Origin of the sequence: Sulfobacillus harzensis (genome assembly GCF_012933365.1) — a bacterium.
Lineage (GTDB): Bacteria > Bacillota > Sulfobacillia > Sulfobacillales > Sulfobacillaceae > Sulfobacillus_B > Sulfobacillus_B harzensis.
Genome location: NZ_JABBVZ010000020.1, coordinates 1 through 49835, shown reverse-complemented (window position 1 = coordinate 49835; position 49835 = coordinate 1). Strand labels below are relative to the sequence as shown.

Here is a 49835-nt window from a genome sequence, read left to right as displayed (position 1 = left end):
AAGGCCCCCCATCCCCATTGCCCAAATGGTGTTCCCGTCTGGGTCATCGACACGGACCGACTTTTTCAGCAGAATCTCACTAGGAACCAGTCATAATTGGATGCCAGGCCACTGGCAAAAGCCGCCAAGCCAAATGCGATGAAGTCGGCCAATAATAGCGTGCGCCGTCCCCACCGATCCGCATAGAGGCCTGCCAATAAACTGCCGGCGATCATTCCTAACAACGGCGCCGATCCCAACGCAGCCACGGCCTCAGAGGAGAGATGCCAGAGGGCGGCAAGGCGCGGAAGAGCGGCCGAGATGGCAGCGGTGTCATAGGTGCCAATGAAGATGCCGGCTCCGCCGCTCACGACGGTCCAACGGGAGCCTTGCCGTGTGTCGATAATCCCACCTCGCCGTTGAAAATGATAATCGGTCTCGATGAAAAATGATACGGAAGCACGGGTGTGCTGTAAACCACAGCTTTTCCTGGCACCGGGAGGCTGGTATAATCCTCCCCGAGAAAACACGAAGGAGACAGCATGCCTACAGCACCTGAGGACGCCATCACCAATGGCCGTACATTTGCGATTATCTCCCATCCCGACGCGGGCAAGACGACACTGACCGAAAAACTTTTGCTTTACGGCGGGGCGATCCGCGAAGCGGGGGCCGTCAAAGCCCGCCGGGCACAACAACATGCCCGTTCCGACTGGATGGAAATTGAACGTCAGCGGGGCATATCCGTGACGTCGACGGTGCTTCAATTTCGCTATCAAGGATATCGGATCAACTTGCTGGATACTCCGGGGCACCAGGATTTCAGCGAGGACACCTACCGGACGCTGTTGGCGGCTGATTCGGTCGTGATGGTGTTGGATGCGGCCAAGGGTGTTGAGGAACAGACAATCAAGTTGTACCAGGTGGCGCGTCGGCGACAGGTTCCCGTTTTTACGTTTGTCAATAAGTTAGATCGAGAATCGCGCGACCCATGGGATATTTTAGAAGAAATTGAACGGATTTTGGGTATTTCTACTTTCGCCATGAATTGGCCGGTGGGCATGGGGATGGGATTTCAAGGACTATTCGATCGCGCATCGCGAGAATTTGAAGCCTTCAACCGGCAAAACCGGACTTTCGACCGGATGTCCTTGAACGACGCTCCATTGGATTCTCATGATCGCATGCAATTGCAAGAGGATTTGGAGCTGTTGGAGGGAGCCGGCGAAGCCTTTTCTCAGGCCGCCGTTACCGAGGGCGTGCTGACCCCGGTCTATTTTGGCAGCGCTATCGCGAACTTTGGTGTGGAAACGTTCTTGAACGGCTTCCTCACCATGGCTCCGCCTCCTAGGCCCCGGGAGAGCAGTGCGGGTTGGGTAGCACCGGAAGCGCCCTATTTTTCGGGATTTGTTTTCAAGATTCAAGCCAATATGAATCCGGCTCACCGGGATCGGGTGGCGTTCGTTCGGGTCTGCTCCGGGAAATTCGAGCGCAATATGCCCGTTGCCCACGTGCAGAGCGGCCGCACTATCCGTCTGGCACAACCACAGCAGTTCATGGCACAGGATCGAGCGATTATTGATGAAGCCTTTCCCGGTGACGTTATTGGGATTCACGATACCGGGCTTTTACACATCGGCGATACGCTGAGCGAAAAGCCCGACCTGCGGTTTGTCGGTTTCCCGCGGTTTTCACCTGAACATTTTGCCGAGGTCGAATTAAAATACACACTCAAGCACAAACAATACCAACGCGGCTTGGATGAATTGGTGCAGGAAGGCTTGGTGCAGCGTTACCGTCCTGAAGATCTCGGTCCTCAAGTCTTTTTGGGCGTGGTGGGCCCGTTGCAGTTTGAGGTGCTGGAATATCGACTCAAGCAAGAATATGGGGTCGAGGTTACCTTGCGCCCGCTTGGCTACCGTATGGCTCGCTGGGTCGTGGAGGGGCCAGCCGAATTTGAACTCGGCCGCTTTGACCGGGTACGGACGGTTATCGACGACGAGGGGCAGCGCGTGTTGCTGTTAGAAGACGAGCGAAGCTTGGAGCGCCTGTTGGAACGCCATCCATCCTTACGGGTGGCGGAAAGCTCACCGCTTCGGGAGCACGAACAATTTTAGGTGTGATAGTCTAGGAGGAGCAGGCCGCTACTGGCCGTGAGGAATAGGAGTTGAGCAAAAATGGAGTACCGTCGCTTAGGTCGCTCGGGTATTCAGGTCTCGGCGATCGCTTTGGGAAGCTGGCTTACATATGGCACCGTAACGGAGCAAGAAACGGCCAAGGCGTGTATCCGGGAGGCCTTTGAACAAGGCATCAATCATTTTGACTGCGCCAACGTGTATGGGAGCGAGCCGCACGCGGCGGAGCAATTTTTATCGGACGCTTTAGCACCGTATAATCGCAGCGAATATGTATTGACCACCAAAGCCTTTTGGCCGGTGGGACCCAAGCCCAATCAAGGCGGGCTTTCCCGTAAACACTTAATGGACCAAGTGGACAAAAGCCTTAAGGCGCTCAAGACCGATTACGTGGATATTTTCTATTGCCATCGGGCCGACCCCAACACCGAGATTGAGGAAACACTGTCCGCCATCGACGATCTGGTGCGGCAGGGCAAGGTGCTTTATGGCGGCATCAGCGAGTGGCAGCCGGCCCAAATCACCGAGGCCCTGCTAGTGCAACAGCGGCTACAGTTGAATCCGCTCAGGGCAAGCCAGCCAGTCTACAATCTCCTTAACCGCTACATTGAGGCAGGCGTACTGCCCATCTGCGAGCAAGCGGGAATTGGCTTGGTCGTGTTCTCACCCTTAGCGCAGGGCCTTCTGACCGGCAAATACAAGAAAGGCCAACCAGCACCGGAGGGCTCGCGGGCTGCCAATGCCAAGGTTAGCGGTTCCATTGCCCGCATGTTGAATGACAGGAACCTGGAGCGGGTCGATAAGTTGGCGGCCGTGGCTGGTGACCTCGGGATTACCTTGAGCCAGTTGGCCTTGGCTTGGGTCCTTCGCCATAAGGCCATCTCCAGTGCCCTGATTGGTGCTTCGCGCCCGGAACAAATTCGGGAGAACGTCAAGGCGGTAGAGGTCAGCCTCTCACAAGAGATTCTCGACCGTATTGAAGCGATTTTGGCATAGTTAGGCCGAGCCCCGCTTATCCATTAAGGGGGGCGAGGGTATGAAATGGAACCGATGGATCCGGTGGCCAGGCATTTCATCGCCGGATCCACTTTTTTTACGCTATATCGGACGGGTGCCTACCTGGCGGATGGTTCTGGCGACAGCAGCGGGCGGACTCATGGTGCTGGTCATGGGTCAGGCGGCGCATTCCAGTGCCGTCGGATACGGCTATGGCGGGATCTTCTTCGTGGCGCTGAGTTGGCCGCTGCTTCGAGCCATTGTGCGCTCGCTGAATTGGACAGACGGAACCATATGGCAAACGGTGCTCCTAGTCATTGCAAGCTTGGCCATGGGCGCGGTAGGGGACAAGATACTGGGCTTTAATCCGCAGGCCGCCAAGATGCACCAGATTAGCTGGCCAGAAGGGCAGCATCTCCTATGGCAATTTCCTTTAGTGCTGCCGGTGGAGAATCTTGTGCTGTTAGGCGGGTTGGTGGCGGTGTGGCAGATTGTTCGGCCGCGCACCGCCTTTGAGCGGATGATGGTGGCGATACTAGCGGCTTTTGTGTTTGGCCTTTGGCATGTGCCAGCTTGGGGCGGTTGGACGATGCTTGTCATCGGGTTGACGGTCTTGCCGTGGACGCTGTATCTTTTGGCCACCGGAGACATGTTGGTGCCCATATTGGCCCATATCGTGATGGATACCTTGGCGGTTACGGGGACGGCCGCGCCGACCCACTCGCTGCTTCGCCACCTGGCCGATCCAGTGCTTTTGCTCGCTCTTCTCGTTTTAGGACTCGCCTGGTCAATTCTTCGGGAGAGGCGCGAACGACGCCACTCCTGACCCCAATCTCGGTTATGATGGGGAAAAGGAGGAAGATCATGGACGGTCGTTGGGCTATTTCGGCTAAGGGAGTTTTGGTGCGGGGAGGCCGTGTCCTGCTGGCCTCCAACGACCGCGGTGAGTGGGAGTTGCCGGGCGGTCATATTGAGCCGGGTGAGTCGCCGGAAACCGCTTTGGTTCGGGAATTTTCCGAGGAGACCGGGCTTGATGTGAAGCCTCGCCGGTTCCCGGTCATTCGGTTTTCCTTCTTTTCTATTCCGTAGAGGATTTGGCCCCAGAGCAGGAACCGAGGCTATCCGAAGAACATGTGACACTGGTTTGGGCTCCGCTCTCAGACCTGCCGCCGGATCTACCCGAGGCTTATCGATCGGTGTTGAACCGGATGGCGTCGACAGTCTCCGCCCAAGTTCTGGACAGTTTAGCGGTCCGCTTGGAACGGGACCAAGGGGACCGTATGCGGCGCCTTCGAGTAGCGGGCGGGATTCCTCCGGCCATTGGTGTGGGAGGTGTTGACCATGACCATTAAGGAGCTCCACCAATTATATCGGTCGGGAGCAAAAAGCCCGGTTGAGACGGTGAACGAAGCATTAGATCATATCGCCGCGTGGCAAGACAAGACCCATCTTTTTATCACGGTGAATCCTGAAGCGGCCCTGGCGGAGGCGCGCGCATCGGAGGCCCGCTACCAGTCCGGGGCTCCTCTGTCGATACTGGACGGAGTTTTGGTTGGACTCAAAGATCTCATCGATCTGAAGGGCGAGATCACCACTGCGGGGTCACAACTGAGACTGGATGTGCGTGCCAGGCAGGATGCGCCGGTCGCCGCCCGGCTCAGGGAAAGCGGTGCCAATTTGGCGCTCGGAAAGCTGAATTTGCACGAATTTGCCTATGGGCCGACCGGGGCCAGCTCCTACTTTGGCCCGGTGGGCAATCCCTATGATGCCTCCCGCATGGCGGGTGGGTCTAGTTCCGGGTCGGCGGTAGCCGTGGCGTCGGGTGTCATGGCGGGGGCTTTGGGGACGGACACCGGCGGATCGGTTCGGATTCCCGCTGCGTTCTCGGGCGTTACGGGACTTAAGCCCACCTATGGCGCCGTGTCCACCGAGGGAGTGGTCCCCTTGTCGTGGTCGTTAGACCACGTCGGACCGTTGGCGCGGACGGCGGCAGATGTGCGCCTCTTGTGGGAGGTCATCCACGATGCCAATGGGTCGGACGACCGGTTGCCGGACCGGCCCTTGAAGCTTTTTGTGGTGGACGATCCAAATCTCGCCTGTTATGACGCTGGGCTGCAACAGCACATCGAGGATGGCATCCGGGCCATCGGCGACGAATTCGGGGCCTCTATCGAACGCGGCGAGTTGATGGAGGTCAACCAATTATGGTTGTCTCAGAGCATCATTTTAGGGTCGGAAGCGCTGGCGTATCATTGGTCAACGCTGGCGACGAACCGGGACGCCTACCAACCTGATGTGGCCGAACGATTGGTCGCCGGAGGCAGTCATCTGGCTGCCGAGTATATCGCCGCCATGCGGTATCGACAAGTAATCCAGCGGCGATACCGCGAATGGCTGCGGGCATATGACGCCTTGATACTGCCAACGGTGCCCATACAAGCACCGGCGTTAGATACAACTCGGGTCCAAAGACCGGACGGCCGTTGGGAAGATGTGCGGGCCACTGTCACCCGATTCACCAATCCATTTAATTTATTAGGGTTTCCGGCCCTGGCCATTCCGTGGGGGCTTTATCGGGACCTGCCCACGTCGCTTCAACTGGTGGCCGGCCCCGGGCGTGAAGCCCTTCTCTTGGGCATAGGGGAGCTCATTCAGACGCATTTTCCGGAGTCGCTGCCGCCAATCCCTTCCGCATAAAGGTTGAGTCCAATTCCGATGCTAAGCCTATGGTGCGATGGTCTAAATTACCATGGGATAAGCTGGAGAATTGGGGGGTTAGTCTACAAGCCGCGAAAACAGCTCTGGCAGCTGGGCTGGCGTGGGGCTTGTCGGTGTGGATCTTTCATGCGCCACGGCCGTACTTTGCACCCTTGGCTGCCATCTTGTGTGTGCAAGCGACCGTGGCTGAGTCGGTCTCCCGTGGAGTGCAGCGCATCCTCGGGGTGATCGGCGGTATTTTTCTCGCCCTCTTTTTTACCCATTTGGTGGGATTGCATGCCTGGTCCATCGCCGTACTGGTGTTTGTCGCCATGGCAGCCGCACGTCGTCTTCGGCTGGGCTCTCTGGCGAGCTCGCAAGTCGCCATCAGCGCTCTTATGGTGTTGGCGATTGGGTCTCAGGTTAAAGGGTACGCCTGGAGCCGGGCATTAGACACGGCATTGGGAGCGGCCGTTGCTATTTTAGTTTCGGCATTGGTCTGGCCCCCCGATTTTACCCCTGATGCCACCGAAGCGCTTCGTATTTTAGCGATGGGCCTCAGCGGAGTGATGGAAGGGATCCAAAACGATTTGGTAAGGGGACTTGAACCCGAAGAAGCCAACCGGCGACTCAAAGAGGCCCGCGCCATCGAATCCGGACTTCATCAGGCGCGACAGGCCATTCATCGAGCGGAGACCAGTCTCCGGTGGAATCCCTGGCACCGCGGCGACCGGGGAAAGCTGAAGGAGTTGCGTCATGCTTTGACGGTGTTGGATCATACCATGGTCCAAGTGCGGGGCATTGCCCGGACCTTGTTTGTCACCCTGGATCGTGATGTGAGCAAACCGGCGGCCGCCTTGCCGACAGGTTTGGCGGAGCGCCTCGGCTCGGTACTCGCGCTGATGGGGGAAGCTTTAAAGAGTTACGCGTACTTAATCCGCCGGCAAGACCAGTCGGCGGCGCTAAGGCTCGAAGCGATGGTGGAGGCTGCTAAACGCGAGCGAGAGGTCCTTCTTCAAGAAGCGGGCACGCTCCCCGGAGGAGGAGACGGTGCCCGCTTTTTAGATATTGCCGCCGTGTTGGTGGATTTGGACAAAATGAGCCAGGATTTGATGGTCTCAGCCCGTCTTATAGTCCCTATCGTGCATGTCCAGCCCTAATGGCCGTTCTGAAATCGCTGGCGTGCTTCTTCGAGCACCCGCAAGGCATCGTCGAGGCCTTTCCACCCGCCAATGTGGGTTTCCTTGTTCTCGAGTTGCTTATATGTTGCGAAGAAGTGGGGGATCTCCTTCAGCACGTGCGGATTCACGTCGTCCAGGCTTTGAACGTGGTTAAAGCGCGGATCGTCGGCCAACACGCCCAACAACTTGGTGTCGATCCCTTTTTCGTCCGACATTTCCAGCATGCCGAGAATGCGGGCGCTTACCGTGCAACCGGGAAAGGTGGGATATGTGGCTAATACCAAGACGTCCAAGGGATCATCGTCTTCGCCCAAGGTGTCGGCAATAAAGCCATATTCGGCCGGATAGTGCATAGGCGAATAAAGAACCCGGTCGAGCCGTACTCGACCCGTCTCGTGGTCCACCTCATATTTGTTTTGGCTTCCTTGGGGAATCTCGATTACCACATCAACCTTCACAAAGAGGCCTCCTTGTCGTTAACTCAGGAACCCAGATGGTTCGAGTTCTCACGGCTATTCTGGATGATTGGACGAGGAAAATCAACGCAGAGTCTGGGCGAATAGTGCGTCAACAAAAGCTTCGGTAACAAGATTTGATATCATCGTCGGTATGAAGGGAAGAGATAGATGCAGCAAAGACGGATCCCCCTGAGCCCCGCGACCCGTTGGTTGGTGTTAACCTTTGCGGGTTCAACGACCGCCGGGGCCATTGCGTCGACCTTTGTAAACTTATTCGTGTTTGTGGTCTCAGGGCGTCTGGCCGATTTGGCTTTGTTCAACGGCGCGTATTTCTTCTCGCTTTCCTTTGTCTTTTATCTCACCGGGTATCTGTTTCGCCGCTCATCGCCGCTCGTTCCCTATCGCTGGGGACTGGTCATGACGGCCGCCTTTTATGGGGTGCTGCTGCTTTTATTACACCACGCATCGCATTACATCTTGTGGCTGGGCCTGTTGGAAGGCGTCTCGCAGGGCTTCTTCTGGTTTGGAGCCAATCTCATGACTTTTGATACCGTGGCACCGGAGCAGCGTATTCGATTCTATGGAATTAATTCAGCCGTCGGCAGTGTGGCGGGGATTGCCGGACCCTTGGCAGGGGGCGCGGTAGTCGGGTTGATGCACGGGCTAACTGGATATCTTTTGGTTTTTGCGTTGGCCTTGGCGGTCTATGCGATGACCTTCGCCATCTCCTTTTCCGTTCCCGCGGGTCCTCCCTTGGGCCGAGAGCCGCTGACCTTGAGCTTTTCGTTGCACCGAATCATGCCGCTATGGAAAGAGGCCATGGAAACCTTGGCTGTGCGGGGAACCCGCGAGGCCATGTCCGGGTTGGCTGGGGTGTTTCTGGTTTATATCGCGACCAAGAGTGCCTGGGTGGTAGGCGTGTACAGCAGTGTCAGTGCTGTCATGCGCATGTTGGGAGCCTTATCGGTGAGTCATGTGGTGACGCCCGAGCGGCGCCCCTGGTCGATGTGGTGGGGGGTTATCGGGATGACGGCCGGCGCTCTGTTCCTGTTTTTGATGCACGTGAGTTGGATTTTTGTGTTTGTCTATGCGGTGATTGCTTCGTTTAGCATGCCGTGGTTTACGGTACCCAACGAAGCCATCCCGTTGGATGTTATGGACCGCGACCCGGAGGTGAAGAACCGCCGGGTGGCCTTTATGCTGTCGCGCGAAATGAGTCTCAATGCCGGCCGGCTCTTTAGCATGGCGGTGTTGATGTTGCTATATGCCTTCGACAACTCGCCCACCATGCTGATTGTGATGGTGGCAGCCTCCTCGTTGGCGCAGGGGTTTGTAGCACGGATGGGGTCGCACATTTGGCGTAGGCTCCGAGAGGCCAGGGTGTGAGAAGCCCGAACAGTCGGGTATGCTGTGGATGAGTCTTAATCGGCCCAATGTTGGGGTAAGTTGCGGTATGATCGGACGAGGAGGCGTCGAATGCAACGTCGATGGGCCAATCTGTCATTGGTGGCGTTGGTAGCGCTGATGGTGGTGGCGTTGCTATTTCGCCAGACCGTATGGGGCCCCTACCTATTAGGGCTTTCTCTAGCGGGCTTGGCAGGCGGAATTGCGGACTGGTATGCCGTGACCGCCTTGTTTCGCCATCCTCTGGGCATCAAGTGGCTTCCTCATACCTCGATTATTGCCGCCAACCGGGATCGGATTATTAATGCCATCGCCCAACTGGTGGAAACCGAACTATTGTCCCAGGAATTTCTGAATCGCCACATTCAAAAGATTGAAGTCAGCCAGGCGCTGATGCGCTGGATGGAAAAGCCGCTTTCCAGCGACGTGAGCGTCTTTCTCTCTCATACCCTGCGCGACTGGGCAAGCCAGCTGCCGGAGGAGAAGTTGGCCGGGTACCTGAAACGCTTTGCCGAGGAAAAGGCGGAAGATATTGTGCTGGCCGATTGGCTTGAGCGCCTAGTGGAATGGCTCATCCGATCCGGAAACGACCGCCAGGTGTTTGATTTTCTCAGGCGGCAGGTCGAAACGGGTTTGGACCAGGTGGAGTTCACCGAGGACATGGAGCGTCGGCTCAAGGAAATGATTGAGCATTACACCAAGACAGGCACCCAGAAATTCTTCTTGGGGCTGCTTGAGTCCTTCGGAACCGTGGACTATCACGAACTCAGCGTCTCGGTGAAGGAGGCGCTGACGCGTTGGCTCAATTCCGACAAGGCGTTCGAACAATTTGAAATGATTTTGGTGCGGATTATGCGGGCGCTGCGAGACGATGCCGTGGTCCGTAGCCGGGTCGAAGAGGCCAAGCGCAGTCTCTTGGGACAAGTCCCGTGGGAACGGTTGGTGCGTTATGGCAAAGACAAGATTAGCGAAATCTTAGAGAGCGGTCAGGGAAGCCGGGCCCTCGAACAGGCGAAGCAATCAGTCCATGATTGGCTGGAGCGTGAGCCCGGTAATCAAGCTCAAATTGATGCGCTGGTTAAGGGGCTTCTTATGTCCACCGTCACACGGTATCATTCCATGATTGGCAAGTTGGTCAAGGATAATTTGGAGGCCATGGATGAGCGGGAATGGATTGACAAATTGGAGTTCTACGTTGGCCGGGATTTGCAGTGGATTCGGGTCAATGGTGCCATTGTGGGAGCTTTGGTCGGCCTCTTGATTACGGTTCTGACCCATCTTTAATGGGCCAAGTGGCATCCAGATCAATGGCGAGAAGAAGAATGAAGGCGAGAATGTAGAGGTACAACATCAGCAGAATCACGCCGCCAAGCGTCCCATAGGTGAGATTGTAGCGGTTGAAATGGGCGGCATAATACGAAAAACCCAATGAGATTAATACCCATCCTGTCATAGCCAGCCCCATTCCCGGCGTAAACCAGCGAAAATGGGCTCGGTGGTCGGGAAGCCAATTATAGATGATGATCAGGAGAATCCACATAGTGGCCAACAAGACGCCCCATCGTATGATGAGGACAAGCAGGGGATCCGGTAACTGCCGGAGCCAATGAGCCGAGACCAGGCGCACCAAATCCCCCCCGAAGGTGACTACGGCTTCCGAGAGTGTTAGCAATATCCCCACCAAAATTCCCAGCCCCAAGCTTAACAGCACCGTTTTCCATATCGGACGTTGCAGCTTTTTATAGCCCCAGGCATGGTTGAGAGCATCGATGAGTTGGCGGAGAGCGCCTGACATGACCCAAATGAATCCGACCGCTCCGATGGACAGCAGGGCGGGACTCCGGCGCCGGTGGGCTGCGGCAAGCGCGGCTAAAATGAGATGGCGGACATTGGGGGCGACTAGCACGTTGGCTGGCCCGGCGAAAAAGTTGTTCACGCTGGGTAGGTGTAGCCAGCCCAAGAGGGCCGTGAGAAACAGCAAGAGGGGGAAGAGAGCAAAAAGAAAGTTATACGCTAAGGCCGCTGCATAGGACGCGGTATCGGCACGAGTGACGCGAAAGACCAATCGCTTAATCGGCCGAAATTTCTCCAACACGTTCCTCACCTCCGGATTCAGGATGCCCCAAGGAGAAGGCTCCCTAGTGCACGGTGCATTTTTTGCGCATGGGGTGGCAGTCTAGCAGAGGAGGGAGGACACGTGCCGCATTTAACCCTTGCTCAAAATCTTTGGGCCATGCTGGCGGGATTTGTCAGCGGCGCCCTATTTACGGTCGTGGGAGGCGGTGGATCGGCGCTGGCTGTGCCGGTTTTGACCACCTTGGTGGGAATAACGCGGGTGCGATTGGCGATGGGGACTACGGCAGTAGCGGTGGCCCTGACGGCTCTTCAAAGCGCTGTCGTCCATGCTCGCCGCGGGAATGTTTCCTGGTCGGCGGCGAGCTGGTTTGTGGGCCCCGGATTCTTGGGCATTGGGCTCGGAACCTGGTTGCAGCACGACTTTTCGGCACCCTTTTTGATGACGGCGCTGGCCGTTGTGCTCCTCTTCAATGCGGCCATGATGGTGCAGGCTCCGGTGGGACCCCGCAGTCCCGTCCCTCGCCCGTGGAGGCGCTTGGCACCCGCTGGCATGCTGGTGGGACTCTTAGCCGGGATGCTCGGGGTGGGGGGTGGGTTTTTGGCATTGCCCAGCATGATGTTGGGCAGCATGTCACTCATGACCGCGATTGGCTCCTCGGTGGTCTCGGTCGGCACATTGGGAGCCGCGTCTGCGCTCAGTTACTCGTTTCGCGGATTGGTGGACTGGCGGGTGGTGGTGGAATATGCCGCGGGCGGCCTTTTTGGGTCCGTGCTGGTATCGCCTTTGGCTCACCGCCTGCGCGATCGTCAGCGAGGATTGGCGTTTTTCGTGACCGTGATGTTGATGGCTGCCGCACTCTACCTGATGGCCAGCAACCTACCCCTGCTTTACAGGTCCGGGCGGGTGCTCTAGCATATAAGCGTGAGGGGGGATATGGATGGTGAACCTGACAATTACGCCCGAAGCGGAAAAGGCGTTTTCTCAGTTGTCGGAAGACAAGCGGGCTGATTTTGTGCGCATCAGCGCCGGGCAAGCCTGCGGTTGCGGCCGCATCGGGTATCAGATGCATTGGGAAACAGAACGCTCCCCGGAGGACGAAGAGTTGAACGCCCAGGGATTGGTTCTTTTAGTGGACAACGAGAGCAAACCCTTGCTGGAAGGCAGTGTGATCGACTACAAGAAGGAAGCCTTGTCAGAAGGCTTCTACATTTCGAATCCCAATGCGCCGCAGGGATGTGGCTGTGGCGGCCATTAAGCGACCCAATGGGCGGTCGCGAAGAGGGCTGTCAACAACATGCCTGAGGGAATCGCAACGATGAAGTACAGGGCTCGGGTCCAATGGATCCGGGCCATTATGCTGCCAATGCCAATGAAAATGGGGAACGCCTCTAGAGTGAGACGGGGGATGGACATCAGCGGATCGCCGGCCGGATATGTAAAGGGAAGCAATAAGGCACCCAACATATAGAGCCAGAGATAGAAAGGGATCCGTTTGGCGCTGACAATGGCGATGACAATGGCGAAGATACCAAACAGCAAGTTGAAAAAGTTGCTGGCCGTGGTTGTGGGGACACCGGTGGCAAATAGCTGATGAGGGTTGAAGAATATCGGCAGTGCATGATACGCACTCTTGAAGGCATCAAAAATGGTCACCGGAAACAATTCAAAGTGCCGGCCCCAAAATTTCTGCACTTTCTCAAACACCAGCGGGTCGCCAAAACGAGGAATGAGAAAAATCATATAGCTGACCAAACCGGCCGGCATCCACAAGATGTGCACGAGACGCTTGATGCGAAAGCCGTGGCTGCGCCAGATGACCCACAAAAACGGCAGGCAGAGAACCATCCCATAGGTGCTGGTGAGTGTGGCCAGTGCGCCTAAAATCCCGGCAATCCAATAGCGTCCGGTGCGAAGACTGTAGAGGGACGAGACGGCCAAGAGCAAAAAGAGCGATTCGGAATAGACGGCATTAAAATAAAACGAGGTTGGGAAAACTGCCAGCGCCAAAATGCTGAACCAGGCCACTCGCGGCCCCATGTCTAGGGTTACCAAGCGCGCGAAGACATAGAGGGCGACCAAAAAGCAGGCCATGGACACCAGCATGCCCGACACAACCCCGCCGCCAAAAAGCTTCATGACCAAGGGGTACAAGGGGAAGAAGGCCGTAGCCTGGGGACGATTGGCATAGCCTACGTTGGCTATGGAGAGATACCAGAGACCGTCCCAATGGACCCACAAACCGGCTAAGATGTGGTAAAAGAAGTTGCCCGACGGGGGTAGGCGGCCCGGCGGCGTCTCCACCCAAGCATGCGGAAGATAGATATACGCCAATCCTGCCGTTTCAAAGAAAAAGAGCCGCGACAACAAAAACAGCCACACCACATTTTTAAGCCATGGCCAGGTGGCTGGGCTCGGTTTGCCCGGTTCCAGGACCGGTGTTTCGTACCTCTCGCTAATAATCCAATCTTTAGCCATGCGCCCTCCGCGTATGGTGCGTGTAGTGCGTAATCGGAACCTCTTTCAGGGTGTCGCCCCGGATATAATCGGCTAACAAGTACAGCTCATAGAAAGAAAAGTCGGTGTGGGACGTGCGCGTCAATCCCAATAGCGAGCTTGCCGCAATTGGATTCAATGAGGGCAAGCGATTGACCATCAGCCCCACCAACTTCATTTCTTGTCGGGGTTCAAGCTGACCACTAGGATATCCCAATGTTTGAAGCATGGTCAAAGGCGGCAAGGTTTTCGGCCAGTTCGGCGAACGATAGTATAGCGTGTCCAAGACCAGCTGCAGATCCGAGCCATTAATGAAGAAATAGTGATCGATGGGGACACCGTCCGCTCGGGATACCAGCTTGATGGCTTTCTTGGCGGATGTATCTGAAACGGCTTGATAGAGTGGCTCGCGTCGGTTATTGACCGTGACCTCAGTCAAAGACGCCAAGGGGGTCACGCCGAGCACACGCGAATTAGGCGAGACGTGAGCCACAAAGCCTAAAAATCCGGGATCCAAAGCCGTTCCCTTAACCCCGACCAAGACGTTCATGGGTTTTTGGGTATCCAAAACCTGGACCCGCGATCGAATTTTGGGGTGGGTGACAAGCGAATACCACATGAGACCCGCACCCAGCAAAAAGATGATAAGGAGCGCGAGAATATGCGATCGGCGAAAACCGATGCGGATTGCTTGTGCCGCCATGTCGCGCCCCCTTTCCAAAATGAGACAACCCCATTGATGTTAGGCGATGCGTGGCCTGATGACAATGGCAAAACATACCGTTAGTATGCCCTCTCAAGCGCTCTATTTTAACGAACGCCTACCCTCAATAATAACAGTGTATCATGGACGTGGAGGGATACTTATGTGTGGACGCCTAACCCAACATTGGACCATCAAGGACTGGAACCAGGTGTGGGCGGCAGAATGGCGGGCAGACCGCTATAGGCCCCGCTATAATGTTGCCCCCGGCACAGAGGTTTTAGCCTTGGTCAAAAGCCGCCAAGGACCGGTGGTGGGGGGGCTCCTTTACTGGGGATTGCCTAATCCCCGCGGGGGGCTCGTCATTAATGCCCGGGCGGAGACCTTGTTCAGCCGCCCCATGTTCCGGCCGCTGCTGTCCAATGGGCGGGCCGTGGTGCCGATGAACGGATACTATGAATGGCACCATGAGACCCATCAGCCCTATTACCTTACCGATAAGCATTCGCCGCTCTGGGCGTTGGCGTTGTATCGGCGTGACACGGACCGAGCTAGATTGGTGATTATTACCCGGCCGGCGTCGCGTATGCTGGAATCCCTGCACCCTCGAATGCCGCTTTTGGCCGACCGTGAGCTTGCGGAAGGGTGGCTCTCGGACCAGGGAGACATCCCCCGGGGGGTGCTGGACCACCTCATGGCCTTCGACACGCCTGGGATCGAGGTCGTGCCGGTCTCACGGACGGTTAATTCGTCGCGCAACGAGGGTCCCGAGCTCATTCGGCCGCTGACTGAAGATGCTTGAGTAGCCCCTTTAACGCGGGTTCGAGAAGCTCATACACCTCGTCAAAACGGCCGTTGTAATAGGGGTCTGGCACATCTTGGACCGGTGCCTCGGGGTGGAAGTCAAGGATCCGGCTCACGTGCGCGCGGGTAGGACCCAGTGCTTCGACCGCTGTCAGATTGTCCTGATCCATGACCAAAATATAATCCCACTGGTCCAATTCGTCCCCGTGTAATTGCCGGGCTTTGAGTCCCTCTCGGGGAATTCCACGCCGATCTAATGCGTCCCGGGTTCCCAGGTGGGGCGATTCACCCACATGCCACCCGCCGGTTCCCGCCGAATCCACCTGGATATGGTTTTGGAGCCCTTGCTTTTCAATCATATGCCGGAACATGGCCTCGGCCATTGGCGATCGGCAGATATTGCCGGTGCACACGAATAAGACTCGGATCACGACGTACTCCCTGTGCTGGGGGTGCTCTGAATCGTGACCGAGGTGATGGTGTAGGGGTGCACCGGATAGCTGTCTTCATTGGTGACGGGGTTGGTGGTCACCGCCCCCGAAGCAATTTTCAGGACGGTCGACCAGCCCTTCACGACCCGGCCGAGTTCTGTGTATTCGGGGTTGCTATTTAACTCTTCGCTTTGCGACCCCGTACAGATAAAGAACTGGCTGCCATTGGTGTTGGGGCCACTTTCACTGACAGCCATGGCCACAATTCCCGGTTGGTAGGGAAAAGGCGGCGGCAGTTCCGCGTTCCAGGTGTAGCCTGGGCCGCCGGTGCCGTTGTTGAGCGGATCCCCGGTTTGAATCACGAAGGACTTGATGACGCGGAAGAATTGGTTGCCGTTAAAGAAGCCATGATTGGCGAGAAATACGAAATTGTTGACGGCCACCGGATCCTTCTGGCTAAACAATTGAATGACAATAGTGCCTGCCGTGGTGTGCAGTGTGGCTTGATAACTGTCATGAGGATTGAGCGCCATCGCTGGAGCGGAATTCCAGCGCAACTGTTGTGTGGTAGCGGTCTCTTTGTGGCTTTTATTGGCCTTTGTAGGCGCATGGGCGGATTGGACGCTGGTAACGCCGCAGCCGCTCAGTCCCAAGGCGAGCAACGATGCGATAAGGGCACGCTTATTCAGTGGAATCGGCCTCCTGTTGAGACGTCTTTCGACCAATTTCATCAGCTAATTGTAGCGGATTGAGCGCTTCGGGTCGAGCATAACGACGCAAAGACCAACGATGCACCAAGGCCCCCAAAACTAGGAAGACAATGGCGAAGGCGGCGACAGCCGGCATTTTGTGCCAATGAAAAGCAAGGCTTCCCACTCCAGAACCCAACGCACCGCCAACAAAGTAGCTAACCATGTAGATGGTGTTGGATCGCGCACGGGCAGCGGGCTTTAAAGCGTAAATGCGGGACTGGTTGGAGATTTGGGCACTGTTGGTCGCTAGGTCCAAGAGCACGACGGCGACCATAATCACGACCAGGGAGGCGCTGAAAAACGCGACCAAGATGAACACTAGTACGGCCAAGGCCAGAGCCAGAGACACGAGTGCGCGCGGATCTTTTTGGTCCGCGCGCCGTCCCGCCACGGGTGCCGCCAATGCGCCCGCAACCCCTGCCAAACCAAAGAGTCCAATGGTTGTCGCATGGTAATAATAGGGTGCTTCGGCCAACCGAAAGGTTAGGGTAGTCCAAAAGGCCGAGAAGGCGGCGAAGAAGCTCGCGCCCGTCAAAGCCACCCGCAAGAGTTCCGGTTCTTCTTTGATGAGAGGAAACAGGGATCGCAAGACGTCCCGGGTTTTTTGCCGGGCTTGGCGGGGCGGATGGGGCGGCAGCGCCAATCGCGTCACCAACAGCATGATAAGCATCATGAGGGCGGCCATTTCAAAGACCAAGCGCCAGCCTCCCGTCCCGCCAATGAATCCGCTGAACGTTCGGGCCAGCAGCACACCGACCAATAATCCTGACATGATGATGCCCACGACTCGGCCACGCGAGCGGTTGTCGGCCATATTGGCGCCCATGGGCAACAGCACTTGGGGTACCACGGAGAAAAGGCCCGTGGCCAAACTGGCGGCCTCAAGCCACCAGAGAGTGGGGGAGACGCTAACCAAGATGAGAGCCAAGAAGGCGGCGATCAATAATTGGCTAACGAGCCGGCGCCCCTCCACAAAGTCCGCCAACGGTACAAAGAGCAATAATCCCAAGGCGTAGCCGAACTGCGTAAGCATGGTGACCCAACCCAAGGCGGCGTGAGGCTGCCCGTAGGTGGAGGCCATCATGTTTAAGAGCGGCTGATTATAGTAGAGATTGGCAACGGTGACGCCGGCCATAATGGCCATGACCCACAAGCGGGCGGGCGTCAGAGTCTGGTCGTGAGTCGTTGACGACACAAAATCACCAGTTGTCATCCTAACATAAAACAAGCTACGGGGACCACGGGCGCGGGCGTGCTGGACGCGTTGGCAGACCTTTGAGAAGTCGGGCTAAAACCAGTTCAGTCTTCGGGTAGCGGCGTTCCAGCCAGAGAAATGCCTGGCCCAAGTGGCGGGCATCTTGCGTCAAACCCCAACGCAGCACGAACTGATCTTTGGCGTCCTGGATGCCGAGTTCCTTGGCAGCTTTGACAGGGGGATAGCGAAAGAGTTCCTGGGGTCCCACAGTAAGCGGCGGTAGGGAAGGGTCCACGAGGCAGCGGCTCAAGGAGAGGCCGTCGGAAATCCGGCATGCGGTAAGATCGGTATTCTCAAAGTTTACCTCGCTGAAATTAATGCGCGACAGATCGACGACGAGTTTCGAGGGCGCGATTGCGCTGACGTCCAGACGATATTGAATGCGAAAGCGGGACCGTTGCAAGACGACCTCCAAGGCGTCCAAGTACTGGTCCAACCGGTCGCCGTGCTCGTCGGCAAACCGACTGACATTAAGGTGGGCGAAAATATGGGTTCCCTGGACGGTCAGCTGCTCCTCGTTTAAACGTAGCGGGTAATCGGCGAAATCCTCTATTTGCAGTTCCAAGACAATGCCCGACATGACGCTCCCCCTTCGGTACCAGGGTGGATAATCGCCGTGTTTTTATGCGTCGGGTCCTACAGCTATAATGAGGGGGAGGTGAGATGGGTGCGAGCAGTGGTATTGGATGCCTTCGGCGGACCGGAGGTATTAGGGATACGGGATATTCCCGAGCCCCCGGTGGGGCCGGAGGAAATTCGCATTCGGGTGGTCGCTACGGCACTCAATCGGGCGGATTTGGCCGAGCGTGAGGGACGGTATCCACCGCCTGGCAAACCGCCGGTTTACCAAGTGCCGGGACTTGAAGCGGCTGGTGTGGTGGAATCGGTGGGTGAGCGCGTCACCAGTTTCCAGCCCGGCGATCGCGTCATGGCTCTTTTGCCCGGAGGCGGCTATGCAGAATATGTGGCAGTCCACGAACGTTTGGCGATGCCGGTGCCGTCTGATCTGCCCTTGGCCGAGGCGGCCCGGGCGTTCGGTGCCGAGGAGACCGTCAACTATCATCAGGAGACCTATCTCGATCGGGTAAAGAGCTGGTCGGACGGCAACGGGGTGGATGTCATCCTCGACTTTATCGGCAAAGACTATCTTCACGATAATCTTCATGCGCTGGCGGCGGAGGGAACCTTGGTGCTCATTGGCGCGTTGAGCGGCTATGAGGCCCCCATAAATTTGGGGCTAGTGCAGGCGCGGCGCCTAAAAATTCATGGCACAGCGCTTCGGTCTCGGCCCCTGGAGAAGAAAATGGCGTTGGTTCAGCAGTTTGTTGACGAGGCGCTGTGGCTTTTCGAGACAGGCCGGGTGAAACCGGTGATTGACCGGGCGTTTCCGTTGGAATCGATCCAAGAAGCACACCGCTATATGGAGTCCAACCAGAATATTGGAAAAATCTTGGTGACCGTCGGTCAAGAGGGTTGAGGCACGGCAAGGTACTCGGCGATTCGGCGCAGCAACGACTCGGCGTCTGCGGGCTCATCAGCCGGGAGCCGTCCTCCTGAGGCTCGTGGGTGCCCACCCCCCTGAAAAAGGTGTTCCATGAGTTGGGCTGCATCGATGCGAGCATCGGTGCGTGCCGATAACCGCTGGTCGGGTTTGATGGTTAAGACCAGAGCGGCTCCTTGCTCAAGGAGCGTGTGCGAGACAATATTGACCGGGCCCTCCTCGTCCAATTCGACGGCGAAGATGGGATACGGCAATTGATTTTGGTATCGGACGGCTTGGCGGATGTGGCGGGCGACAAATGCGCGCTCCTCGCGTATCAGTTGGGCTAATTTGTCCCCTTCATGGGCCGTTAAGGGGGCGTATCCATTAGCAAAACGCTGGCGATACCAGTCGTATCCCAGGGCATGAAAAAGGCGGTTCAGATCTTGACCGAATTCGTGCTGCGGTTTCCAGAGGTCGTACCGCTCCACGTGTCGGCAGAGTCGTTCCCAAGCGGGGGACGCGTCCAGCCAGCCTCTTTCGACCGCAAAGGCATACATCAGCCAACCGCCCGAATGAGCTTGGTCGATACGCACATTGGGTTGGCCCAGGAGATGCAGAGCAGATTGGTGGTGGTCGAGAACAAAGCTGATGCGCAATCTCCATACCGCCCAGGAGTCAGGGCGCAAGGACACGTCCGCCAAGTACACGGGGCGATCATCAGTCACCTGCGAGAGGCCTTCCTCTACCCGGTCGGGTTCAACAAAAATGGGTGTGAGGCCCGACGCCTCGCCGGCTAGAGCGGCTGTGGCGCCGTCTAGGCAATTTTTGTGGGTAATGAGCCATCCGTGCGTTCTGGCCACGCGATCCATCTCCTTTGCTGCAGTCAAGGTGATAGCATGCGCCTAGTCGATGATTTCAATCCGACGGGCACGAATGGTGCGGCCGGATTTTACCCCATAGACACGCACTTGATGTCCGGCCGTCAATAATTCCGGCCGAGGGAGCGTCGTGGAGGCATCTGTCACCACCGTAAAAACGGATCGCCCCGAGGCGTTGTCGACGGCCAGAAAGCGCCGTAGGGCGGAAGCCCGTCCGCCCTCTCGCGTCGTTGCCCCAGCGAGGATTGTGACCCCTAGCATCAACCAAATCGCAATGTGTTGGCGCCGCTTTCTGCCGCTCATGACATCCTCCTCGGGGTTCTAATTCGCGGCGCGGCCAGGATTTCCTGCCGACACTCGAGGTTTTGACTAAAGCATGGGCCGCCGGCGAGGCTTGTTGACCCACACCGCAGGATCACTAGAATGAAAACAGACGTTAAGGGGGGCAGGGTGGAGATGCGCATACTAGATACGGTGTTGGACGCGGTTGGCAACACGCCGCTGATTCGCTTGCATCGGGTTGGTGGTGAGGAGCGCGTACGGGTGGTGGTGAAGTTGGAAGCAGTCAACCCGGGCGGGTCCATCAAAGATCGCATTGGTCTCGCGTTAATCCGCGCCGCGGAACAGTCCGGTCGCTTAAAGCCGGGCGGAACGGTGGTTGAAGCGACTGCGGGGAACACCGGGGTTGGGTTAGCGCTGGCTTGCGCCGTGCTGGGTTACCGGAGCCTGTTTGTCGTTCCGGACAAGATGAGTCCCGACAAAATTCGATTGCTTAAGGCCTACGGAGCTCAGGTAGAAGTTGTGCCTGATCTGCCCAAGAGCGACCCTAACAATTATCAAAATGTGGCCCAGCGTCTGGTTAAAGAGATGCCGGGAGCAGCCTACATGGGACAATTTGAACAGAGCGCAAACCCGGAGACTCATTACCATACGACCGCCCAGGAAATTTGGGATGGGCTCGACGGCCAGGTGGCAGCGGTGGTGGCGGGCGCCGGTACAGGCGGGACTATCTCCGGTATTGGCCGTTTCATGAAGGAGCGAAACGCGGCCATCGAGATCATTGGCGCGGATCCCGTGGGGTCGATTTTTACCGGGCCGGTGGCGCCGTTTTTGATTGAAGGCATGGGTGAAGATTACTATCCCGAGACCTTAGACAGTGAGGTGGTCGATCGCTGGTCGGCCGTCAGCGACGAAGAGGCCTTCGCGATGGCGCGCCAACTAGCGCGTCAAGAAGGGCTGCTGGTCGGCGGAAGTTCGGGGGCGATTGTCGCCGTGGCCCTCCGGGAAGCGCCGAAAGTTCGTGCTCCTGGATATATCGTGGCCATATTGCCCGACACCGGGCGCAACTATCTTTCCAATATTTTTCGCGAATCGGATTGACAGGCGGGCTTTCAGCGGACATGCTCGAATTGAGGGAGGTGGACGAATGCAAGTAGGTCAGGAGGCGCCGGCATTTGAGCTCAAGGCGACCAACGGACGCACCTTTTCGTCGCGAGACCAAGTTCAGGCGGGGCCGCTGGTAGTGGCCTTTTACCCCTTAGCCTTTACCGGAGGGTGAACTCAGGAACTTGTCCTCTGGAAGGCGGACTATGGGAGAATACAAAAAGCGGGCGGGTCCTTGGTGGCCGTCAGCAGCGATCAAATTTTTGCCCTAAACATTTTTAAGTTGTCGTTGGGCAATTTGCCGTTCGAACTGGCCTCCGATTGGATGCGGGAAGTCAGTCAAGCCTATGGGGTTCTTAACGAGAAAGACGGGATCGCCCGCCGGTCAGTTTTTGTTCTCGATCAGAAGCACCGGCTTGTGTATCAAAATACCGCTTTTGAAGCAGGAAACCGGTCCCATTATGAGGCCGTGTTCGACATCCTGGAGAGGCACTAGGAGCGGCGTATGCTTGAATGGTTAAGAGGAAAATCGAAAAATTCGGGCGATAAACCCGCGCCTTTGGACATTAATCCGGAGGAACTGAACGCCTTATCGGCCAACCAGTACTATCTCCTGGATTTGCGTGATTTAAAGGCATTTCGGGAAGGCCATATCAAAGGGGCCCATCAGGTCCCCTTCTCTGAATTGAACCGGCGCATGTTTGAGTTGCCCACGGATCGGCTGATAATTACCGTGGATGTATCCGAACGGCGTAGTCGCCAAGCGGCCAAGCAATTGCGTCAGGCAGCATTGGAGGCACGCAGTTTGAAAGGGGGACTAAACGCATGGACGGGCAAACTCGTCAAGTAAGTAGCGGTCTGGTCGAACGGGTAATCGTCCGGGGCATCGGGACCTTGTCGTTCGTGGGCGTGATTATTTTCTTTATCGTCGGCATCCCCGCTATCGCGGTATATTTGGGGCTGGCAGGCATCGCTTTTTGGGTCTTCAGCCTTGGATGGCAAAAGCGCTATGAAAGTGTGCTGGAGGAACCCCCGGAGGGCTTCCAGCCGACCGGGGAAGTGTACAATAACCCAGGGGGTAGTTCCTCTAAGGTTGCCGTCTATTTTCGCGGTATTCGCCGGGTGTATGTTAAATCTCAGGATTAGCCGCTTGCCACACAAGAAACGCCAAATGGGGTTCGGGCAGACTGCTCGCCCACCGCGAGCCATTGGCGAGGATAAGAGTCGGGGTGCTTTGAACCCCGGCTTTTTCTGCCAAGTCGGGAAATTGGTCCGTCTGAATGATACGAAATGCAATCAGCGGGTTGTGATGACTCAACCGTACCGCCAGATGAACCATCCGGCTGCAAAAGGCTCAGGTGGGGGCAACATAGAGGTCGTGCTGGCGGGATTCATGAATCGTCTCAATGAGACCTCTGGTTTCCGGGGACAGTGAATCCCGGGATTGTCCGCGTCCTGCTGCGACTAATACCTCAACCAAGCCTTCTAATTCAAACCCACTGGGAACGCCCCAAAATGTGATGGGGTCGATGCTTCCGCCTGCCTCGACGGAGACAACAAGCCGTTCGCTGCCCGGTTCAATGGAGACGGTCAGATGGTCCAAACCGTCAATCAGGGAAGTGACTAACTCCCAAGCGGCGCGGGCCATGGGCTGGGTGCGATCCTGGGTTCGAAGGCGGATGTGAACGGGGCGCGTTAACGTGGCGAGCGGTGCCCGGAGGGTGTGCCAGTCACTCACTCGGATCCCGCGCCTTTCGTTGCCATGGTTGAACCATGGCGGGCAATCTGTTCGCACCATCTGGTGGCGGCGTCGTTGATTGGGCGGTATACCACCGTGTGCAAATCGGGGCGAAAGGGAATGTCAGCCATCGCGCAGTTGAATTGCAACACGTGACCGTCCCGCTCTACCGTGACCATTTCTGACCACGGGCCTGCCAACGGCTCGCTGGGAATATGGTAACGGGCTTGAATCTCCCGCCAGGACAGCCCCACAGCATTTTCCAGGGCTGTGCGCAAGCGGACGTTCCAGGGCTCGAGATAGTAGGGTTCCCATTCCCAAAACAACCGATTGAGGACGCGTTCAGCCGAATCCGGCGCGTAAGCTTTGCCTAAAACGCCATCGGCATGAAAGTATTGCCAAAGCCAGTTACGCTGAAGGCCCGGCAAGTCTGGTATCGGCACCTGATAAAGCGCCTCCATGGCTGGGGTGGTGTAGCGGATGAAGCGTCCTAAATCCCAAATGGCAGCCGGTAGAGGGGCGTAATGGGCCAAGAGATCGGCGGCATTGGGTGGTAGCGGAAGTTCCGGTAACATGTGGGGCCGGTAGCCAAAGGCATGGAGCCATTGATTCAACTCCCCGGACGCCAACGGCGCCTGGAAGATCTCGGCGAGTCGTACCAACAGAGACCGGTCGACCATTGATACATCCCCTAGCTCCAAACGAGACAATTGCTTTTGCGATAAGGGGATTTGGAGGGCGGTCCGGGTTTGGGACCAGCCTCTCTGTTCGCGTAGCGAGCGAATCCGCGAACCAAAAATTTTTCGGTACGGCAGAGGATCCTTTCCCTCCTTCCCCAATAACAGCGCCTTCTCCTTCATGCTAACAACTTTTGAAGCCGGTTTCCAGATTGTTGAGATAAAAAACAAAGCGTCGACGGGAACTCCGCCGACGCATCACCCGTGGGAGTGGGAGGTGACAATCCATCTTATGCCCCTGGCGGAAATCGGTGCCATGATTGGGAACCTCATCCACAGACAATCGTGTATAAGGGAGTCCTCTTCGGGTCAGGTTCTAGAGGAGGAGGGATCGCATGATTGTGCTGTGGGCCATGATGCTCTGGGCGGCCGCCGTCATCTTGGCCGGCACAGGTTACGGCATTCGAGCATTTGCTCGCTACGCGCTCAGCCGTCAAACAGTGGTGGTTTTGGGTACCATGGTATGGGTGTTGGGGTGGTGGACGGTATCGTCCCTCTGGCGGGGGATACGCCTGGACATGGGGTTTTTAGTGCTGGCGGCATTTGCCGTGGTCGCTCTAGTGCTGGTGGGACAGTCTCGCTGGTGGTTCCTGACCACGCTCTTGGGCGTTCTGGCAGCGATTATTCGTATTGTGGCTCCGATATCGCCACATCAGGCGTCAATCATGCCGGTCGCCGCGATTGAAAGTATCGGCCTCGGGACGGGGGCCGGGCTTAGCCTTGCCGAACCCCTGCCGGCCGCTTTAGTGGCAGTGGCGGCCGAAACCCTGGCTTCGGTCATAATTGCCTGGCATCACCGCGGTCTTCACAATTTGGGACGTCACGATCTTGCCATGTCCTTGGTAGCGGCGCTGGTGGCTTGGCTTGTTGGTTGGGTCGCGGAATGGACCTGGACGCGACTCACGCGGGCGGCTTGACCGGATTCCCCGAGACCCGCATAATTTCCCAGTAGACTTCCAGCGAGTAGGTGTCAATTTGGCTATTGTGGCATTAGTAGGACGACCCAATGTGGGAAAGTCCGCTTTATTTAACCGCATGACTCAGACACGCCGAGCCATCGTCGAGGATTTTGAGGGCGTTACCCGGGATCGCCTCTATGAGGTAACGGACTGGAACGGCCGGGAATTTACCGTGGTCGACACGGGCGGAATATGGGAGGACGAGAGCGAAACGCTCTTAAACATGACCCGCGAGCAAACAGAACTGGCCATAGGGCAAGCGGACCTCATTGTGCTGGTGGTCGATGGTTTGGCGGGGGTGACCTCGGCCGACGACGATGTGGCCCGGATTTTACGTCGTGCCAACAAACCGGTAGTGGTGGCGGTCAACAAGGCGGAGAGCAATCGAGCGGATGTTTCTGATTTTTATCGCCTCGGTCTGGGCGAACCCCTGCCCATTTCCGCTATTCATGGCGAGGGGATTGGCGACCTCCTGGATGAAATAGTCAGGCGCCTACCGGACGAGGAAAGTGTGGAAGCGGAGGAGGCAGAGGCTCCCGTTCGGATTGCGATTGCCGGGCGCCCCAATGTGGGCAAATCTTCGTTGTTGAACTGGTTTTCCGGCGAAGAGCGTACTCTCGTCACCCCGATTGCCGGGACGACTCGGGATGTCGTGGATTCGCTCGTCCTGCACGAGGGGCGGCGCTATCTCTTCTTGGATACGGCCGGGCTTAGGCGACCCAATCGGATTGAAGAGAAACTGGAGTCTAAAACTGTCCAGCGGTCTCTAGAGGCTATCCGTAACGCGGACGTGGTCTTGATGGTGCTGAATGCGGAAGAAGGCATCTCCGCTCAAGATCAGCGCATCGCGGGTCAGATCGAGAATCATAAAAAGGCGACGGTAGTGATATTAAACAAGGCCGATCGAGTACGGGGAACCACCATGCCAGTCCAAGCCCGGGTTCGGGACGAATTGAAGTTTCTCCCTTACGCCAGTCTCGTTCCGACGTCTGCGGCGACAGGCTGGCACTTGGACCAGCTCTGGCCGGAGATTGACCGTGCATATGCAGCTTTTACGCTACGGGTGCCAACCCATCAAATCAATCGCGTAATTGATACGGCGGTGCATCTTAATCCACCGCCCAGCCATAAAGGTCGGCAGTTGAAGGTCTATTACGCTACCCAGGTGGCGGTCCGGCCTCCGCATATCGTACTGTTTGTCAACGACCCGGAGCTGTCGCATTTCAGTTATGAACGATATTTGGAACATCGACTTCGCGAAGCGTTCGATTTTCATGGCAGTCCCATACGGCTGACCCTCCGCGCTCGCGCCCGTACGGCTCGGGAATAATAAGGGCGGACCAAATGGCCCGCCTCCGGAGTCGTCGCGCTATTGCTGAATGGTTTCCAGCTCCAAATGGATGTCGACGTTGTCACCGACCATGACGCCGCCTGCTTCCAGCACCTGATTCCAGTTAACCCCAAAGTCCTTGCGGTTGATGCGGGCACTGGCCTCAAATCCCGCCCGGGTGTTTCCCCAGGGATCGGGAGCTATCCCTAAAAACTCCACGTGAACCGGGATTTCCTTGGTTACACCGCGTAGCGTGAGATTTCCATATACCGTATAAGTGTTGGTGTCGGTCTTTTCCACGCGGGTACTGGAAAAGGTCATGGTGGGATAATTCTCCACGTCGAAGAAGTCGCTGGTGCGCAAGTGGTTGTCGCGGTCTGCTTGATTCGTGTTGACACTCTGCATCTCAACGGTGAACGTTGCGCTGGCATCGCTTAAGTCTTCGGGATTTCCCATAATTTGACCGGAGAATTCGCCAAATTGCCCACGGACCTTGGATACTAAATGCCGGACCACGAAACCAACGGTTGAATGTGATGGGTCAATGACCCAGGTTGTCGTATTATCGGCCATCGCTATTTCCTCCTCAATTCTCACTGCAATCCAATGTGTTTGGTACTAACTAATCATAAGTGACAGATTAATGGGAAGTCAACGGGGAAAATCCACGTCGTACCCGCTAGGACTAAAAACCTTGCCAAAGGTTGGCATTAACGCCCGGAGGATTTCATATCTTGCTACTGTCATTCATAGGGTGATCCCGGGACAGGCGAGGACCGGCGCCAACCCTGGTAGACGAGGGAGGGAACCGACAGGATGGAGAAGTTTGACCTGTTTAAGGATTTAGCCGAACGAACCGGAGGCGATGTATACATTGGCGTCGTGGGCCCGGTCCGCACCGGTAAATCCACTTTTATCAAGCGATTTATGGAGCGCATGATTCTGCCGGCCATCGATGACCCCAATGAGCGTGAACGCGCGGTAGACTCGCTGCCGCAAAGCGGAACTGGCCGCACCATCATGACGACCGAACCGAAGTTTATTCCCGACGACGGCGTAGAAATCGCCCTCAATGATGCCATCTCGTTTCGGGCTCGTTTAGTGGATTGTGTGGGATACGCGGTCAGCGGGGCCTTGGGTTATGCCGAAGACGAAGGCACACGCATGGTGAATACCCCCTGGTCCGACGAACCCATGCCCTTCGAGGAGGCCGCCGCCATTGGCACCCAAAAGGTGATTCAGGACCACTCCACCATCGGTATCGTCGTGACGACCGACGGGTCCTTCGGCGACTTGCCGCGGGAAGCGTATGCGGAGGCTGAAGAGCGGGTGGTGGGGGAACTTAAGGAGTTGGAGAAGCCCTTCGTGGTGGTCCTCAATACCGCCCATCCGTACGCTGAGGAATCAACCCTGATGGCGGACGAATTGGCGGAGAACTATGACGTGCCGGTCATCCCGGTTAACTGCCTGGAACTGCGCCAAGAGGATATCGTACATCTCTTGGAGCAGGTGCTCTACGAGTTCCCAGTGAGCGAGATACAGTTCGACTTAGTTGACTGGGTCGACGCACTGCCGTCCACGCACTGGCTCAAGAAGCAAATGGAGTTGGCGACTGAGGAGGCCCGCATGGGCATTACCCGGCTTCGCGACGTCCAGACACAGGTGGACAATTTGATGAGCTACGATTACATGCAAGATGTCCGACTCGTCCATATGGATTTGGGGACGGGGCAGGCGGAGATTAGCTTGGGGGCACGTGACGACTTGTACTACCGGGTGCTGGGCGAACTCGCTGATCGCCACGTAGCAACCCGCGGCGATGTCGTGAAGCTGTGGCGCGAGTATGTGGTCGCCAAGCACGAATGGGATAAGGTGGAAGAAGCGGTCCGGGACGTGCGGGCCACTGGGTACGGGATGGTCTCCCCGAGCTTGGACGAGTTGAATTTGGAGGAACCGGAACCCATCCGTAAGGGCGCTCAGTTTGGTGTTCGTTTGAAGGCGACAGCTCCGTCCATCCATATGATTCGGGCGGACATCGAGACCGAAATCACCCCCATCATCGGGACGGAGCGCCAAGCGGACGAACTGGTGCAATACCTCATGGAGCAGTTCGAGGATGATCCCAAGCGCCTTTGGGAAACCAACTTGTTTGGAAAGTCACTGCATGATTTGGTGCGCGAGAGCATTCAGTCAAAGCTCTTTAGGATGCCGGACAATGCGCAGGAAAAGCTGCAAGAAACCTTGACCCGTATTATCAACGAAGGGTCGGGAGGCCTCATCTGCATCATCATTTAAGGATGACAGAAAAAGCGCCCGGCTGGCAACCGGGCGCTTTGCATCGTGAACTTAGTTATACGAGATACGGGGGTCGACCACGGCGTAGAGCAGATCAGCGATGAGGTTTCCGAGAATCGTGATAACTCCCAGGAACACGATAATCGCTAACAGCACGGGGTAGTCGGTTTGTCCCGCCGCGTTCCAGAACAAGAGCCCCATGCCGGGGTAGTTGAAGATTTCCTCAACCACCAAGGCACCACCCAAGAGAGCGGGCAATGAGAGACCAAATAGGGTGATGAGGGGCAGCACCGAGTTGCGCAAGGCATGCACGAACAACACCCGAAATTCGGTCGCACCCTTAGAACGGGCGGTGCGAATGTAGTCTTGCACCAACGTCTCACGCACCGAGGAGCGCATGTATCGGCCCCATTGTGCCAAACTGGTGATAATCAGCGTCAGCGATGGCAACACGAGGTGGTACAAATAGGACCAGACATTGGGGTTCGGGTTGTTGGGGTTGGTGATTCCACCGGCGGGAAACCATCCCAGATGGAACGCAAACAGCTTGATCATTAATATACCCAGCCAGAAGATCGGCATGGAATAGAACAGGTACATGAGAACGGTCAGTACCTGGTCAAATATGGTGTTGGCCTTGTAGGCCTGCGCTGTGCCCAGGGCGATGGCGCCTAAGTGAGCGACCATAACGGCAATCGCCACTAATTCCAACGTGTGCGGCAAGGCCTGCATAATCAGCGTAATGACGGGCTCATTATACACGTAGGAGTATTGGAAATTGCCGTGGATCGCCTTCCAGAGCCAAATGAGGTACTGCATGTACAGCGGCTTGTTGAGACCCAGGTTACGCGCTAAAATGGCGGCGCGGTACGGCGTGTAGTGGTTTCCGAGCAATGCTCGCACAGGATTCATGGGAATGATGTGGAGCAGCAGGAAACTAATGATGGTCACGCCCAGCAGGGCGGGAATTGCCTCCAAAACACGCCGGATAATGTATCGACCCACAAGTTCACCTCCTACATTCGAGAGTCAAATGCCTGACGCAAGCCGTCGCCGATAAAGTTGATGGACAGCTCCGCCAGCAAAATGGCCAGGCCCGGGGGATACGTGAGCCACCAACTGTTTTGGAACATGTAGTTCATGGCCGAAGAGAGTTCTGCGCCCCAGTTCGGTGCCGGCGGTGGCAGCCCTAACCCCAAGAAACTCAAAGTGGCCACCGATAGAATGGAGATGGCTACGGAAAAAGTTCCGGCCACTAACACCGTCCCCAAAAAGTTGGGAAACAGGTAGCGGAGCATAATGCGCCAGTTGCTCGCGCCTAAAGCTTGCGCAGCCTCCACGTAGGTGCGGGTCTTTAAGCTTAACACCTCAGCGCGCACCAGACGGGCGACCGACAGCCATGATGTGGCCGCCAAAATCAGGACCATAATGAAGACACTGGGCTTAAACACGGCATCCAAGAACAGCAGGATGAAGAGTCCCGGAATCGACAAAATAATGTCCACAATCCGCATCATGATGGTGTCAACCCAACGGCTTGCCATTCCCGAAACCATACCGTAAAGAGTGCCAAAGGCCATGGACACGACGGCGGAGGCAAAACCGACAATCAGTGATGACTGGCCACCCACCATCACACGGGACAAATAATTGCGGCCCAGATCGTCCGTTCCCAGTGGGAACTGGGCACTGGGGGGTTGCATCATGTGGGCCAAATTGATGGCCAAGGGATTGACCCGATAGATGAGGGGTCCCACAAAAGAAAATAGGACTAGAAAAAGCAGCCCTGCAATACCCGCAATGGTTAGGGGGCTCTTCCAAAAACGCCGCCAAACGCGCCCTTGATAGCTGTAGGTGACTTCTTGCAGATTTGTTGATTCGGCCTCAGCCACAATCGGGTTTTGCATTGCCCGCCTCCTTCGCTTCGGGGGACGCCTGTCCCCGTCTTAATCAGCCCGACGCCCGAATTCCGGCATGCCGGTTCCAGAATTCACGCGTTCATGCGGGTGTTGGAACGATTGCGGTCCTACGAAAATTGCGTCACTTCCACCAATAAGGAGCGATCCGCTGACCGCAGAAAATCGGCCATAATGGTTTTCGCAGAACGGTCAGCGGATGATTCGACATACGCGCGACTCACTCCTGCTAACCACAACATTTTATCACGGAATAGCGCTATTGGCGCGCTTTTTTGACGACCGATCGGACCTGCCAAGTCTCCACTTTGTAGAACGGTTGCCAGACATTGGGGGACCAATTCGTAAGTCGCGCCGACTTCGTCCAATACTGGCAGTCGAAAACCAGCGGTACCGTATTCGAGGGAAGAGGCTCTGGCTGGGGCCGCGTTTCACGAACGCTGATTTGGGCGTTGGCTTGGGCTTGCGACTTCACAGCGTCTAACCCGGCGGCCTGCCATTGATGCAGCAGCAACGTGACCAACTGTCTATCGTCGCGACGCGCCGGCGCTGAAAGATGCACCGAAATCGGTGCGCCGGTTGGACTCACCCAACGTCCGCGGCGCATTTTATAGCCGTGCGACGAGAGAAGTGTGGATAGAATCTCTGACCCGGTCGCCGCAGGCAGTCCCGGCAAGTGGGTTCTTATGGTGGCGGCATCGAGAATTTGAGCCAGGAAGTGGGCGCTCAGACCCCCGCCGTCCCGGGTGGATATGACCCATTCTTTGGGACTGGGTGTGGCCATCGGATCGTTTTGAGCAAGTGGGGGTTTTCTTAGAGTGGTCGTCCAAGCCAAGTCGATGGCCCCCTTGGGGTTCCATTCCCAGTGCAGATACTTCGTTTTTGGGGCACCTAAAAAGTAATGGGCGTTGGCGATCCAACGAAGACCAGCGGGGGTCAGTTTGTAGGGCCGATAGGGTCCGCTTCCCATCACATCTTTGAGATTAGTCAAAAAATGTGAAGTGCGGACGGCACGCATCGGATATTTGCGCAAATAAAAAGACGGCAGGATCCAAAGGCCTCCGGATGGACTAGCCAGGTTGGCGGCAAAATTGGGGTCGGGGTGGACCAGACGAATGATGAGTCGTGTGGACGATAAGGCGTCGACGGTCTGGATGTTGCGAAGGTTGCGGCGACGGACGAAGCCGCTTTCGGGATTATGATAGAAATTTAGAGTCCAGGCTACGTCTTCGGCCGTGACCGGCCGCCCATTCCACCATTTGGCATACGGATTTAAGTCAAAGGTCCATTGCGTATCGCTTTCATTATGGCTCCAGCGTTGGGCCAATTCGGGGGCTGGCTTCCCGTTGGCCTTCGTCGCGAGAAGAGTCTGATAGGCGGTTTCCATATACAACTCCGACCCCGGTGAGGATGCGGTAATGGGATTGATATTGGATACGGGCGGGGTTTGAACGCGAATGGCGGTGTTATAGACATAAGGAGCGTGGGGCAAAGACACATGCGGAGTCCCACAGGCGGACAACAAGCTGCACGCGCCTAAAAGAGTAAGTCCGTAACGCACCGTTGCCGTGTTCATAGACCGCTCCTGCCGATAAAAGATCCTCGCTATTGTATCACGTCCTGCAGGGCCGAAAGATAACAAGAGCGGTTGAGGCAAGGCACGCAAAAAGGCTCCGGAGTCATGTCCGGAGCCTTTTGTAAAGAACGTTAGTTACTGGAGGACAGCCACATGTGGTTGTACTGAGGATTAGCCGTCACTGGGTTGCCCCACTTTACAGCCCCATGGGTGTTAGCAGATATCACATTGATGGAGCCAAAGTTCGGCTCCCACAGCATGGGTAACTGTTGTGCAGTGTAAGCTTCGTACTTGAAGAAAGCCTTCAGGAAGTCGGCTTCGCTAGGGTAGGGCTTGTGTGTTGCAGCAATTAGAGCATCTTCTTCGTTGTTGGCGTAGCCGGTTCCGGAAGGAGCGGTGGAGCTAAACAACTGACCGCCCGTTGGTAACCAACCGGGGCCGTTGTACACCCACCCAGACCCTGTGGCGACCTGCCATGCACTAGAATGTTTGTTGCTGGTGTCGGTGAGAAATTGGTTGAAATTGACACCCTTCAAAGTAGTTTGAACTCCAATCGCTTTCCAATCCTGCTGCATTAGCTGTACGATTTGTTGGCCAGAGGAACTTCCCGTAACCCACAAGAATGTGAGATTCAGGGGCTTTCCTTGGGCATTGATCATAACCCCGTTCTTAAGGTGCCAGCCGTGCGCTTCTAAAAGCTTTTTGGCCGCGGTTGGATCGTAAGCAATAGTGGGCTCCGCACTTGGATCGTAAAACTTTGTTTTGGGAACCGGCGGAATCGGACCGTAAGATGGTATTGCGTAGCCCTTATAAATTTGGTCAGCAATAGCTTGCTGGTCCGTTGCCATTTCTAATGCTTTACGGATGTACAGCTGGTCAAAGATAGAAGCGTAACTAGTTCCGGGCCACATATTTAACTCGGTCCAGTAAACTCCAAGCGTGTAAGCAGGGACAATCCTGTCTCCTTGTGAGGTCAATTGTGCTTTTGCGCCGAGCTGTGAGGGGTCTAAGTAGCCCAGGCTAATCTGCCCCTGCCTCAACGCAGAGAATTCCGCAGTCGAAGATGCTTCGTAAACAAAATCTAACTTGCCTATTTTAGGTTTGTAGCCACCATAGTCGGGGTTGGGCTTCATGATCCAGGTTTGATTGGGCGTGGCACTGACCAACTCAAAGGGGCCATCGCTAGCAAGTTGGGCGGTCGACGGTCTCGAGCCGATGGATCCCAGATACTGGACTTCCTTGGTCCAATCCGCTGCGGTCGGATTGGGACCTTTGGCGTATAGGTTTAATTCGGCTGACGGCATGGGGACCAGCTGAATCAACCCGTTGTAAATAAACCACTCTTGGTTGGCGGGTTGCTTCAAGGTGAAGGTCACCTCATGCGAGTTGTTCTCGACGACGCTTTGAATACCACTCGGGATATCGCCAGTGCCCGCTCCCACGAAAGGCCATGGGGTAGGGGCGTTGGACGCCGATGCGGCCTTGACCACGTTCCAGGTGAACATGAGGTCATTGGCCGTGACCGGTTGACCGGTGGACCATTTCCAATTCTTGCCAATGAAAACGTGATAGACAGTTCCAGCCTTATTGTAGGTGATCTTCGAAGCAATCGAGGATTTCCAGACAATCTGGTATTGGTCATTCAAAAAGATGAGTGGCTTGTAAATCTGATTGTCCATCCAGCCATTATAAATCTGATCAGACGACGCGGTGTTAATAGGCAGATACCAGTCTAAGTTGGTCTGTGGCGGTAACGCCACGGTTAATGTTCCCCCGCTCTTAGGAGTGGTGGGGGCGGTCCCCGTTGTGGTCTTGGTGGTGGTTCCACATCCGGCCGCTAACGTGGCGATGCCAACAGCCAAGGCCGCGGATGCCATCGTCAAAGAACGTGCCTTCATTAAAACGCCTCCTCAAAGATTTAACAGACGAACCCAACCAAAGGTTGAGTAATGGGGGATAATTCGCGAAAAATCTTCAGTTTTCCTTCTTGGTACAAAAAATTCGTCGCAACTTAGCGTCTTGCCATACTGTTAAGGCCGAAAGTACCGTTGTTTTGTGGATGAGGACGAGGTTATCCTACCGTATTGGGGGAATTTCGAAAACACGCACATTTTGGAAACCCATTGGCGTCTTGAAAACAGGGTGCAGGTTTGCTATGATTATTAAGCCATCGGGCTGTGGCGCAGTTTGGTAGCGCGCTACCTTGGGGTGGTAGAGGTCGTGGGTTCGAATCCCGCCAGTCCGACCATTTGAAAGCTCCCGCGAGGGAGCTTTTGTTTTATATTGGGCATGCTTAGCGTATGGCTGAGGATGAACGATTTGAATGCCGCTTTAGATGCAACGGGCGCGATCTTCTCTGGGAGCATATTGAAGGTCCCGAGGAGGTGATGCAAAACGCGATCCGTCAGGCGGGATTTTCCTGGTTGGGCGGCGGTTCTGGTGATCGGGCGGAATTTGATGACTTTCAACGCTTTTACCATCTTCGAGTATATGACTTGAATTGGGCCCGAGGCCGGGCACGGGTTGAGGCAACGCCCGTGGTGGTCTATGTGGAGGATGGTCGTGTGATATCCTGGAGCTCTCGTCATCTCGCTGCCGCGTGGGACGTGCGACGAACGCTGGAAGAGAATCCTGAATGGGTCCAGTCCGGCGCACGGCTGGTCTACTACTTCATGGACGCCCTTGTTGGGGGCCTGTTCTCGTTTATGGACGCGATAAATGATCGGATTGACCAGATCGACCAGCGAGCCTTTCGTGCCAGGCGGCAACAGGCGGTTCAGACGGAAATTTTCCATGTTAAGCGGGAGATTTTCCGCACCCGCCGTATTCTCGCCTCGATGCGGGATGCCGTTTCGCAGTTGGCCCGCTACTGGTCCACCCATAATGCCGACGACAGCTTCTATTATATGGAACTCTACGATCATATGATCCGGCTCTTCGATACCGTTGACACCTATCGCGAATTAATCAATTCGGCGCTCGATCTTTCCATGTCGGCCGTCTCCAACCGCCTCAATGAAATTGTCAAGACGCTGACATTGGTGACGACGGTCCTCTTGCCGGCGTCGCTCATGGCTGCCCTCTACGGGATGAACTTCGACTATCTGCCGCTTGCACACCATCGATGGGGATTTCCCGTGATTATGGGTATCATCGGCGCGATTTCGGCTACTCTTTACTGGATGTTCCGGCGCCGGCGTTGGCTTTAGAGAGCAGGAAAAGCTCCTTCGCATCGCGTATAGTGATGATGTTTGGCGGCGTCTTGCCGCCTCTTAAGGTTTTCCCGAGGGAGCGAAGCGCATGGACGATATTCTCGATGGTTATGGAGCTTACATGAACCCCAGTTTGGCGCGCACCTACCGCTTTATGGGGCTGAATCATGCGGAATACACGGGGCAGGGCGCCGTCGTGACAGATGCGGACGGCGTCGATTATCTCGATTGCGCCGGGGGATACGGGGTGTTCGTGCAAGGCTATCGGCATCCTCGCATCGTTGCGGCGGCTCATGAGCAGTTAGATCTGATGCCCTTGTCCTCTCGCGTGCTGGTGAGTCCAAGACAAGTGGAGCTCGCCCAACGATTGCAGGAGTTGACACCGGGCGATTTAAGCTATAGCTTTTTTTGCAATTCAGGCGCAGAGGCGGTAGAAGCAGCCTTAAAATTTGCCCGCGCCTCGACCGGGCGTTCGCTCATCATTAGCACAGAAGGGGCATTTCACGGGAAGTCTTATGGCGCCTTGTCGGTTTCTGGCCGGGACCTCTATCAAACCCCTTTTAAGCCGCTTTTGCCTGATGTGGTACGGATTCCGTATGGTGATCTGGAGGCATTGCAAGCGGTCATGTCGGATGCGGTCGCTGGTGTGATTGTTGAACCGATTCAAGGTGAGGGCGGGGTAATTGTTCCGCCGGACAACTACTTGCCTGGTATCCGAGATCTTTGCGATAAATACGGAGCGTCCATGATTGTAGACGAGGTGCAAACTGGCATTGGCCATACCGGAAAGCTCTTCGCCATTGAGCACAGTGGCGTCGTGCCTGATTTGTTATGTCTCGCCAAGGCGCTAGGTGGCGGCGTAATGCCCATTGGGGCTGTGGTGGGCCGTCCGTGGGTGTGGCGGCTGTTTGATAGCAGTCCGCTGATTCATACCTCCACCTTTGGTGGGAACCCGTTGGCTTGTCGGGTTGGCCGGGTAGCGCTGGACGTGACGGTGGAGGAAAAGCTGCCCGAACGGGCGGCGGAGCTCGGGGCCTGGTTCATCCCTGAGCTCAAGCAACTCATGACGCGTCATCCGCGCCTCATTCGTGATGTGCGGGGGCGCGGGCTTATGATTGGGATCGAGTTTACGGCTCCTGGAGTGGGCGGCATGGTGATGTCGGAACTCTTTCAGCGCCACGTGCTGGCCGTGTACACCCTCAACAACGAGCGCGTCCTTCGTCTCCTCCCACCGTTGGTGATTGAGAAGGCACAGTTGGAGACGGTGCTGTCGCACTTGGGCGCAGCGCTCGACCAGGTGGAGTTGGTGGCTGACGATTTATGGGAGAGCACCGCTGACTAAAGGGTGGGGAGAGGTAGAAAAGGAGGCGTATGAATGCCGACGGTTGAGGTCAAACAGGTAGTGCCCGCTCCTATCGGCGCGGTTTACGAAGTGGTCACGGACATGGAGTCCTATCCCCGATTCATGAAGACCATTAAGGCGATCAAAGTGTTAGAACGGGGTGAAGGCTATACGATCTCGGACTGGGAGGCGCGGCTTCAAGGGGCTCGCTTTCATTGGGTGGAAAAGGATTTATTCTATCCTAACGAATACCGCATCACCTATGATCAAACCTCCGGGGACTTAAAGGTCTTTCGCGGATATTGGCAGTTGGCGGAGGTCGAGGGGGGCACCGAGGTCACTTTGGTGACGGAGTTCGAGTTTGGCGTGCCTATGCTGTCGTCGCTGTTGAATCCGGTGGCCAAGGTAGCCATTAAGGACAATGCCCGGAGCATGCTGGATGGCATCGCCAAAGAGTTGCAACGGCGCTAAGGCTGCCCTTATTACACAGGACAGGGAGGATTGATTATGGGAGAGCGTTACGCCCGGGTGCGGCATGAGGGACGGGTATGGTCGGCGCGGGTCTTGGATTCGGCCGTGGAGTTACTGGATGGTGACTGGCTTCGGGCACCCGGAGCCGTCGTCAAGACGGTTTCAACGGGCGCCATCGAGTGGCTTCCGCCCGTGGCGGATCCGACGATTTTGTGTGTCGGCAGAAACTATCGAGCCCACGCCGAGGAACTGAACAACGAAGTGCCCCAATTACCGTTGTTCTTCCTAAAGCAACGCGGTGCGTTGGCCGCTGACGGCCAGGTAGTGCACGCACCTGGTTGGGCCGGGCGGATCGATTATGAGGGCGAGCTAGTGCTGGTTATTGGCCGGACGGTGCGGGATTGCCGATCATCAGACGAGGCTCTGGCTGCCATTAAGGGCCTTACCATCGGAAACGACATCACGGCACGGGCACTACAGTCGCAAGATGGGCAGTGGACTCGGGCCAAGGGATTTGATGAGTTTGCACCGGTGGGACCGTGGGTGGTGGTGGACGAAAATCCCGAATCCCGCCGTGTGACCACGCGCGTAAATGGCGAAATCCGTCAGGATGGCTCCACCGACGAGATGATTTTTGCTTGCGATCGACTAATTATGGAAGCGTCGCGTTTCATGACACTACGTCCTGGCGACCTTATTTTCACGGGAACCCCATCCGGAGTTGGACCGGTACAGGACGGCAATCAGATGGAAATCACCATACAGGGAATCGGAACACTGAGCAATTCCATAAAAATCGGAGATTGACCGAGATTGTCCACGAGAAGCTCGTGTTTTTAAAGCCATTTCCTGCATAAACGCAGAAATTTGTTGACACAGGGGGGCATTTTGATACAATAATCCATGGCCGTCGGACAGGTATCTGAAGGACGAGCTCAATTCCTTCAAAAGGGGGTTGGGAATGCGATGAACGCATTGGGTCGACACATTTTGGCAGAAGTTCACGGATGTGACAGTGAGATTTTGAATGATCACGCCGCCGTGGAGCAAATTATGGTGAGTGCCGCACTTAAAGCGGGCGCTGAAGTTCGGGAAGTGGCGTTTCACAAGTTCAGCCCACAAGGGGTGAGCGGTGTGGTGGTCATTTCCGAGTCGCATTTGGCGGTTCATACCTGGCCGGAGCACGGCTACGCTGCGGTGGACGTGTTTACGTGCGGGGATACCGTCAACCCCTGGGATGCCTGCAACTACATTGTCGAGCAATTCCGCGCGCAAAATTTTTCCGCTTCGGAGACCCTTCGAGGCGTATTAGTGGAGAATTCCAACCAGAAGGCGGCGGTTTGACGACAGGAGGTTTTTAATTGGCGACAACGTTTGTCATGGTCAAGCCGGATGGTGTTCGGCGCGGATTGGTCGGCGAGGTCATTCGGCGGTTCGAACAAAAAGGCTTAAAGCTCAAGGCGCTGAAATTGATTCACGTGACTCCCGAGCAGGCGGCCGAACACTACGCCGAGCATCGGGAGAAGCCGTTTTACGGTGAACTGTTAAGCTTCATCACGTCCGGACCCGCAGTGCCCATGGTCTTTGAAGGCCGGGAGGCGGTGTCGGTGGCCCGGACCCTGATGGGGACGACTGATCCTGCCAAGGCGCAGCCTGGGACCATTCGCGGTGATTTTGGAATTGAGATTACCGAAAACATTGTGCACGGATCAGATTCACCGGAATCGGCGGAGCGCGAGATCGCCATTTACTTCGCGCCGGGGGAACTTGTCTAGCCGATGTTCTGGCTTGGGATTCCGGCCGCCCTGCTGGCTTATGCCTTAGGTGAGCCCTATTGGATTCGGGCGGTAGAACATACGGTTGAGGTGCCGGATCTGCCCGATCAATTTCACGGTTTCTCTATCCTCCATCTGTCCGATATTCATGGGCGGGTGGGGGTTTTTTCCTGGCGCCCTTTTCTCCGCTGGTTAGCTGAGGCTGACATGGTGGCGGTGACGGGCGACCTTTACTCGCCTTCGTTGCCTCGTCATCGTCTGGCCGCACGTATGCGCCAGCTTTCAGCCCCGGACGGGGTATTTTATATTTCCGGCAATCACGACTACCGTGGAGGAAAATTGATGGTGGAGCCCTGGGATCCCGGTGACCAGCTCATTGACAACCAGGTGCGGGAGATTAGGCGGGGTGACGCGTCGCTGTGGATCGCTGGCCTGCCGGACTTTGTCAAGGGCCGCCCAGATTGGTCAGCGGTGCGCCGCCAGTTGCAAGAGCGCTCCGGTCCAGCGATTTTGCTGGCTCATCGACCTGACGCGTGGCTGTTGGAAGGGGTAGAGCGGGTGTCGCTAATACTCGCAGGGCATACACACGGGGGCCAAGTGGTCATCCCCGTCTATGGGGCACCCTTAAAACATAATCGCGTCCCTGGGCGTTACGTCGCCGGGCGTTTAGAATCCCCGGACAAACCCGTTCTCATTACGTCGCGAGGACTGGGGACCTCTGAGCTTCCGGTGCGGTTTTTGGCTCGTCCGGAAGTCCTGATGATTCGGCTGGTGAAAAGCAGGCGATAATCAAGATACAATGGCGACAAGGAGGCAGGGCAATGAAGGTGGGCATCATTGGGGGAACCGGGGTTTATGATCCCCAGTGGCTAACAGACAGTCACGAGCTTTCCGTGGACACGCCGTATGGCACCGTGGCCGTGACCGAGGGCACCATGGCGGGAGGCGGTGAGCCGGTACTGTTTATGAATCGGCATGGTTTAGGCCATGCGGTGCCGCCTCACCGCGTGAATTACCGCGCTAACCTCTGGGCTATGGCAGCTCGTGGCGTTAAGCGGGTGGTAGCGACCGCAGCCGTGGGCTCGTTGAACCTGGCTATGGGGCCCGGTAGTATGGTGTTGGTTGACCAATTTTTGGACTTTACCAAAAGCCGCCCCACCACGTTTTTTGACGGCGGTGAGACCGGCGTCGTGCATAGCGACATGACTGAGCCTTATTGCCGCGCGTCCCGGGAGGCGACGCTGGACGTTGGAAAGGCTGTGGGAGTGCGGTTGGTCAATAGGGGGGTTTATGTCACCACCGAGGGTCCTCGCTTTGAAACGCCAGCGGAAATTCGCGCCTTCCGTTTGCTGGGGGGCGATGTGGTGGGGATGACCGGAGTTCCAGAAGTCGTGTTGGCTCGGGAATTGGGGTTGTGCTACACCAGCATCGCTTTGGTAACCAACTTTGCGGCCGGCATTTCGCCTGATTTATTGACTCACGAGGAGGTGCTGGAGGCGATGGCGGACAATGTGGCGCAATTACGGACCCTCTTGGGGGCAGCCATTCCTGCGCTGCAGGTGCCGTTTGAATGTGCCTGCCCGCCTCCACCCGCCACCTTAAGCCGCATTGCACCACGCTAGAAATGGGGGAATACGCGTGCCAGAACATACCTTAAAGTTCCCAGAGTTGGCCCCGAGTGGACACCACAAGATGAATTGGGTGACGGGTCACATGCCCATCTTGGGCCAAATTCGGCGCCGCTATGAGAAAGACAAACCATTATTGGGACAGCGGATTGCTATTTCGCTGCACCTGGAAGCCAAGACGGCGGTGCTCGCGGAATTGCTCCATATCGGCGGGGCTGACGTCGCCATTACCAGTTCGAATCCGCTCACCGCTCAAGACGATGTGGCGGCCGCCCTGTCAGAGCGGGGTGTACAGGTGCATGCCTTCCGCGGGGCTAGCGACCAGGAGTTTGACCAATTGCACCAGCGTGTGTTGGACATCGAACCGACCCTGATTATTGATGATGGGGGCGAACTGACTGAGCGGCTGCACGGTTCACGATCCGCACTGGCCGCTCAGGTGCTGGGAGGCGCTGAGGAGACTACGACCGGGGTGTTGCGTCTTAAGGCACTAGCCCGTCAAGGGCGTCTGACCTATCCGATGATCTTGGTTAATGACGCCGACATGAAGCACCTCTTTGACAACCGCTATGGTACGGGTCAGTCCACCTGGGATGGCATCATTCGCTCCACAAACTTAGTCGTAGCGGGAAAGACCGTCGTTGTCGCGGGTTACGGCTGGTGCGGCCGGGGCGTCGCCGATCGGGCACGGGGGCTCGGGGCCAGGGTGATCGTCACCGAGGTTAATCCGGTACGGGCCAATGAGGCGTTAATGGACGGCCACCAGGTGATGACCATGGAACAGGCGGCGCTACTCGGCGACTACTTCATCACGGTGACCGGCAATACCGGCGTGGTGCGCCAAGAACACTTCAACGCCATGAAAGACGGGGCCATTTTGGCCAACGCGGGCCATTTTGATGTAGAGGTGGATGTGCGGGCCTTGAAGCAATTGGCCGTGGCCACGCGACCTGGACGCTCATCGGAGGTGACGGGTTACGAGATGCCCGACGGCCGGGTGCTGTGGCTCCTCGCGGAGGGCCGGCTAGTCAATTTGGCCGCCGGAGATGGGCATCCTGCCGAAATCATGGACCTCACCTTCGCACTGCAGGCGCTAAGCTTGGAGGATTTGTTGGAGCACCCGCGCGAGGCAGGCGTCTATCCTGTCAGTCCGGCGGTGGATGCCTGGGTTGCTAGCATCCGTCTTCAGTCGCTGGGCATTACCATTGACGAGCTGACGCCGGAGCAAACGGCATATCTCGGACAGAGTTAGGGGGGATTCGGTGGCAGTCAAGGTGACAGCGGGAACGCTTATTTGCATGGATGATGAGAACCGAGTTTTTCGTCCTGGCGCCGTGGTGTATGAGGGCAGCCAGATTTCTTATGCTGGGTCTCCAGACGGATATCAGGGGCCCCTAGAACAGGAAATCGTGGTGCCGGATGGCATTCTTCTGCCCGGTCTGTTAAATGGCCACAACCATGCGGCCATGTCCCTTATGCGGGGTATGGCCGATGACAGTCCGTTTTTTGAGTGGCTGACGCAGCATGTGTGGCCTGTGGAAAATCGGCTGACCGCGGAGGATATCCGTGTTGGCTCGCTGTTGGCCGCTGCGGAGATGATCCGGTCCGGTACGGTCGGCTTTGCCGACATGTACTTCGAGGTGGAGGCCACCGCCGAGGCAATAGCGACGGCCGGAATGCGCGCTTGGATTTCCCGTGGACTGGTTGGCCTGGAGGATCCTGAGGGCGAGAAGCTTAATCAGGCGGTTGCCTTTGCCCGAGATTGGCAGGGAAAGGCGGAGGGACGCATCGTGACGATGCTTGGCCCTCATGCCCCGTATACATGTCCCCCAGAATATCTTGAGCGGGTTGCCGAGGCAGCGAAATTGGCCGGTGTGGGCATTCATATCCACTTGAGCGAGTCCGCCGACGAAATGAAGCAGCTTCAAGAGCGTTATCAGAGGACGCCCGTGCAGTTGGCCTCAGAAGCGGGGATTTTTGCATCCCGGACGTTAATAGCCCACGGCGTGTTTATTGGCGAAGAGGATCTGCCGTATTTACAGGGAATGACCGGCGGAGTGATCACCTGTCCGGTATCCAATGCCAAACTGGGCAACGGGATATTGCCCTACGCGATGCTGAAGGAGGCCCACATTCCCGTGGGGCTCGGGACCGATGGCGCGACATCTACGAATAGCTTGGATATGTTCTTAGAAATGAAGGCCATGGCTTGGCTGCAGAAAATCGCCGAAGGTCGACCCGAGGGGTTTCACGCCGCCGAGGCGCTGTGGGCAGCCACCCGGGGAACGGCTGAGGTGCTGGGTCACCCTGGTGGGCGTATCGCCGAGGGGGCGCCGGCCGATTTCATTGTTGTGGACGGGAATCAGGCCCATATGACCCCAGAATGGGACGTCGTGGCCAATCTTGTTTATTCAGCCGTCGGAAGCGATGTCCGCTATGTGGTGATCAACGGTCGCATCGTTTTACAAGAGGGTATTATTACCACCTTTGACGAGGCGGAGGTCATCCGTGAAGCCAAGGCACGGGGAGAGCGGCTAATGCGGGAAGGGGCCAAGCACTGATGGCGAGTTTCGATTGGGATAATAATGTGTGTTTCGTGTGTGGCTCCGATGTGCCAGGCTTGCACCTCAAGTTTTCCGGGGATTCCCAGGAGGTGCGCGCCAGTGCCGTCATTAATCCGCCCTATCAGGGATTTGAAGGCGTCGTTCACGGCGGCATTTTAGCAGGTATCGTGGATGATGCCATGTGGCACGTGATTCACCAGCACGATGAGACCCTCTATCCCATGACGGCAGAACTGAAAGTCCGCTACCATGCGCCAGCGCGTATCGGGGAGCGCCTTACCGTGGTCGGACATTTGATCTCTTTTCGTCGCCGATTGATGGTAGCCGAGGCCGTGATTGAGGATGCCGACGGAGGCCGCCTGGTGAGCGCCGAGGGGCGATTTATGCCGCCGGCTGATGCTTAACCGGGTGTCTTTATTCGAGTATCGTGCTGTGTTGCATGTGCACTCGCGCTACTCGGATGGTACCGGCTCACCCCATGAGATTATCCGGGAGGCGGCCCGTGCTGGATTGGACATACTCTGGCTGACGGACCATGACACTCGCCGCGCCGCCATGGACCCTGGTGCTGGCTATTATGGCCATCTGCTCTTTTTGGTGGGGGCCGAGGTGACTCCCCCCACCAACCATACACTCGTACTGGGTCCCGCTCAGCTGCCGTCTCCCAAGATGCCGCTGCAAACCATTATCGATCATCTCATGTCCCAACACGCTCTAGCGTTTATCGCGCATCCGGACGACCCTGGAAATCCTACCGCCCGGCTCCCCTCGTATCGCTGGGAGGATCGTGAGATCACAGGATTTACTGGGCTTGAGGTGTGGAATCATTTGTCCGATTGGTCGCGCGGGGTCGACAGCATTCTACGCGGATTATGCGCGCTAGCCCATCCGTTTCGGGCCTTGGAAGCCAATCCGCTAACCTTGCAGCTTTGGGATGAACTAGGCCGAGAACGTCGGGTGGTCGGGGTTGGGGGGGTGGACGCCCATCAGGCCCGAGTGGGGTGGCGAAAGCTGGCGCTTAAGATTTTTCCGTACCGGACGTCGTTTAATGCCATTCGAACCCATATTTATACAGCCGAGCCCCTGTCCAATGACTGGGTGGAGGCAGAACGTGCCCTGCTCGGAGCGCTGAACGCTGGGCGAGCGGCCCTGGTTAATGCGCATTCGGGGACGGAGTTGGGATTTCGCTTTTGGGCTGAGGATGGGGAGGGCAGGACGGCGCTGATGGGTGACGAGGCCGCCTTCAAATCAGGGTGGCGGCTTCGCGGCTTAGCACCGGTACCCGTCCATTGGGAGATTTGGGGCAATGGGCATCCGATGACGACGATGACGGGCACCATCTTGGACTATCGGGTAGACAATCCCGGGGTGTGGCGCGTGGTTTTGCGACGGGGACGTCGGCTGGATGTCTGGATCTACAGCAACGCTATTTACTTGCGTTAAAGAGATCCGCCATACTGTTCGATAATATGGACGGCGTCCGCGGCACGCTCGGCGGGCACCACTGCAGTCAAGAGCCAGGCGCCTCCTTCGATCAATCCGGTGTGGCTGTCTTGCCAGGACGACGCATCGGTCCATTTGTCGTCTAGGCGACGCGGCTGATAGCCATAGCGGCCCCACTGAATGTTCGGCGCATGGGGAAGGTCCATGCGGGCAGGATCCAGATCGTCGACCTGAACGACGTCAAAGCCGGCCGCATAAAGCGCGTCTTGACACTTTTTGGCGGCCTCCAAGTTCGCAAAGGAGGCCAAGAGATTTTTTTCCGGCATGGCGGTCATCCTTTCATGGGAGTCTTGTGAGAGGGTGCCCCGAATGACGGCAATTGATGCGATTGAAGGGGTTTTGCACGTGGGCCCGTATGTGGTGGTGGATTTAGAGACAACCGGTCTTGATCCCTATCGCGATGCCATTATTCAAGTGGCCCTCAGGCGCTCTGACGGGAGCGTCTGGTCGTCCTGGGTAAACCCAGGCCGTAGGGTGCCCGACGCCATTTTACGCCTCACGGGGATTCGTCCCGAGGATCTTGCCACCGCTCCGGATTTCAGAGAAATTCTCCCCACGGTGCGCGAGTGGCTTCAAAGTGGTCGTGTGGTGGGACACAATATTGCATTCGACCTCGCCTTTTTGGCGCGCCATGGCCTTTTCGCAGCGGAGTCGTTGGACACCTTGGAGTGGAGTCGACTTGCCTTCCCCTTGAGAGCGCATCATGGTCTCCCAGACTGGTTTCCCGAAGAGGGCGACCGGCTCCACGATGCGCGGGTAGACACCGAGATGACGGAGCGACTGATGCGCGCCATTCGGGATAAAATGAGCCATTTTTCTCGCGAATTGAAGCGCGATATGGCCTATTTTTTGGGAAACGAGTGGCAGTGGTGGGATATCCCATTCGACGATCAGGGCCACACCCAAAAGTCGGCACTGTATCGGCCCGAGCCTGATCTGTTTCAGGCGGAATCCTTGGCGCCGGTGGAAATTACCGCGGATCCGGTGGAATGGTTGTCGCCCCACGGCGCGTTGGCGGACGCGGTGGACGGTTTTCAAGCCCGACCGGGCCAACAGCGGATGGCGCGCGCGGTCGATGACGCCTTATCCCAAGGCGACATTTTGATGGTGGAGGCTGGTACGGGTACAGGAAAGAGTCTGGCCTACCTGTCACCTGCCATTTTGACGGCCTTGAGGCAAGGCGAGCGGGTGGTAGTAGCGACGCATACCGTCGCCTTGCAGGATCAACTCTGGGGCAAGGACCTGCCTCAGGCAAGCCGCGACTTGCCGATTCGCACGGCGTTGGTGAAGGGGCGGGGGCGTTATTTATGTCTCTTTAAGGCGGCAGAAGTTGTCCAGGACACTCCAGCCCTGGGGGAGAGCCGTGAACGCCGCTGGGCCCTTGCCACGTTATTAAGTTATATTGAGGCGACCGAAATCGGGGACGCCGAGGAATTCCCCCTGAAAAATGAGGCCGGCCGGGCTATCTGGACCGAGGTGGTAGCGGACAGTCAAGCCTGTGCCGGTCCCCGGTGTCCGTTCGCTGGGCCCTGTTTTATGCGCCGCGCCCGCCATCAGGCGGAGTCGAGCCATTTGGTGGTCGTCAATCACGCGTTGTTGGCCGCACACGCTGCCAATGGCAATGTCTTGCCGCCTTTCTCGCACCTGATCGTGGACGAGGCTCACCATTTGGGCGAGGTGCTGGAGCGATCCTTGGGATTTGAGCTGGACGCCGAGGCATTTCGCCGCCGATATCGGGATGTCATGCACACACGGACAGGTATTTGGGCCCGTCTCGCGCTTCCGCCGGAGTTTTTGGGGGTTCGGCACAGCATTCAGGAGCGATATCAGCAGCTTCTGGATGGACTCGAAACCCTCGGTCGAGCGCTGGCCGAGGCAACCCCGCCGGGGGAATATGACCGCCGTGCCGTGCGTGTGACGCCGGCCCGCTGGGAATTGTTGCAGGAGCAGGGGGTTGAGTCCCTGTGGCAGGCGGTGAATGACCGCTTCCGGGAATTGGTGGATGAGACGGAGCTCTTATGGCAAGAGGTTCAGTCGCGGCAAAATGTGACGGAAAATGCTTCCTGGCTGCGATACCGGCAATGGCAACAGGACATGGTGGAGCTGGCTGTAGGGATGGCAGCTTGGGGGCAGGTGGTAGATGAGCGTGTCTCATGGTGGGAAATGCGAACCGGGCGCGACGGCGAGACGATTGCCACGTGGCGTTGGGCTCCCGTCGATATTGCCCCTATTTTGCGGGAGAATTTATGGGATGGCCTGGACAGCGCCGTGCTCACCTCGGCAACCCTCACCGTCCATGGCCGTTTTGACTATCTCCAAACCACCCTCGGCATTCCCGCGGAACGGCTGAAAACCTTAAACGTCGGATCGCCCTTCGACTGGGAGCGTCAGGCACGGCTTTTGATCCCTACCGACAGTCCCGACCCGGCGGACAACAGCTATTGGGAACGGCTCGCCGACCTGGTGGTGGAGGCGGCACGGCGACGGGAGGGTCGTACACTCGTGCTGCTCACATCGTATCGTGCCGTAGAGGCTGTGGCTTGGCGCATTCGCGAGCGGCTCGAAGCGTACCATATAAGAACTTTAGCGCAAGGGGTGGATGGTCCGGCGCGGCGTTTGGTGGGTGACTTCCGCCACGACCCCCGAGCGGTGTTGTTGGGCACTATGACGTATTGGGAAGGGGTGGACATACCGGGATCGGACCTTGAGGTGGTCATTATGGGACGGCTGCCCTTCCGGGCTCCGGGTGATCCGCTGGAAGAGGCGAAGCAGGAACGAATTGCTCAACGGGGCCAGTCGCCCTTCTACCGTCGCAGTCTGCCAGAAGCGGTATTGCGCTTTCAACAGGGATTTGGGCGACTCATTCGCACCACCCAGGACCATGGGGTAGTGGTCGTGTTTGATCCCCGTATTCAGCCCGGGCGCACGCGCTATGCCAATGTGTTTTTGGCCTCGCTGAAACAGGTGCCGCGGGTGGCCGGGTCACAGGCCGATTTGCTAAAAACCATCGAGGCGTTTTGGGAGGAGCATCATGCACATTCTCATAAGTAATGACGACGGGATCCAGGCCCGCGGACTGCAAACGTTAAGACGTATTTTGGAACCTGTTGCCACCATTACGGTGGTGGCACCGGAAAGGCAGCGAAGTGCCATGGGGCATGCGATTACCATGCACAAGCCGCTCTATGCCAAGCCGGCGGTCTATGGGCCCAATAGCCGCGGCTGGCGAGTGAACGGCACGCCAGCCGATTGTGTCAAGCTGGGAATTGGGGCGCTGGCCGGCGAACGCCCCGACCTGGTGTTGTCCGGCATCAATCACGGCACGAATCTGGGCCGTGACGTGTTCTACTCGGGGACGGTGTCGGCCGCCATGGAGGCCATGTTCCTTGGGGTTCCGGCCATTGCGTTGTCGCTCGAGGACGGGGAGAACAACGGCTTCGAGTGGGTCGCACGGTTTGTACGCTGGTGGATAGGTCGTGCGGAGTTTCAACTACCACCCCCCGGTATTGTCTACAATGTGAATTTTCCCAGTCTCAGCCGGGGACGTCCGCGCCTTCTCCGCGTCGTCAAGCTGGGTCAACGCGAGTATGCGAATGACTTTCAAAAGGCCACCGATCCGCGGGGGCGGGAATATTTTTGGATTGCCGGTGACCGCATCGATAACCTGGAGGATAAAGAAACAGACGTCGCGCAACATCATTTGGGCGCCATTACGCTTACCCCACTCCACATGCACTTGACAGCCGAATCCCTATTGGAGCGCATTCCCGACATCGAGGTGCCGGTCTTGGACGGTGATCCCCGGATGGGATAGGGGCGGGCGGGAAAGCTAGCTTTGGGGGGGTGGCTTACCATGGCTAATGACCATCGTCCGCTCCTTCCAGAGTCCGAGCGGGCTCTTGACCATTTGAAATACGAGGTGGCCGAAGATTTGGGCCTCGACGATGACATCCGTGACCGCGGGTGGGGCAACATGACTACCCGCGAAGTCGGAAAAATCGGCGGCAACATGGTCAAGCGCCTAATTAAGAAGGCGGAGAAAGATCTCGCCCGCGAAGACTGAGGAAGCCCCGGCAAGTTGCCGGGGTTTTCTGTGCGACTGGCACGTACGGAGGCTTGCAGGTGAAAGTCCTGCTCCTGCCAATTACCCCGTTCAAGTGGGATAGCCAATAACGGCAGGGTGTCCGGAGTAATCCGGAATCTGGTGGGCCTGAGGCAAAAGAGCGAGCCGTAACGAACTGTGAACCCGAGGTGGCTCGGCAGTGGTGACCAACCTTCGGAAAAGTGCGAAGTCCACTGTCGCACAGGTTTTGCGGCCCCGCGCAAGCGGGGAATGGAAACGGGTGAACACCTGTGGGGACCCTGTCGAGTGATTAGGGATGGCACGCTCGGAAAGTGTCCGTACGGACCCAGTGAGACCCTGTCTGGTCTGCCGGTTGCCGAAAGTGGGGCAATGCGATGACCGCCAATCCCTCACCGGCGGATGGGACAGGGAGTCGGAGGCCGCAATAGTAGCGAAGTACCGTGAGGGACAACACAACCCCACGGGAAGGCGAAGGGCGGCCACTTCGACAGGATTCTGACATGACTGTGCGACTTGGTAAGGCAAGATTGGTCTTCGGACCTAGCGACAGCCGCGGCCCGTCCGGGCCGCCCGAGTGCACAGATGGAAGAAACGAGGATGACTGTGAGAAAAATGGTATAGTCTCGCCGATAAAGTATGGAACCCGGCAAACTTGACCCGAGCGGCGGCCGCCGTGCTCGCTAATCGGGGCGCTGCCGGGTTGGACCGGCAAAGTTGCGACCAATTCGCCGAACATCTCGGCGAAGAACTAGAGCGACTGGGGCAAGCGATGCGAGAGCATCGCTATAAGCCCTTGCCGGTGCGCAGGGTATTTATCCCGAAGCCCGGAACGACGAAGCAACGCCCACTGGGTATCCCGGCGGTGCGCGACCGCGTGGCGCAACAAGCGGTACGGCAAATCCTGGAACCCATTTGGGAACCCACCTTTAGTCCGGACAGCTACGGCTTTCGACCGGGACGCAGTGCCCACGATGCCGTATTCGTCATCGAAGAACGGCTACGACAAGGTTACCACTGGGTGGTCGATGCGGACATCCGCGACTTCTTTGGGTCGATCGACCAACAACTCCTGATGGATCAACTCGCCGAACGCATCTCGGATGGAACGGTCCGAGGGTGGGTGCGGGATATGTTGCGGGCCGGGGTGCTCGAAGACGGGTTGGTGCGCCCCACACCACACGGCACACCACAAGGTGGAGTCGCGTCCCCGTTGTTGGGAAATATCTACCTCGACGAGTTCGATCGCACCATGGCAGACGTGCCGGGCATTCAATTCGTCCGCTATGCAGACGACTGTGCGCCGCGAAGGCAAGGGGCTGTCCCGAAAGGGTCCAGATTCGGACCCGGAGGGGGCAGCCTCCTTCTTCTCGATTGACGCAAAAAACCGCATGGGATCAACATTTTCCGTCCCTTCTGGTACCCTGGTAAGTAAGAATTCGGGACAGGAGCGATTGTCATGCCGGATGAGACCACGCAAATGGAATGGCCTCTGGAGGACCCACGCCGGGAGCCCTCGGAGTCCCGGCCGCGTCCGCGGCCGACCTTTCAAGCCTACGCCCCCAACCAGTTGGTGCTTCCCATGGACCTCCAAGAGCT

56 protein-coding genes and 1 tRNA gene are annotated in these 49835 nt (G+C 57.0%); 37 read left to right on the top strand and 20 right to left on the bottom strand.

All coding sequences use genetic code 11. The annotated features are described in order from the left end of the window. Positions 1–65: 65 nt before the first annotated feature. Positions 66–350 (bottom strand): MFS transporter, encoded by a 285-nt coding sequence (locus HIJ39_RS08180; RefSeq protein WP_169098535.1) that lies wholly within the window; start codon positions 348–350, stop codon positions 66–68. 171 nt (positions 351–521) lie between these two features. Between HIJ39_RS08180 and HIJ39_RS08175 the strand changes: the two genes are divergently transcribed. The 7 genes from HIJ39_RS08175 to HIJ39_RS08145 are packed head-to-tail and all read left to right on the top strand — an operon-like array spanning position 522 to position 6967. Continuing rightward, positions 522–2096, top strand: coding sequence for a peptide chain release factor 3 (locus HIJ39_RS08175; RefSeq protein ID WP_169098533.1), 1575 nt, complete (start codon positions 522–524; stop codon positions 2094–2096). A gap of 60 nt (positions 2097–2156) precedes the next feature. Continuing rightward, positions 2157–3110, top strand: coding sequence for an aldo/keto reductase family protein (locus HIJ39_RS08170; protein WP_169098531.1), 954 nt, complete (start codon positions 2157–2159; stop codon positions 3108–3110). A 40-nt stretch (positions 3111–3150) separates the two neighbouring features. Further along, positions 3151–3936 (top strand): CPBP family glutamic-type intramembrane protease, encoded by a 786-nt coding sequence (locus HIJ39_RS08165; protein WP_169098529.1) that lies wholly within the window; start codon positions 3151–3153, stop codon positions 3934–3936. A 38-nt stretch (positions 3937–3974) separates the two neighbouring features. Next, positions 3975–4199, top strand: coding sequence for an NUDIX domain-containing protein (locus HIJ39_RS08160; RefSeq protein ID WP_243239441.1), 225 nt, complete (start codon positions 3975–3977; stop codon positions 4197–4199). A 5-nt stretch (positions 4200–4204) separates the two neighbouring features. Beyond that, on the top strand, positions 4205–4462 hold the full coding sequence (locus tag HIJ39_RS08155; protein WP_169098525.1) for a hypothetical protein: 258 nt from the start codon (positions 4205–4207) through the stop codon (positions 4460–4462). Continuing rightward, positions 4452–5807, top strand: a complete 1356-nt coding sequence (locus HIJ39_RS08150; protein ID WP_169098523.1) for an amidase — start codon at positions 4452–4454, stop codon at positions 5805–5807. Before HIJ39_RS08155 ends, HIJ39_RS08150 begins: the two co-directional genes overlap by 11 nt. Positions 5808–5836: 29 nt before the next feature. Continuing rightward, positions 5837–6967 carry an FUSC family protein gene (locus HIJ39_RS08145; RefSeq protein ID WP_169098521.1) on the top strand — a complete coding sequence of 377 codons (1131 nt, stop codon included), beginning with the start codon at positions 5837–5839 and terminating at the stop codon, positions 6965–6967. Here the strand turns inward: HIJ39_RS08145 and HIJ39_RS08140 are convergent. After that, entirely contained in the window at positions 6964–7446 is a 483-nt protein-coding gene (locus HIJ39_RS08140) for an inorganic diphosphatase (protein WP_169098519.1), read from the bottom strand. The genes HIJ39_RS08145 and HIJ39_RS08140 overlap by 4 nt on opposite strands. 168 nt (positions 7447–7614) lie before the next feature. On the opposite strand from HIJ39_RS08140, the gene HIJ39_RS08135 reads away from it, so the two are divergent. Together HIJ39_RS08135 and HIJ39_RS08130 are read left to right on the top strand one after the other, a co-directional pair. Beyond that, entirely contained in the window at positions 7615–8832 is a 1218-nt protein-coding gene (locus HIJ39_RS08135; RefSeq protein WP_169098517.1) for an MFS transporter, read from the top strand. Between the two features lie 90 nt (positions 8833–8922). Further along, entirely contained in the window at positions 8923–10134 is a 1212-nt protein-coding gene (locus HIJ39_RS08130; protein ID WP_169098515.1) for a DUF445 domain-containing protein, read from the top strand. Here the strand turns inward: HIJ39_RS08130 and HIJ39_RS08125 are convergent. After that, positions 10112–10945, bottom strand: a complete 834-nt coding sequence (locus tag HIJ39_RS08125; RefSeq protein ID WP_169098513.1) for a YhjD/YihY/BrkB family envelope integrity protein — start codon at positions 10943–10945, stop codon at positions 10112–10114. The genes HIJ39_RS08130 and HIJ39_RS08125 overlap by 23 nt on opposite strands. Before the next feature lie 102 nt (positions 10946–11047). Here HIJ39_RS08125 and HIJ39_RS08120 point away from each other — a divergent pair, with 102 nt between their 5' ends. Together HIJ39_RS08120 and HIJ39_RS08115 are read left to right on the top strand one after the other, a co-directional pair. After that, positions 11048–11839, top strand: a complete 792-nt coding sequence (locus HIJ39_RS08120; RefSeq protein WP_169098511.1) for a TSUP family transporter — start codon at positions 11048–11050, stop codon at positions 11837–11839. Positions 11840–11864: 25 nt separating this feature from the next. Continuing rightward, positions 11865–12182 (top strand): HesB/IscA family protein, encoded by a 318-nt coding sequence (locus HIJ39_RS08115; protein WP_169098509.1) that lies wholly within the window; start codon positions 11865–11867, stop codon positions 12180–12182. Here the strand turns inward: HIJ39_RS08115 and HIJ39_RS08110 are convergent. Continuing rightward, the gene (locus HIJ39_RS08110) at positions 12179–13402 is read right to left on the bottom strand and encodes a mannosyltransferase family protein (RefSeq protein ID WP_169098507.1); all 1224 of its coding nucleotides are present in this window, start codon (positions 13400–13402) and stop codon (positions 12179–12181) included. The two genes, HIJ39_RS08115 and HIJ39_RS08110, sit on opposite strands and share 4 nt — an antisense overlap. Continuing rightward, positions 13395–14123, bottom strand: a complete 729-nt coding sequence (locus tag HIJ39_RS08105; RefSeq protein WP_169098505.1) for a hypothetical protein — start codon at positions 14121–14123, stop codon at positions 13395–13397. The genes HIJ39_RS08110 and HIJ39_RS08105 overlap by 8 nt, the downstream gene beginning before the upstream one ends. Positions 14124–14286: 163 nt before the next feature. Here HIJ39_RS08105 and HIJ39_RS08100 point away from each other — a divergent pair, with 163 nt between their 5' ends. Then, on the top strand, positions 14287–14925 hold the full coding sequence (locus HIJ39_RS08100; RefSeq protein ID WP_169098503.1) for an SOS response-associated peptidase: 639 nt from the start codon (positions 14287–14289) through the stop codon (positions 14923–14925). On the opposite strand, the gene HIJ39_RS08095 is transcribed toward HIJ39_RS08100, so the two are convergent. The 4 genes from HIJ39_RS08095 to HIJ39_RS08080 form a co-directional block, all read right to left on the bottom strand. Beyond that, positions 14897–15358: an arsenate reductase/protein-tyrosine-phosphatase family protein gene (locus HIJ39_RS08095; RefSeq protein WP_169098501.1), complete on the bottom strand. Its 462-nt coding sequence runs from the start codon at positions 15356–15358 to the stop codon at positions 14897–14899. The two genes, HIJ39_RS08100 and HIJ39_RS08095, sit on opposite strands and share 29 nt — an antisense overlap. Next, positions 15355–15891 (bottom strand): peptidylprolyl isomerase, encoded by a 537-nt coding sequence (locus HIJ39_RS08090; RefSeq protein WP_243239440.1) that lies wholly within the window; start codon positions 15889–15891, stop codon positions 15355–15357. The genes HIJ39_RS08095 and HIJ39_RS08090 overlap by 4 nt, the downstream gene beginning before the upstream one ends. 148 nt (positions 15892–16039) lie before the next feature. Then, positions 16040–17305, bottom strand: a complete 1266-nt coding sequence (locus HIJ39_RS08085; RefSeq protein WP_338055113.1) for an MFS transporter — start codon at positions 17303–17305, stop codon at positions 16040–16042. 34 nt (positions 17306–17339) lie between these two features. Then, positions 17340–17945, bottom strand: a complete 606-nt coding sequence (locus HIJ39_RS08080) for a hypothetical protein (protein ID WP_169098495.1) — start codon at positions 17943–17945, stop codon at positions 17340–17342. Positions 17946–18032: 87 nt separating this feature from the next. On the opposite strand from HIJ39_RS08080, the gene HIJ39_RS08075 reads away from it, so the two are divergent. Continuing rightward, the gene (locus HIJ39_RS08075) at positions 18033–18842 is read left to right on the top strand and encodes a zinc-binding dehydrogenase (protein WP_169098493.1); all 810 of its coding nucleotides are present in this window, start codon (positions 18033–18035) and stop codon (positions 18840–18842) included. Here HIJ39_RS08075 and HIJ39_RS24070 read toward each other — a convergent pair. Then, complete coding sequence (locus HIJ39_RS24070) at positions 18830–19708, bottom strand: DHHA1 domain-containing protein (RefSeq protein WP_338055112.1); 879 nt, start codon at positions 19706–19708, stop codon at positions 18830–18832. The two genes, HIJ39_RS08075 and HIJ39_RS24070, sit on opposite strands and share 13 nt — an antisense overlap. 42 nt (positions 19709–19750) lie before the next feature. Beyond that, a complete protein-coding gene (locus tag HIJ39_RS08065; protein ID WP_169098491.1) occupies positions 19751–20029 on the bottom strand; it encodes a hypothetical protein in 279 nt (92 codons plus the stop codon). A gap of 153 nt (positions 20030–20182) precedes the next feature. Between HIJ39_RS08065 and HIJ39_RS08060 the strand changes: the two genes are divergently transcribed. The 4 genes from HIJ39_RS08060 to HIJ39_RS08040 are packed head-to-tail and all read left to right on the top strand — an operon-like array spanning position 20183 to position 22255. Next, on the top strand, positions 20183–21106 hold the full coding sequence (locus HIJ39_RS08060) for a PLP-dependent cysteine synthase family protein (RefSeq protein ID WP_169098489.1): 924 nt from the start codon (positions 20183–20185) through the stop codon (positions 21104–21106). Between the two features lie 46 nt (positions 21107–21152). Continuing rightward, positions 21153–21605: a peroxiredoxin family protein gene (locus HIJ39_RS24065; protein ID WP_243239439.1), complete on the top strand. Its 453-nt coding sequence runs from the start codon at positions 21153–21155 to the stop codon at positions 21603–21605. 9 nt (positions 21606–21614) lie between these two features. Then, a complete protein-coding gene (locus tag HIJ39_RS08045) occupies positions 21615–21959 on the top strand; it encodes a rhodanese-like domain-containing protein (RefSeq protein WP_169098483.1) in 345 nt (114 codons plus the stop codon). After that, entirely contained in the window at positions 21935–22255 is a 321-nt protein-coding gene (locus HIJ39_RS08040; RefSeq protein WP_243239438.1) for a hypothetical protein, read from the top strand. Before HIJ39_RS08045 ends, HIJ39_RS08040 begins: the two co-directional genes overlap by 25 nt. On the opposite strand, the gene HIJ39_RS08035 is transcribed toward HIJ39_RS08040, so the two are convergent. From HIJ39_RS08035 to HIJ39_RS08025, 3 genes are read right to left on the bottom strand one after another with little or no spacing between them, the layout of a single operon-like run. Continuing rightward, entirely contained in the window at positions 22239–22427 is a 189-nt protein-coding gene (locus HIJ39_RS08035) for a YbbN family protein (RefSeq protein WP_169098481.1), read from the bottom strand. The genes HIJ39_RS08040 and HIJ39_RS08035 overlap by 17 nt on opposite strands. Positions 22428–22463: 36 nt before the next feature. Then, positions 22464–22847, bottom strand: coding sequence for a hypothetical protein (locus HIJ39_RS08030; protein ID WP_169098479.1), 384 nt, complete (start codon positions 22845–22847; stop codon positions 22464–22466). Then, the gene (locus HIJ39_RS08025) at positions 22844–23707 is read right to left on the bottom strand and encodes a helix-turn-helix domain-containing protein (RefSeq protein WP_169098477.1); all 864 of its coding nucleotides are present in this window, start codon (positions 23705–23707) and stop codon (positions 22844–22846) included. The genes HIJ39_RS08030 and HIJ39_RS08025 overlap by 4 nt, the downstream gene beginning before the upstream one ends. A 212-nt stretch (positions 23708–23919) precedes the next feature. Here HIJ39_RS08025 and HIJ39_RS08020 point away from each other — a divergent pair, with 212 nt between their 5' ends. Both HIJ39_RS08020 and der read left to right on the top strand, forming a co-directional pair. Beyond that, positions 23920–24501 (top strand): hypothetical protein, encoded by a 582-nt coding sequence (locus HIJ39_RS08020; protein ID WP_169098475.1) that lies wholly within the window; start codon positions 23920–23922, stop codon positions 24499–24501. Positions 24502–24568: 67 nt separating this feature from the next. Then, positions 24569–25873, top strand: a complete 1305-nt coding sequence (gene der / locus HIJ39_RS08015; RefSeq protein ID WP_338055114.1) for a ribosome biogenesis GTPase Der — start codon at positions 24569–24571, stop codon at positions 25871–25873. Positions 25874–25912: 39 nt separating this feature from the next. On the opposite strand, the gene HIJ39_RS08010 is transcribed toward der, so the two are convergent. Continuing rightward, positions 25913–26446, bottom strand: coding sequence for a YceI family protein (locus tag HIJ39_RS08010; RefSeq protein ID WP_169098471.1), 534 nt, complete (start codon positions 26444–26446; stop codon positions 25913–25915). A 243-nt stretch (positions 26447–26689) separates the two neighbouring features. On the opposite strand from HIJ39_RS08010, the gene spoIVA reads away from it, so the two are divergent. After that, positions 26690–28168, top strand: coding sequence for a stage IV sporulation protein A (gene spoIVA / locus HIJ39_RS08005; RefSeq protein ID WP_169098469.1), 1479 nt, complete (start codon positions 26690–26692; stop codon positions 28166–28168). Positions 28169–28219: 51 nt separating this feature from the next. Here spoIVA and HIJ39_RS08000 read toward each other — a convergent pair whose 3' ends face one another. The 4 genes from HIJ39_RS08000 to HIJ39_RS07985 all read right to left on the bottom strand — a co-directional run bounded on the left by HIJ39_RS08000 (position 28220) and on the right by HIJ39_RS07985 (position 33558). Next, on the bottom strand, positions 28220–29173 hold the full coding sequence (locus HIJ39_RS08000; protein WP_169098467.1) for an ABC transporter permease subunit: 954 nt from the start codon (positions 29171–29173) through the stop codon (positions 28220–28222). Between the two features lie 11 nt (positions 29174–29184). Beyond that, positions 29185–30075 (bottom strand): ABC transporter permease, encoded by an 891-nt coding sequence (locus tag HIJ39_RS07995; protein WP_169098465.1) that lies wholly within the window; start codon positions 30073–30075, stop codon positions 29185–29187. A 268-nt stretch (positions 30076–30343) separates the two neighbouring features. After that, complete coding sequence (locus HIJ39_RS07990) at positions 30344–31660, bottom strand: ABC transporter substrate-binding protein (protein ID WP_169098463.1); 1317 nt, start codon at positions 31658–31660, stop codon at positions 30344–30346. A 131-nt stretch (positions 31661–31791) separates the two neighbouring features. Beyond that, positions 31792–33558, bottom strand: a complete 1767-nt coding sequence (locus tag HIJ39_RS07985; RefSeq protein ID WP_169098461.1) for a peptide ABC transporter substrate-binding protein — start codon at positions 33556–33558, stop codon at positions 31792–31794. Between the two features lie 273 nt (positions 33559–33831). On the opposite strand from HIJ39_RS07985, the gene HIJ39_RS07980 reads away from it, so the two are divergent. The 13 genes from HIJ39_RS07980 (at position 33832) to HIJ39_RS07920 (ending at position 44095) form a co-directional block, all read left to right on the top strand. After that, a tRNA-Pro gene (locus HIJ39_RS07980) sits at positions 33832–33908 on the top strand. Between the two features lie 139 nt (positions 33909–34047). Next, a complete protein-coding gene (locus tag HIJ39_RS07975; protein ID WP_169098459.1) occupies positions 34048–34869 on the top strand; it encodes a magnesium transporter CorA family protein in 822 nt (273 codons plus the stop codon). 91 nt (positions 34870–34960) lie between these two features. Then, entirely contained in the window at positions 34961–36214 is a 1254-nt protein-coding gene (locus HIJ39_RS07970; RefSeq protein ID WP_169098457.1) for an aspartate aminotransferase family protein, read from the top strand. 33 nt (positions 36215–36247) lie between these two features. After that, entirely contained in the window at positions 36248–36685 is a 438-nt protein-coding gene (locus HIJ39_RS07965) for a type II toxin-antitoxin system RatA family toxin (RefSeq protein WP_169098455.1), read from the top strand. Between the two features lie 36 nt (positions 36686–36721). Next, entirely contained in the window at positions 36722–37492 is a 771-nt protein-coding gene (locus tag HIJ39_RS07960) for a fumarylacetoacetate hydrolase family protein (protein WP_169098453.1), read from the top strand. 159 nt (positions 37493–37651) lie between these two features. Further along, positions 37652–38029: an adenosylmethionine decarboxylase gene (speD, locus tag HIJ39_RS07955; RefSeq protein ID WP_169098451.1), complete on the top strand. Its 378-nt coding sequence runs from the start codon at positions 37652–37654 to the stop codon at positions 38027–38029. Positions 38030–38046: 17 nt separating this feature from the next. Next, the gene (ndk, locus tag HIJ39_RS07950; protein ID WP_169098449.1) at positions 38047–38460 is read left to right on the top strand and encodes a nucleoside-diphosphate kinase; all 414 of its coding nucleotides are present in this window, start codon (positions 38047–38049) and stop codon (positions 38458–38460) included. A 3-nt stretch (positions 38461–38463) separates the two neighbouring features. Beyond that, positions 38464–39249 (top strand): metallophosphoesterase, encoded by a 786-nt coding sequence (locus tag HIJ39_RS07945; protein ID WP_169098447.1) that lies wholly within the window; start codon positions 38464–38466, stop codon positions 39247–39249. Between the two features lie 32 nt (positions 39250–39281). Next, positions 39282–40082: an S-methyl-5'-thioadenosine phosphorylase gene (gene mtnP / locus HIJ39_RS07940; RefSeq protein WP_169098445.1), complete on the top strand. Its 801-nt coding sequence runs from the start codon at positions 39282–39284 to the stop codon at positions 40080–40082. A 16-nt stretch (positions 40083–40098) separates the two neighbouring features. Next, on the top strand, positions 40099–41340 hold the full coding sequence (locus HIJ39_RS07935; RefSeq protein WP_169098443.1) for an adenosylhomocysteinase: 1242 nt from the start codon (positions 40099–40101) through the stop codon (positions 41338–41340). A gap of 10 nt (positions 41341–41350) precedes the next feature. Beyond that, the gene (locus tag HIJ39_RS07930) at positions 41351–42649 is read left to right on the top strand and encodes an amidohydrolase family protein (protein WP_338055111.1); all 1299 of its coding nucleotides are present in this window, start codon (positions 41351–41353) and stop codon (positions 42647–42649) included. Continuing rightward, complete coding sequence (locus tag HIJ39_RS07925; protein ID WP_169098441.1) at positions 42649–43056, top strand: PaaI family thioesterase; 408 nt, start codon at positions 42649–42651, stop codon at positions 43054–43056. Before HIJ39_RS07930 ends, HIJ39_RS07925 begins: the two co-directional genes overlap by 1 nt. Then, positions 43049–44095, top strand: coding sequence for a CehA/McbA family metallohydrolase (locus tag HIJ39_RS07920; RefSeq protein WP_169098439.1), 1047 nt, complete (start codon positions 43049–43051; stop codon positions 44093–44095). Before HIJ39_RS07925 ends, HIJ39_RS07920 begins: the two co-directional genes overlap by 8 nt. Here the strand turns inward: HIJ39_RS07920 and HIJ39_RS07915 are convergent. Then, positions 44092–44421, bottom strand: coding sequence for a hypothetical protein (locus HIJ39_RS07915; RefSeq protein ID WP_169098437.1), 330 nt, complete (start codon positions 44419–44421; stop codon positions 44092–44094). The genes HIJ39_RS07920 and HIJ39_RS07915 overlap by 4 nt on opposite strands. 43 nt (positions 44422–44464) lie before the next feature. Here HIJ39_RS07915 and HIJ39_RS07910 point away from each other — a divergent pair, with 43 nt between their 5' ends. The 4 genes from HIJ39_RS07910 (at position 44465) to HIJ39_RS07895 (ending at position 49614) form a co-directional block, all read left to right on the top strand. After that, a complete protein-coding gene (locus tag HIJ39_RS07910; protein WP_169098435.1) occupies positions 44465–47206 on the top strand; it encodes a helicase C-terminal domain-containing protein in 2742 nt (913 codons plus the stop codon). Then, positions 47187–47969 carry a 5'/3'-nucleotidase SurE gene (gene surE / locus HIJ39_RS07905; protein ID WP_169098433.1) on the top strand — a complete coding sequence of 261 codons (783 nt, stop codon included), beginning with the start codon at positions 47187–47189 and terminating at the stop codon, positions 47967–47969. Before HIJ39_RS07910 ends, surE begins: the two co-directional genes overlap by 20 nt. Before the next feature lie 39 nt (positions 47970–48008). Beyond that, positions 48009–48218: an alpha/beta-type small acid-soluble spore protein gene (locus HIJ39_RS07900; RefSeq protein WP_169098431.1), complete on the top strand. Its 210-nt coding sequence runs from the start codon at positions 48009–48011 to the stop codon at positions 48216–48218. 673 nt (positions 48219–48891) lie between these two features. After that, positions 48892–49614: a reverse transcriptase domain-containing protein gene (locus HIJ39_RS07895; RefSeq protein WP_169098429.1), complete on the top strand. Its 723-nt coding sequence runs from the start codon at positions 48892–48894 to the stop codon at positions 49612–49614. Positions 49615–49835 lie beyond the last annotated feature (221 nt).

What these genes read in the sequence shown, in the direction of transcription:
- spoIVA (WP_169098469.1), top strand. Translation starts at nt 26,690, where the DNA reads ATGGAGAAGTTTGACCTGTTTAAGGATTTAGCCGAACGAACCGGAGGC.
- HIJ39_RS07960 (WP_169098453.1), top strand. Translation starts at nt 36,722, where the DNA reads ATGGGAGAGCGTTACGCCCGGGTGCGGCATGAGGGACGGGTATGGTCG.
- HIJ39_RS08100 (WP_169098503.1), top strand. Translation starts at nt 14,287, where the DNA reads ATGTGTGGACGCCTAACCCAACATTGGACCATCAAGGACTGGAACCAG.
- HIJ39_RS08020 (WP_169098475.1), top strand. Translation starts at nt 23,920, where the DNA reads ATGATTGTGCTGTGGGCCATGATGCTCTGGGCGGCCGCCGTCATCTTG.
- HIJ39_RS07985 (WP_169098461.1), bottom strand. Translation starts at nt 33,558, where the DNA reads ATGAAGGCACGTTCTTTGACGATGGCATCCGCGGCCTTGGCTGTTGGC.
- HIJ39_RS08160 (WP_243239441.1), top strand. Translation starts at nt 3,975, where the DNA reads ATGGACGGTCGTTGGGCTATTTCGGCTAAGGGAGTTTTGGTGCGGGGA.
- HIJ39_RS07995 (WP_169098465.1), bottom strand. Translation starts at nt 30,075, where the DNA reads ATGCAAAACCCGATTGTGGCTGAGGCCGAATCAACAAATCTGCAAGAA.
- HIJ39_RS07920 (WP_169098439.1), top strand. Translation starts at nt 43,049, where the DNA reads ATGCTTAACCGGGTGTCTTTATTCGAGTATCGTGCTGTGTTGCATGTG.
- HIJ39_RS08130 (WP_169098515.1), top strand. Translation starts at nt 8,923, where the DNA reads ATGCAACGTCGATGGGCCAATCTGTCATTGGTGGCGTTGGTAGCGCTG.
- HIJ39_RS08145 (WP_169098521.1), top strand. Translation starts at nt 5,837, where the DNA reads ATGGTGCGATGGTCTAAATTACCATGGGATAAGCTGGAGAATTGGGGG.
- HIJ39_RS08165 (WP_169098529.1), top strand. Translation starts at nt 3,151, where the DNA reads ATGAAATGGAACCGATGGATCCGGTGGCCAGGCATTTCATCGCCGGAT.
- HIJ39_RS08045 (WP_169098483.1), top strand. Translation starts at nt 21,615, where the DNA reads ATGCTTGAATGGTTAAGAGGAAAATCGAAAAATTCGGGCGATAAACCC.
- HIJ39_RS08090 (WP_243239440.1), bottom strand. Translation starts at nt 15,891, where the DNA reads ATGGCGCTCAATCCTCATGACAGTTATCAAGCCACACTGCACACCACG.
- surE (WP_169098433.1), top strand. Translation starts at nt 47,187, where the DNA reads ATGCACATTCTCATAAGTAATGACGACGGGATCCAGGCCCGCGGACTG.
- HIJ39_RS08040 (WP_243239438.1), top strand. Translation starts at nt 21,935, where the DNA reads ATGGACGGGCAAACTCGTCAAGTAAGTAGCGGTCTGGTCGAACGGGTA.
- HIJ39_RS08170 (WP_169098531.1), top strand. Translation starts at nt 2,157, where the DNA reads ATGGAGTACCGTCGCTTAGGTCGCTCGGGTATTCAGGTCTCGGCGATC.
- HIJ39_RS08105 (WP_169098505.1), bottom strand. Translation starts at nt 14,123, where the DNA reads ATGGCGGCACAAGCAATCCGCATCGGTTTTCGCCGATCGCATATTCTC.
- HIJ39_RS07900 (WP_169098431.1), top strand. Translation starts at nt 48,009, where the DNA reads ATGGCTAATGACCATCGTCCGCTCCTTCCAGAGTCCGAGCGGGCTCTT.
- HIJ39_RS07965 (WP_169098455.1), top strand. Translation starts at nt 36,248, where the DNA reads ATGCCGACGGTTGAGGTCAAACAGGTAGTGCCCGCTCCTATCGGCGCG.
- HIJ39_RS07990 (WP_169098463.1), bottom strand. Translation starts at nt 31,660, where the DNA reads ATGAACACGGCAACGGTGCGTTACGGACTTACTCTTTTAGGCGCGTGC.
- mtnP (WP_169098445.1), top strand. Translation starts at nt 39,282, where the DNA reads ATGAAGGTGGGCATCATTGGGGGAACCGGGGTTTATGATCCCCAGTGG.
- HIJ39_RS08115 (WP_169098509.1), top strand. Translation starts at nt 11,865, where the DNA reads ATGGTGAACCTGACAATTACGCCCGAAGCGGAAAAGGCGTTTTCTCAG.
- HIJ39_RS07910 (WP_169098435.1), top strand. Translation starts at nt 44,465, where the DNA reads ATGACGGCAATTGATGCGATTGAAGGGGTTTTGCACGTGGGCCCGTAT.
- HIJ39_RS08025 (WP_169098477.1), bottom strand. Translation starts at nt 23,707, where the DNA reads ATGAAGGAGAAGGCGCTGTTATTGGGGAAGGAGGGAAAGGATCCTCTG.
- HIJ39_RS07970 (WP_169098457.1), top strand. Translation starts at nt 34,961, where the DNA reads ATGGACGATATTCTCGATGGTTATGGAGCTTACATGAACCCCAGTTTG.
- HIJ39_RS08010 (WP_169098471.1), bottom strand. Translation starts at nt 26,446, where the DNA reads ATGGCCGATAATACGACAACCTGGGTCATTGACCCATCACATTCAACC.
- HIJ39_RS07975 (WP_169098459.1), top strand. Translation starts at nt 34,048, where the DNA reads ATGCAAAACGCGATCCGTCAGGCGGGATTTTCCTGGTTGGGCGGCGGT.
- HIJ39_RS08175 (WP_169098533.1), top strand. Translation starts at nt 522, where the DNA reads ATGCCTACAGCACCTGAGGACGCCATCACCAATGGCCGTACATTTGCG.
- HIJ39_RS08110 (WP_169098507.1), bottom strand. Translation starts at nt 13,402, where the DNA reads ATGGCTAAAGATTGGATTATTAGCGAGAGGTACGAAACACCGGTCCTG.
- HIJ39_RS07915 (WP_169098437.1), bottom strand. Translation starts at nt 44,421, where the DNA reads ATGCCGGAAAAAAATCTCTTGGCCTCCTTTGCGAACTTGGAGGCCGCC.
- HIJ39_RS08080 (WP_169098495.1), bottom strand. Translation starts at nt 17,945, where the DNA reads ATGTCGGGCATTGTCTTGGAACTGCAAATAGAGGATTTCGCCGATTAC.
- HIJ39_RS08065 (WP_169098491.1), bottom strand. Translation starts at nt 20,029, where the DNA reads ATGAGCGGCAGAAAGCGGCGCCAACACATTGCGATTTGGTTGATGCTA.
- HIJ39_RS08060 (WP_169098489.1), top strand. Translation starts at nt 20,183, where the DNA reads ATGCGCATACTAGATACGGTGTTGGACGCGGTTGGCAACACGCCGCTG.
- HIJ39_RS07925 (WP_169098441.1), top strand. Translation starts at nt 42,649, where the DNA reads ATGGCGAGTTTCGATTGGGATAATAATGTGTGTTTCGTGTGTGGCTCC.
- HIJ39_RS07945 (WP_169098447.1), top strand. Translation starts at nt 38,464, where the DNA reads ATGTTCTGGCTTGGGATTCCGGCCGCCCTGCTGGCTTATGCCTTAGGT.
- HIJ39_RS08135 (WP_169098517.1), top strand. Translation starts at nt 7,615, where the DNA reads ATGCAGCAAAGACGGATCCCCCTGAGCCCCGCGACCCGTTGGTTGGTG.
- speD (WP_169098451.1), top strand. Translation starts at nt 37,652, where the DNA reads ATGAACGCATTGGGTCGACACATTTTGGCAGAAGTTCACGGATGTGAC.
- HIJ39_RS08150 (WP_169098523.1), top strand. Translation starts at nt 4,452, where the DNA reads ATGACCATTAAGGAGCTCCACCAATTATATCGGTCGGGAGCAAAAAGC.